Source organism: Vibrio ichthyoenteri ATCC 700023, assembly GCF_000222605.1.
Lineage (GTDB): Bacteria > Pseudomonadota > Gammaproteobacteria > Enterobacterales > Vibrionaceae > Vibrio > Vibrio ichthyoenteri.
This window is the reverse complement of record NZ_AFWF01000069.1, coordinates 1-55,024: the sequence shown is the minus strand read 5'-3', so window position 1 is coordinate 55,024 and position 55,024 is coordinate 1. Positions and strand designations below refer to the sequence as shown.

Genomic DNA, 55,024 nt, shown 5'->3' with positions numbered 1-55,024 from the left:
TTGGGCAAATGTTTCCCATTTGTTTTCCACTCTATTACTCCTTGGAACCGCAAATTACATATCGCCACACCGCTTAAAAAATATTCAATTTATAGTTTTTCACAACAATACAAGGAGATAGTTTGAGATTCAGTGGAAACTTTTTAGAAATGAGGCCAAGAACCAAAATTTGTAGCACTGATTTTACGATTCACAGAGATACATCACTCTGTTCCAAGAGATGCCTATGTTTTAGAAAGGATGTTGATAACAATACGGATGTTCAAGGGTGTTATGGCATGAATGCCTGATGGTTAGAACCAAGCTTTAACCCAACCTCGGTGTAGAGGCTGGATGTTAGCCAGTAAACAGCTTGAATTTTAGCGGTTATTTTTGCGCCCTTTGCCACTGCACCAACCATTTGTCGAGTTGGTTAGCGAACTGCTGGCGATCGGCTTGGTTTAGAGGGGCTGGGCCACCACTTTGGATGCCACTGCTACGCATCGTTTCCATAAAATCACGAATATTCAGGCGTGACTTAATGTTCTCTTTGGTAAACAATTCTCCACGTGAGCTCAATGCATGACCCCCTTTGGTAATTACCTCGTCCGCCAAAGGAATATCACCGGTAATAATCAGGTCACCAGCCTCTGTGCGTTTGACAATCTCATTGTCCGCGACATCAAACCCAGCCTCTACCTGCAAACTAGTAATATTTGCCGCTGCAGGGGTGCGAATAAACTGATTTGCCACGAAGGTGACTTCTACACCAGTACGTTGAGCGGCACGAAACAGTACCTCTTTGATGACTACCGGACATGCATCGGCATCAACCCAGATTTTCATATTAATTCCACTTATTTAGTTTGATTAAATTGTAACGGTTCAATGGCGGTTTGTCTCACAGTTGTTGGCTCCATTCAGTGGCCGTTCATCCCCGCATAGGGCAATAGTATCCATTGCTAATGAAGCCGTAACAAGGCAGCTATTTCATAAACTTAGCAAGGCTACGTTGCTTATTCTGGCGTTTATTGGCGCATTTTTACTTTTTGGTGATCAATTCTTGCTACTTTAAAGTTTAATTTGATAGTTTTGTATTTATAAATCGATCATTTTTTGTTAATCATCACACTTTTATGGTGATTTAGATCACATCTGAAACCCTAAACCAACAGTTTTGCTTTTTGATTTACCAACTCCACTGCTAACCTCCCGCACCTCCCCATTGAAGGGGTATAACTATAAGGAGTGTTCTAAATGAATACCAAGAAACCGATGTCGCTAACCGGCCGCGTGATTCTAGGCATGGTTGCGGGTATCTTGACGGGCTTCGCTATTCGCGCCCTGTTTGCTGATAATGGATTTATCGACGAGTACATCGTAAACGGATTATTTGAAGTCGGCGGACAGATTTTTGTCGCCAGCCTAAAAATGTTAGTCGTACCACTGGTGTTTGTATCACTCGTGTGTGGTACCAGTTCCCTAAAAGACCTTTCAACCCTCGGCCGTATGGGCGGAAAAACCTTAGCGTTCTACATCGCGACAACGGCAATCGCCATCACTCTAGCGCTAACCATGGGCACCTTATTCCAGCCAGGCTCTGGGGCCGATCTTACCGCTGTTAGCACATTTAAATCTGCTGAAGCGCCATCGCTTGGACAGGTGATCATTGATATGTTCCCTACCAATCCAATCAGTGCAATGGCTGAAGGCAAAACCCTACAAGTCATCGTGTTCGCGGTGTTATTTGGTATCGCCATTAGTGCTGCAGGTAAGCCAGGCGAGCGAATTGCCGCATTCTTTACTGATCTCAACGAAGTGATCATGAAGCTGGTTGCGATCTTGATGAATCTGGCACCATTTGGGGTGTTTTTCCTCATGGCCAAGCTCTTTACCGACATCGGCCTCAGCGCGATTATCAACTTAGCTGAGTACTTCTTGGTTCTTGCCGGTACACTTCTATTGCATGGTTTAGTCACCTACAGTGTGATGTTGAAAGGCTTCACCGGCCTTAGTCCGCTTACCTTCCTACGTAAAATGGAAGATGCCATCATGTTCGCCTTCTCAACGGCATCTTCAAACGCAACCATTCCGGTCACCATGGAAACCGCGAAACATCGCATGGGCGTGGATAACCGAGTTTCTTCGTTCACCATTCCACTCGGGGCAACCGTTAACATGGATGGCACGGCCATCATGCAAGGCGTAGCAACGGCGTTTATCGCTCAAGCGTTTAACATTGATCTCACCATGGGCGATTACCTGATGGTGATTCTAACAGCTACGTTGGCATCGGTGGGTACGGCTGGCGTTCCGGGCGTGGGATTAGTCATGTTGGCAATGGTGCTTAACCAAGTCGGCTTACCGCTTGAAGGTATTGCGCTGATTATGGGTGTTGACCGCCTGCTGGATATGATCCGCACCGCGGTGAACATTACCGGTGATAGCGCAGTAACCATTATTGTGGCGAAATCTGAAGGGGCATTGAACGAAGAACGCTTTAATGACCCATTAGCGGGGGCTTCAGAAGAAGAGGTTCATCTCGCCAAGCGCGAAGCGTAAACAATCACGCGTAACAGAACCACTCGTAACAGAAAATAGTTATCGCACGTAGCGATGACCCAACAAAAAATCCACCTTCGAGTAAGGTGGATTTTCATTTTAGTGCAGCGTTAATCAGCTTTGACTGACGGTTCATGCAGCGAGTGCCACTTATCACGCGCCGCTTGTTCATGTTGGTCGGTAATCGCCGTACCCACTGAGTTTGCTGCAAGCGTCATTGCGGCCATATCATCTGTAAAACCGACACCAGCCAGCACATCTGGCACCATATCGACAGGTAGCACAAAGTAAGCCAGAGCACCGCCAAGTATCGCCTTATGACGTACCGAAGTTTGAGAGTCTGTCATTGCTAACCAAGATTTAATTCCGGTCACCGCAATCTCTTCCCCTAACTTTTTACTTGAGCGCTTCACTTTACGCCAAAAGGTCATTTCATCAGGGGCAGGTTGTTGCTCTTGAAGCAACTCGAGCGTTGGCTCTGCAGGCATCCCTTTCTGCTCAATCGTTGAGTTCATGTTCGCCTCCTTTATCATTTAGCTATCGTTTAATTAAGTCGATAAACTTAATTATAACACTGACTCTATTGATGACAGTTTAACGTCGCGTAGATGAACCGAGGATTAATGATAAAAAAATCCCCCAACCGAGGTTGAGGGATTGTATTTAGGGGAACAGGTTTAGCCATTTAAGCGGTAGAACAAACGCGCTTATTTCGCTAGCTTCTCAAGTACGCGCATGAGCATGCGGATACGTGGCTCGATAGATTCCAACAACAAGTATTCTTGATCACTATGGAAACCAGCACCTACAGGGCCAAAACCATCTAGCGTTGGAACGCCAAGAATCGCCGTGTTGTTCGCATCTGAACCGCCGCCAACTTCTTTCCAGTTGATCGCGATTTCAAGCTCAGCTGCAGACTCTTCTACCAAGGCCATTAGTGCTTCAGTCAGTGGACTTGCCACCATTGATGGCTTATAAGACTCACGTTCCATCGCAATAGAGACACCGTCAACAAAAGGCGTTTCAAGCATTGCACGTAGTTTAGTATCAACGTCGTCGTACTCTTCATTGCTCCAGAAGCGTACGTCAATCACCGCTTGCGCATGCTCAGGAACGATGTTTGCACCAGCACCACCCGATACCACACCAACGTTTAACGTTGTGCCTGACTCAAAGTTGGTCATCGCGTTGATCGCAAGAATCCAGTTTGCCATCTCAGTGATTGCGCTACGGCCATTTTCAGGTTCGTTACCAGCGTGAGCTGCCACACCTTTAAAGGTAATTTTGTAACCTGCCATGCCTTTACGCGCTTTCACTAAGCCGCCGTCTGCACGAGCCGCTTCTGCAACCAAAACGTTTTTCGCGTTTTTCGCCACAGACTGAATCCACTCAACTGAATCCAGTGAGCCGGTTTCTTCGTCTGGGTTCATACAGATGCAGATAGACAGTTTGTCTAATACCGCCTGGTCTAGGTTGCGCATTGCGTAAACGATGTTTAGTAGGCCAGATTTCATATCTGAAACGCCAGGGCCGTACGCTTTTTCAGCATCGTTGGTCATTGGACGTGCTGCTGCCGTACCAACAGGGAAAACCGTATCCATGTGGCCAATCATCATGACATCGATGATTTCAGCGTCTGGTTTATTACGGATTTCTAAGCCAAGGCCAGCTTTACCACAATCAACACGTTTAACGCTCCAACCTGCCATATCAGCAAATTTCGCTTCAAACTGAGTAGCGATAAATTCGATACCTTCAACCGTGTAAGTGCCACAATCCACATCAATCAGTGGGCGAAGCTCTTCTAGGTAGTCATTTAGAGAAAAATTCATAATCAATCCTTACACAAAAAGATTCATTACTAGCATTGCGCCAAATGCGTTTAGCACAGAGATAGCAATCATAACTGGGATGTAACGACCTTCTGTACCGATAGGACCCATGATGCGGCCCATGTACTGGACTTGTGAACCCATTAGGTAGATAGCCGGAGCTAGAATCGCAATGTGTGCACCGTTTAAGATACCTTGGTCAAATAGCGTGATTACTACGCCTACAGCGCCGCCCATCGACATCCACGCACCAATAAGTACTGCTGCAGCTTCACCTGGGAGGCCGAAGATCGCCATGATAGGAGAGAAAACCGTACCCATTAGATCCAAAGCACCGGTAATTTGTAGCGCTTTAATGATAACGAAAGCCATCAATACGTTTGGCACAGTTGATGTGGTTGCAATAACCCAACCTTTTTTAGCGCCTTCAACAAAGATATCAGTAACCATTGGTTTTTTAGGTTGAACTTCGCTCATTATGCTTTCTCCTCTTGTAGACGTGCTGCTTCGTTTTTGTCTTCTTTGCCTTCAGTGATATTTAGGTAGATGCGGAATAAGTTAGCGCCTACAAACTTGAATACAAACATCACTGCAACAGCAAGACCAATTGAAGAGGTTACTGCCATTGAGCCATCCGCTAGTGTTAGCGTAAATAGCACAGCACCTGATGAGAAGAAGTTAACGATCGCTGCACCTGCAGTGAACTGGAACATGGTAAATACGTCAGTTTCACGCTTCGTCAAACGGCCTTCGTCTTTTAGTTGACGAGTCATTGCCGCACCAGCATCTGTACTTTGTAGTGATGCGATTAGTGCTAAACCTGAGCTGCCAGGGATACCCATAAGAGGACGAAGTAAAGGAGTAAGCAGTTTACGTGCAGCATCTAGTGCGCCGTAGTGCTCAAGTACATTGATTACGCCCAATGCGAACATAACCGTTGGGATTAGCGTTAGTGCGAAGATGAAACCATCACGAGCACCGCTGCCGCCTTTACCACGAAATGATGTCATGGTCGCTTGAACACCATCGGCGGTTTCTTGCACGCCGTATGCCACGCTACCGAATGCGCCATTTAGCGTTGTAAAGTCGAAAACACCGTACCATTCGTTCGACTGCATAGCACCTGAGAAAAACACAACAGCGAATGCGAGTGCGACATAGCATCCCCATGTCACCTTGCGATCTATATTGGGAGTGGACATTTTTTACACCTCAAAATTTTTAGGAACAGACCTCGCGATTTTGGGGTAATTGCTGTGCTAGAAATCTGATCCGTATCAATGCCTCATCCGTTCTGTTTACAAACTGCAATTTAGTGTCACATTTTGTGACATCACGCATATATAGCCAGATGTCAGAACCAAAATTCATAACAATGCCGATGATAAATGTTCATAAAATTACTGATTTCTATTAAATATTTTATTAAGGGTAACCATATTCCACCTACCTCACAGACAGCAGCAGCAAAATTCTTTAGCATATTCCGTTGTCTAATTTCGCGCCGAGGCCGCAAAACTAACCCTCTACAATGATTCAAATTTAGTGATAACAGCAAAACTTGAAGAAAGTAAACACGTCCCATAAGGGTGGAGTGGTAATGCCCCCCTCCCAACAAGGACACTTAATTTCAGTTTGGCGATATCACTCATGCAGCAAGCTGTGAGACTGCATCAATAATCTTTGATTCGAGCGCAAGGAAGTATCTACATTTCGAATTATCAAGGAGTTGAAGTAATGAAAAGCTTGTGGCTGACTTTTGTCACCTTTTTACTAATGCCAACCAGCGCATTCGCCTCTGGCAGCAGTACCGATCCGCTACCTCTCACACAATCGAGCATTGGCTATGTCGCCTTACTCATTTTTACCATTGCCTATGCACTGGTCATGCTCGAAGAATATTTACAACTGCGCAAATCCAAACCCGTGTTATTAGCAGCAGGCATTATCTGGGCCATGCTCGGTTATATTTACTCGCAGCATGACCAAATTGATGTTGCTAAAGCGGCACTTGAGCACAATTTGCTTGAATACGCTGAGTTGCTGCTATTCCTATTGGTCGCGATGACTTACATCAATGCCATGGAAGAGCGTAAATTGTTTGACGCCCTCCAAGCATGGATGGTGGGCAAAGGGTTCGACTTTCGCACGCTATTTTGGTTGACGGGTATCCTTGCCTTCTTCATTTCACCGATTGCCGACAATTTAACGACGGCGCTTCTCATGTGCGCCGTGGTAATGAAAGTTGGCGGCGATAACACACGCTTTATTAACCTTGCCTGCATCAACATTGTCGTCGCAGCCAATGCTGGCGGCGCATTTAGCCCATTTGGCGACATTACTACCTTGATGGTTTGGCAGGCAGGGCACGTCTCCTTCTCTGAATTTTTGCCACTCTTTGTGCCCTCCGTAGTGAGTTATGTGGTTCCAGCGATCATCATGTCGCGCTTCATTCCACAAACAAAACCAGATGTGGCGCATGTGCACGTAGAATTGAAGCGTGGTGCACGTCGAATCGTTTTATTGTTTATCTTAACCATTGCTACCGCTGTCGCGTTCCATGCTGCACTGCACTTCCCGCCGGTGATTGGTATGATGATGGGACTTGCTTACCTTCAGTTCTTCGGCTTTTTCTTGCGTCGCACACTAAAACGTTCGCTAAAGAGAAAAGCACTGATGGCGATTGCCAATGGTGATGATCATGCTTTAAAACGTTTAGGCTCAGTAGTGCCATTTGATGTGTTTCGCCGAGTCTCCCATGCGGAGTGGGACACGCTGTTGTTTTTCTATGGCGTGGTGATGTGTGTCGGTGGTTTAAGTTTAATTGGCTATCTCAACTTAGTCTCTGAAGTGATGTACCTCGAATGGAACCCAATTTGGGCTAATGTGATGGTTGGAATCCTTTCCGCGATTGTCGACAACATTCCCGTGATGTTTGCCGTATTAACCATGGAACCCACTATGTCGATGGGGAATTGGTTACTCGTCACATTAACCGCTGGTGTAGGCGGCAGTTTGCTCTCAATTGGTTCAGCCGCAGGCGTGGCTCTAATGGGCGCCGCACATGGCAAATACACCTTCTTTGGTCACCTCAAGTGGATGCCCGTCATCGCCCTTGGCTACGCTGCTAGTATCCTGACCCACTTATGGATGAACAGCACATTGTTCTAGTCCTCCGCCTATCAAAACATCCGTTTTGAATTTACCTACATAAAGCTTAATAAAATTAGCCAGTTAGTACTAACTAACTGGCTAACCCCGACGATTCTTTCTCTAAAACGGGAAAAATAGCCAATTTAGACAATACTCAATAAGAGATTTTTGAATCTACTTCACTGAAAAACCATCGACATATTTCAACACCAAGAGGCCTGCTATGACTCATACTTCTACGCTCGTTGCTCTTATTGCTGCGCTATTTTTCACTTCCACCACTCTTGCTTCTCACCACGGTGAAACTAGCGACATGAGCCTTGAAGCATCCAAACAACAAATGAAGGACAAAGGTGATAAAGCCATGTCCGATACCATGAGCAAACATGAAGGCGAGATGAAAGAAAAAGCTGCAAACATGGAGAAAGAAATAACGTGTTCAGACGACAAGGCGCATGGTAAGTGCGATGAAATGCAAAAGAAAATCGACGAACACAAGCACGATAAAGACAAAGCAATGAAAGAGATAAAATCCAACGAGAATATGTTCTAAGCAAGACCGAAACGATCTGCGCCGAAACATCGATTACCCGTTACGTCATTTATCTCGTAACAACTCTGTGATCTTCATGCTAAACTCAGCGCGTTAATAAGGGGCAACAGCCCCTTTCCACTTTTTGATGCAGAGTTCAATCATGCCATTTTCTAAACTTGGTTTAAGCCAACCAATCACAGACGCACTAAATCAGCTTGGCTATAACAAGCCAACCTCTATTCAAAACAAAGCGATTCCTGAGATTTTAAAAGGCCAAGATCTACTTGCGGCAGCGCAAACAGGTACCGGTAAAACAGCCAGCTTCGTATTACCTATTTTAGAAAAATTGAGCAAAGGTGAAACTCAGCGTAAGAAACGCATTCGTGCCCTGATCCTAACACCAACTCGTGAACTAGCATGCCAAGTGGAAGAAAAAGTCCGTGACTACGGACAGCACCTACCACTCACATCGCTAGCAATGTACGGTGGTGTGGATGAGAAACCACAAAAACAAGCCCTGATTGAAGGTGTCGATATTCTCGTCGCCACTCCGGGCCGTCTATTGGATTTATACGGTAAGCACGCCGTGCATTTTGACGAAGTCGAAATGCTGGTACTCGATGAAGCTGACCGCATGCTCGATATGGGCTTCATTGAAGACATCAATAAAATCCTCGACCGTTTACCTACCGATATTCAGCACCTACTGTTTTCGGCCACTCTGTCAAACAAAGTTCGTGAACTCGCTAAGACCGCTGTTTACAACCCGTTTGAAATTTCAATCGCCGCTAACCAAGCATCAAAAAAAAGCATTGAGCAGTGGTTGATTGCGGTTGATAAAGATAAAAAATCGGCACTGCTAAGCCACTTAATTAAAGAGAACGACTGGGATCAAACATTGATCTTTATCGAAACAAAACATGGCGCGGCGAAACTGGCGCAACAGCTAGAAAAACGTGGCATTGAAGCGGAAGCATTCCACAGTGGTCGCAGCCAAGCGGTACGTTCACAACTGTTGCAAGATTTCAAAGCAGGTAAGATTAAGTACATGATCGCAACGGGCGTTGGTGCTCGTGGTATTGATATTGAAGGTCTAACTCGCGTAATTAACTACGATTTACCCTTCCCAGCCGATGAATACGTTCACCGTATTGGTCGTACTGGTCGTGCGGATGCCAGCGGCGAAGCGATCTCATTTGTTTCTCGTGATAACTTCAAAAACCTATGCATGATTGAGAGCCGCTTAGGTCATCTGCTTGAACGTCGTGAAGTGGAAGGATTTGTGCCTGCAAAACCGCTACCAATTTCGATTTTGAACTATGTTCCAATGCATAAGCGCCTAAACAAAGACGCATAGATAGCGACGCATATATAGAGACGCATAGACAAGGACGTTTAATGAGCCACGAACATTTTAAGGGCAAGTACGAGGTAGAGCTAAAATACCGCGTGGCTTGCCCGCAAGATTTTCATACCGCATTGCAGCACATCGAGCATGAGGTGATGGTCTTTGAAAATGCAGAGACAGATTGGTATTTCGACACGCCCCAACAAACGCTCAAAGCACAAAACAAAACCATCTCTATCCGTGAAATGGAACCTTCCGGTATTAAGCTATGGATCGTTAAAGGCCCTGAAGCCGATCGTTGCGAAGCCACCAATATCACCAATTCAATTGCCGCTAAAAGCATGCTGGAGAATATGGGTTATCAGGTGAGGGTTATCACGCAAAAAATACGCAGTATTTATTTTGTTGGTGCCTTTCACATCACCTTTGATTATCTGCCTAATATCGGCCACTTTGCTGAATTTGCCATCATGACCGATGATGAAGCGGCATTAGATCGCTACCGCGATCAACTCCATAAGTTAGCCGCAAAATTTGGCTTAAATGATCAGCATTTAGAAACCCATTCTTATCTTGCCCTATTTGAACAACTCAGCACCAACAAGCTGCAATAAAATCGTGCGAGATCAACGCGAAGGTTCACAAGAGAGCTTAGACTGTCTGTCTAGTGATAGAAGGGAAGCACGATGTTTAAATGTGGTCAGTGTCGGCAGTTCAGCCGGGCGCGCGATAATCTGAAAGATTTGTGTGAAGCTTGGCAACAACCTACTTTAGCAACCCGCGCCGCTTGTGAATTTTTCAGCTCAAAGAAACCGTTATTTGACCCCAATGAATACCCCGTGAACAAAAGCAAAGCCTAATAGCCCTGCTCTAGTTTAAGCAGTGCCGCTTTTCGTGCGACGCCGCCAGCATAGCCAGTGAGCTTTCCATTTTTACCAATCACGCGATGGCAAGGCACAATAACAGATATCGGATTTTTCCCATTAGCTAAACCGACCGCGCGCACCGCTTTAGGGTTACCAATCGCATTGGCTAACTGCTGATAACTCCACGTTTCACCAAATGGTATCGTCGTTAACGCTTGCCAAATTTGCAGCTGAAATGCCGTACCTTTAGCAGCAAGAGGCAAGGTAAATTGGTTGCGTATCCCCAAATAATATTCTTCAAGCTGCTTCGCGGCCTCCAGCAAATGGACGAATTGATCATCTCGTACGCCTAAATCCTCGGGTAAAGTAGTATTTTCTTCAAACCAAGCTCCAGTGATCCCATCCTCATTGGCTTGCAGAGTCATTGGTCCCAGTGGAGACTCAATGATTGTGTAGTGTTTCATACTGTGTGACTCCATAAATGAAACGTCGCGTAGCTGCCGAACGGTGCGACTGATGTGGCATTAATATTGGGAAATTGAACCATGGCTTTTTTGACCACGAGATCGCCATCTAAAAATCGATCTGGCTGAGAAAGACCACGCAAAGCGGCATAGTTAACCGTCCATGGGCCAATTCCTTTTAATGCCAACCATTGGCTAAAATCTGCATCAGGTTCGCTTATCATCAGCTCAGAAAAACGCTTTAGCGTCTCTTTACGACTTTGTGGCATACGTAAGAAGTTTAAATCCGCTTGAGCGACTTCTTGTGCAGTTGGAAAATGTGTTATTCCAAGCGGTTGCAACGTGTGAGCCAATAAATTCAGTTGATTGATCGCCGCTTTGATTGAGACTTGTTGACCTAATATTGCCCGAACACCCGCTTCCCAAACATTCCAAACTCCAGGAATACGCAAACCTGAGTGTTTAACCAAACAAGGTTCAACTTGTTGAAAATGGGCCTCAATCACCTGAGTATCAACATCTAAATCCAGCATCCGCCGTACTTGATTAACTAACATCTTCATTTGGCTGATATCAGACAATTCAAACTCCAGCAGCACCTTTTGTGGCTTGCGGCCAAAATACACCGTAAATTGGCCGCTGGCTTCACCCAATTGGACGCGACGCTGGTAGCGCTGTGTTCACCCACCCATTCCAGTCCTTCAATAGCCCGAAGGCGATAAAAGTCTAAAGCGTATTGCCAAGCAAACGCCCCTCGGTAACTCAATTCAATGGTGTGTTTTTCGGTGGGTAAATGGGTCGCTCTGCGCACTTCACTTGGCGTTAGATTAAGCGCTTTACGAAATGCATCGTTAAAACGACGGGTACTATTAAATCCACTCGCAAAGCCAATATCCGTAATGCTCATATTACTTGAATGCAAAAGCTGCTTGGCAAACATCAACTGATGGTAAAGCGCGTATTGCTTCGGCGCCATACCTAACCTTTTCTGAAATAGCTGGCGAAGATAACGATCGGTAATACCTAGCCGATCGGCCAGCTTGTTCAAACTGCTGTTTTGTAACTCACCTTGCTCAATCAATTTCAATGCGCGCTCAAATGAAGTCGCAACCCCCTGCCATGCCCATGAATGGGGGGCGCTGTCAGGTCGACAACGTAAGCAAGGACGATAGCCAGCATGCAGCGCTCGCGCAGCATCGGCAAAATATTCCACATTTTCTTCTTTGGGTAAATTGGCGGGACAGATAGGACGGCAAAAAATTTTAGTGGTTTTTACTGCCACAAAAAAATGCCCATCAAAACGAGCATCACGCGTTTCTCTTGCGAGCTGATATTGCTGTACCTGCTGATCTTGTGAGCTTAGAACCAAGTGATTCATGCTAATTTTCTCGTGGCTTATTTTTGTTAAGTTTACCTGTTGCCGACCAGTTTTGTAGCCAAAACCGGAACTCAATATAAAACGGTCAATCACTTAACTGATAAATTAAACACCTAGTTGCTTATCCAATAATCATTGGCTAAATTTATTTTAGGAACTTGTTTCATCCGCCGTAATAGAGACAAGCATTGCAAGGATAAGCAATAGGAAATTGGCTATGTACTTACATTCATGCACGATCGTGCTTTGTGATCACTCAAAACTCATTTGTAAAACCGTCGACCAATCGCTAGGTATTATTGATTATCATGGAACATCCAATATTGATGCGATAGAAATCAAAGCCAAAGAAGGGGTTAGAGTTCACAGTTATCAAACTTTATCGATTGAAGAATCGATTGAGAGCTTAATGAATCTTTAAACCTACCGCTGGCAATCATCACCCCCCCCCCCCGCCTAGAGTTGCCTCTAGGCTCAGAGCTGTGCATCTTGATAAGATCTTCAGCTCTGTGCGTATTCCACTCCTTTTGTTCACGATAAGCAAAGCCATCTCACTCGCAAAATTGATCATTTATCATCAAATAGCTAGGGCTTCATTTTGCATCGCAAATATTCAATGCCCGTATGTTTGTTTATAAAACAATCAATTAAATTAGTGCGTTCAATCTATGGATAAAGGGAATTATCATGAAAAAAATGGGCTTAGCGCTTGCTCTTCTGCTCGGCGTCTCTGGTTGTGCCTCTGTGCCAACAGCGGATACGACTCAAAGCGATCAAGCATTGGAGTTTTCAACACCTAGCAAAGACAAGGCGGGTATCTATATCTACCGTGCCGATGCTTTTGCTGGCCAAGCGCTAAAGAAAGACGTCTACCTCAATGGTGAGTGCGTGGGTGAAACCGCCCCCGGGATCTTCTTCTATGAAGAAGTGGGGGGTGATAAAGAGCACACCATCGGCACTGAATCTGAGTTTTCGGCCAATAACATCACTCTGTATACTGAAACTGGGCGCCTCTATTTCGTAGAGCAATACATTAAGATTGGACTATTCGTTGGTGGGGCCAATTTAGAAGTGATTGAGGAAGAGGAAGGTCGAACCGAAGTCGCGAAAACCAAGATGGCGATAAAAGGGACTTGTACCAGCCAATAAGCTCGCTTAAAACAAAAAACCTCGTTCAATGACGAGGTTTTTTCAAAGCTTGATTGCGGTTAACTCTCAGCAGCGTTTTGCAAGCTGTAGGCTGTAATTGGATCGATATTTTTCACCAATTCTTCAACTTGTTTAATCGCATCCACCGATGTGCTCGCTTTACGGTAGCTCAAGTAAATTGGACGACACCACTCTTCTACGCCTTCCACTTTATGCAATTGTCCACTGCTAAAGAAGGGTTCAACCAGTGATGCAGGTAAGTAAGCACTACCACCTTTTTCCAAAATAAAGTCTAAAGCAATACGGGCAGTCGACGTTCTAAGATAAGGAGCCGGCACTTTTGAGTGACGCTCAGCATGTTCAGAAGCAAACTTGGTACCCCAGTCAACGTAAACATATTTATCACTAAAAACAGTATCGAATGAGTGCGAGTCGGTGGAAACCAAAAGAAGAACAACGTCAGCGACTTTTTTGCAATTCAATTCATCTGCTTTTATTTGATCAAAAGCAAAGGCCATATCCAGCGTGCGTTCTTGTAAACTACGAACCAAAGATTCGCGCCCCATCACTTCCGCCATAAAGCCATAACCGTCAAATGCTTCTGTCGTTGCACTCAAACAGTTTTGTAGGTAAGCGTCCCAAACATTGGGAGTACCACCCATGGTAAGTTGTAACTTTTTACCACTTTCTAGAGACAGTTCTAACTTTGCTTGTTGCAAGGTTGTCACCATAACCTCTGCATAACTAACTAAACGCTCCCCCGCAGAAGTCAGTTTAATGTTGTTACGGTCACGAATAAAAAGCTGAGTATCGAAATAACCCTCTAATTGCTTAATACGGGCACTTACGGCAGCTTGTGTTATATATAGGTTTTCAGCAGCACGTCCAAAATGGCGAACTTTCGCCAACTCTAAAAATGTTCTAAAGACTTTTACGTCCATTGTCATACCTCAGAAAATTGCACTGCAAGATTAGCAGGGAAATCCTAAATTAATAAAGCAAGAAAGTTCAAAATGTTACATTGATTTAACAATATTAATTAATGGATATAATAAAAATTTTTTGTTTTTCTTTTTGCAACTTTACGCCTAATTTTCGCCATATACCAATGCTGATTAGGGCGTTCTAATATTAAAGCTCAATGGCACTGGTCTTTAGTCCATTCCATACCATTTGAGGTTTATCGAAATGTCTGACACTGAATTTCGTCATGGCAAAAAACGCTTTTACGACAACACGAAATTTCCGCGTGGTTTTGCCAAGTCTGGCGATTTTACTCTTGCCGAAGAGGAAATCCTAACGCTTTATGGTGACACCATGTTTGGCTTAGAAACGGGTGAGTTATCGCCGCAGAATGCGGAAGAGAAACACTTTGTAAAAGTGATTGAGAACCCAGGAAAAGCAAAAACGAAACTTGAGCGTATTTGGTTGAAGTACATTCAACTCGCTCGTGGTCGTAAGCGATTCCATACTCTAAATGGTCGTAACAAACCTGATGCGTCTGAAGATTACTCTGAAGATAGCAGCCTGGTTGAAGAAGATTGATTTGTAAAAAAACGCCCCATACTCTGGGGCGTTTTTTTGTTGCTAAACAAGTTGAATTTACGACGATTTAGGCATATTTTTTACTCAACACTCCGTTGTCGAATCGATAATTTTAATTTGTTTTACTCCGTCTGCCATTTATCCGTTAATGCGCGCGACACGTAAGCCCTACAACGCCGTGTCAGGTGTGATATCAGCGTAATCTGATTCATGTTCTTCTCTCTATTTTCGTGAGAATAGATGTGGAAAAAACATCCCAATTAGACCGCGTGCGCGCGGATTACAACGTACATTACTGGAGCCAAGGTTTTTATGGCATTGATAACCAAGGCGAAGTGTACGTATCTCCTACCACCGACAAAGCGCACCAAATTCCATTAAGTAAAATTGTTACTCAATTAGAACAAAAGCAGCTTAGTTTGCCGGTGTTAGTTCGCTTTCCACAAATTCTGCACCAGCGCGTGCATGGTATTTGTCAGGCGTTCAACCAAGCTATTGAAGAGTATCAATACCCGAACAACTATCTTTTGGTTTACCCGATTAAGGTAAACCAGCAAAAAGAAGTGGTTGATGAGATTCTTGCTAGCCAAGCAAGCTTAGAAACCAAACAACTTGGCCTAGAAGCGGGTAGTAAGCCCGAGCTGCTTGCCGTGTTAGGTTTGGCGCAAAAAGCCAGCTCCGTGATTGTGTGTAACGGCTATAAAGACCGCGAATACATTCGACTAGCACTGATTGGCGAAAAGCTTGGCCATAAAGTATTCATTGTACTTGAAAAGCTCTCTGAACTTGATTTGGTTCTCACCGAAGCCAAGAGCCTTGGCGTGAAACCACGCTTAGGTATCCGTATTCGTTTGGCCTCACAGGGTGCCGGTAAATGGCAAGCAAGTGGCGGCGAAAAATCAAAATTTGGTTTATCGGCTTCCCAAGTACTGACCGTTATTGACCGCCTGAAGAAAGAAGATCAGTTGGATGCAATGCAACTGGTTCACTTCCACCTTGGTTCACAAATGGCGAACATTCGTGATATTCGTAATGGTGTGAATGAATCGGCACGCTTCTACTGTGAACTGCGTGAAATGGGCGCAAAAATCGATTTCTTTGATATCGGTGGTGGCCTAGCAGTCGATTACGACGGTACCCGCAGCCAATCATCAAGCTCGATGAACTATGGGCTGATTGAATACGCGCGAAATATCGTGTCAACCGTTGGTGATGTGTGCCAAGACTACGGGCAGCCAATGCCAGTGATTATTTCAGAATCTGGCCGTTCATTGACTGCACACCACGCCGTTTTGATCACCAACGTAATTGGCACTGAAACGTATCAACCAGAGCATATCGACGCGCCCCAAGATGACGCGCCGACGCTACTGCAAAATATGTGGCGCAACTTGCAAGCATTGCAAGAAGGCAGCGATGCGCGCGCATTGATTGAAATTTACAACGATACACAAAGTGACTTATCTGAAGTGCACTCACAATTTGCGATGGGTCTACTCAACCTGCCGCAACGCGCTTGGTCTGAACAAGTTTCACTGCGTATATACTTTGAGCTCCGACTCGTGCCTTGAGCACCAAAAACCGTTTCCATCGTCCAATTTTGGATGAATTGAACGAACGCTTGGCCGATAAGTTTTTTGTCAATTTCTCGCTGTTCCAATCATTACCAGATGCATGGGGTATTGACCAGGTCTTCCCTGTATTGCCTCTATCTGGCTTAGAAGAGTTGGAAGATCGTCGCGCGGTGATGCTCGATATCACCTGTGACTCTGATGGCGCCATTGAGCAGTACGTAGAAGGTCAAGGCATCGAAACAACATTGCCAGTACCAGCATGGAGCACAGACAAGCCCTATTTAATGGGTTTCTTCCTCGTCGGTGCCTACCAAGAAATTTTAGGTGACATGCATAACTTGTTTGGTGACACCCATAGTGCAGTCGTGACGGTAAATGATCACGGCGAAGCGATCATCGAGCGAATCGATGAAGGTGACACGGTTGAAGACATGCTGCGTTACGTTCACATTGACGTGGAAGACATTCGCGAGCATTATCGCGAGCTCGTTAACCAGCGAGTTAACCAACAAGAACAACAACAGGTACTGCAAGAGCTCGAACAAGGCCTCAGCGGTTACACCTATTTAGAGGATTTTTAAATGAATGATTTGTTTAGCAAAACCGATTATTCACTCTACTCGAATTCGATGAGCTTTATGCGCCGTCCTTACCTACGTAACCCTATTGGCAGCGATGCTGACTTGGTGGTACTGGGTGTCCCTCTGGATATGGCAACATCGGGCCGTCCTGGCGCACGTATGGGCCCAGATGCAATTCGTAGAGCATCAGTGAATCTTGCCTGGGAAGGTAAAAAATTCCCATGGGATTTCAATGTGTTTGATCGCGCTAAAGTCATTGATGCTGGTGATCTAGTATTCGATTGTGGCGATGCTGAAGACTTCACTTACCGCTTAGAAAAGGCGACCAGTGAAATCTTAAAAAATGGCAAGACCATGCTGGCGTTGGGTGGTGATCACTTCATCACACTGCCAATTCTACGTGCGTACGCGAAACACCACGGTGAGATGGCATTGATTCACTTCGATGCACACACTGATACGTATGCCAATGGCAGCGCTTACGACCACGGCACCATGTTCTACCATGCGCCGAAAGAAGGTCTGATCTCGCCTAAGCACTCGGTGCAAATTGGTATTCGTACCGAATACGAACAGCAAGATCATGCTTTCAATGTGATTAACGCGATGCAAGCGAATGACATGACAGCAACAGAAATCGTTGAGAAAGTACGTGGCATAGTGGGTGATAAGCCTGTTTATGTGACTTTTGATATCGACTGTCTAGACCCTGCTTTTGCTCCTGGCACGGGCACACCGGTTTGTGGTGGCCTAAATTCAGACAAAGTGCTGAAAATTCTTCGCGGATTCGCTGGAATGAACATCGTCGGCATGGACGTGGTAGAAGTATCACCGCCATACGACCACAGCGATGTAACGGCCCTTGCCGGTGCAACTGTCGCTCTTGAGCTTATGTACGCTTGGGCATCAAACAAGAAAGCAGCTGAATAATTCAACGCTTGATCAAAAAGAGCCTGTCGACTGACCGGCTCTTTTTTTATCTCAATGCAGAACGCTAGGGTTGAAACAGCGTCCAACCACTCTCCTTCTTGATAAAAGTGATCTTGTTGGTCATTTTCTTTACGTCGCCTTGTTTAAAATCACCAAACTCAGCTCGTAGCTGCATCAAATAAACTGGGGCAAAAAAGCCAGCACTTTCGTTGATGTAGTGGCTAAACTGGTCAAAATCCATCAAAAACTTTATTTCATGACTCATGTCGGCAATATACATTGTGTCGGATTGCTCATAACCGTTGAGCTTTTTGTGCTTGCTCACTTCATAAAGCGTCGGCATATCACGATTGAACTGGGTATAGTCAACATACTGCTGCAACATTTTCTTGTCCGATGGACCACCACAACCAACTAACAACAGCGCTAGAGCATAAAATAAGAGATGCTTTTTCATATCCGTACACAAAAGATAACGATTCCAAGAAGTAAAACTTTAACAATAAATGTTGGATGTGAATCTTATCTAACGTTGGTTTTGGGCAATCCTCTACCGGTAAAATTAAGATTTGTGATGAATTCGTGTTATTCACTCGGGTGCGGCCAAACATCACCATCTAGGTGGTCTCCCCAATATACAAAACGCCGAGCAAGCTCGGCGTTTTTACGTAGATTTCTCTTGCGGTTAGACGCTAAGACCAGAACAGCATCGCTATCACCGTCAAGGCCGCAATACAGACAATATTCAGCACTATCCCAACTCGCATCATTTCACTCTGCTGGATATGACCAGAGCCAAATACGATGGCATTCGGTGGCGTCGCAACTGGCAGCATAAAAGCACATGAGGCTGAAACCGCTATCAACACCGAAAGAATAACCGGCGAAAGCCCAAACGCCTCAGCAACACTGGCAAATACTGGGATCAGTAATGCAGCACTGGCTGTGTTACTGGCAAACTCCGTGAGAAACACCACGAAAGCGGCGATCACCACAACGATAAAGAACAACCCCATATGAGAAATCATTTCGCTCAGCCCATTGGCAAGAAAAACACTTGCTCCCGTCGCTTTTAAAACGTTACTCAAACAGATACCACCACCAAACAGCAGTAACACACCCCAATCTGCCGTTTTCTCAATATCCTTCCAATGCACTACGCGCGCAAAGTTAACCGCGACAATCGCACTTAAGGCAACAATGGTGTCAAATTTGGCATAGCCTCCTAACATCGCATTAATCGGTTTACTGAAAATCCAGAAAAAAACCGTCGCGGCAAAAATCGCTAAAGTAACGACTTTCCCTTTATCCCAATGCACCGGTTCGTGGTTGAGTTCAAACTCGCCGTTCAACTCCGGTTTCAGCGCAGTATAAAGCACCACAATTGCCACTGGTAACAAGACGGCCGCGGTAGGCAAACCAAATGCCATCCATTCGGTAAAGGTCAAGCCAACTTCAGCGGCAGCAATCGCATTTGGTGGACTACCCACAATGGTCGCGATACCACCGATACTGGCACTGTATGCAATACCTAGCAGCACGAATACATAGGTTTTATGGCCACTTTCTTCGTTCACCTTGCTCAATACACCTAAAACTAAAGGCAGCATCATCGCAGTGGTGGCGGTATTACTAATCCACATTGAAAGTAACGCAGTCACACCAAACAGCATAAACACCGCGGTACTCATTTTACCTTTGGCAATGATCAGCACTTTATCTGCGATCACTTTATCCAAACCTTGTCGGTGCATTGCCGCCGCCAAAGCAAAACCACCAAGAAAGAGGAAAATGATTGAATTGGCAAAGTTGTTAAGGGCAGTCTGAGTATCAAACACACCGAACAATACCGCCATCACTGGAACTAAAATCGCTGTCACCGTGACATGCAGCGCTTCCGTTAGCCAAAGAATAGCGACGAAAATCAACATACTTAGGCCAAGTACGACTTGCGGATCAAACGGTAGATTAAAGTAGAGTGCAGCAAATAGGGCGATATCAGCCAATATGATCAGACTATTGCGGTTAATTAACCATTCTCGGGTATTACTGGGTAGGGGGACACTATCGTTCTTATTCATTATTATTTTCCTTATGAGGGCCAGATGGCATATGAAATGATCCCACATAACCCTCTAAGGAAATATTTTGCCTTGCGAATTTGTTAACCATGTCAACATTATGGTTATAGATGTTAAGATATTGATTCTAAATTAGGTTGTCGAAGCTATCCATGACCTGTTGGCACATCATGACTCGCCCATGCCCTTGGCCTTGTGTCGCCACCAACGTCACATTTTTCATCTCATTCGCGGCGCGTTGTGACACTGCAAATTTAGTAAATTTGTCTTGTTCATCATGGACAATCATGGTTTTTGATTGGCGCTGAGCAAGCTTGTTATAAGGATCTATCGATTGAATCGGATAACGATATTGCGCTTCGATTTCTTGCACCACATCATTAAACAGGCGCATCGAATAGCCTGAACGCGCAACACTACCAAATAAATTGTCGAGATAATCCAGTACTGGAGCGATAAGCAGCAAGGGTTTATCCACCAATTTTATATGATGACACTCAATCGCTGAAGCTGTCCCCATGCTGTGACCCGCAAGCCCTGCGACTTCATCAACACTATCTAAAATGGCTTCTAGGCCACCAACAAATGCCGGGATATGCCCGTATCGCCCTTCACTTTCACCATGCCCCGGATGATCATAAGCCAGAGCGGTATAACCGCGACTGGCAATATGTTCCATCAGAGGGAAAAACTGACTGGCCGTACCTGACCAACCATGAGTCAGAACCCATACTGGGCCACAACCAAGAGAATACGTACTCAGAGTGCCCTCTTTGGAGATCACTTGGCCTTTAACTAAACCCTGAGGTTCGCTATTTTTTGGCTTATTTCGCATCGGCGTAAGCAGTAATTTACGCGCAGTATTACGAGCATGATGCGGCGCCAAGCGATGATGCAAGCGGGTAGATACATTCACCAAGCTACGTTTAAAACTAAACTTGTTCGATGTATTGAAGTAAATTTTTTCGCTCATTGCTTCGGTTCCTTTGCACTATCACCATAAACGAACGACCGTGCTATTTATGGTTATTAATCGATTAGAGAGAAGGCTATCTTCTCTCCATTTATCTCACTAATGATGTTTCCAATCGCAGATTAAGCGATCGATACCGAGCCAAAAATGGCCTTGGCTGACTTGTTCTCCGCGGATCGAATAAAACAAATGAGCACTTAAATAGAGTCCATACAGTTCAAATGTGGCTTGTTGAGCATCTAGGTCTGCTCGAAATTGCCCTTGCTCAATGCCTTTGGTGACCTGTATTTCCAAGTAACCAATCCACATCGCCACGGTTTTCTTTAACACCACTTGTAATGGCGTATTGGCGCTTGAGTTCTCTTTCCACGCATCCAAAAACATGCAACTGCCTTGAAAAGAGTGGTTCCAACCTAACCAATTACCCAGTAAAGTTTTCAGCTTATGCGTTATATCGTCATCACCAAGGCTGCGTGCTGGCGCAATAACACGTTGAATAAACACTTGGTTGGCGTGCTCTATCACCGCTATTTGTAAATTCTCTTTGGAATTAAAATGGGCAAACAAACCGCTCTTAGACATCGAGCACTGCTTTGCCAGCTCACCGATGGTTAAGCTTTCCAATCCATTCTTACTTGCCAGCTCAAAAGCCGTCGCCAAAATGACTTCGCGAGTTAATCGACCTTTACTCATGATCTAACCGTATTGCTTTTACTTTCTCTATTTTTAGCACGGTCGTACTTATTTGCAACCCTAACGAACGATTTACTTAAGACAACAAAGTTGATTTGCATCTCGAATTTAAAAACATTCATTGAAAATCAACATTGAAATTGACAGATATCCATTGCACGCAAGCGTTTTCCTGCTAGCGTTGGCGCGCTTTTAATGAACATAGAAATAAAACAATGGAATCAAAAAAAATCACCAGCATTGAGCTCGGCCGCCTAATCGCGATTTTTGTCGTAGTCGCAATGCACTGCCAGATGTTTCTGAGCTACTTTCTCTATCAAGACACCCCATGGTTTGGCTATATTTTTAACCAATCGACCCGCTTTGCTGTTCCGCTGTTTTTCTTGATTTCAGGTTATCTGATCCAACCCAAACTCACCGCAACACCAATGGAAACCGTCAAACGTTACTGTGCTCCACTTCTCCGTGTCTTCATCGTTTGGAGTGTAATTTGTCTCGCAATGCCATTTAACCTCCATAAGTTAATGACCGAAGGTTACCTCGCAGAGCGCAGCGGCTACTGGGGCTTTCTTGCTCAATCGCCACTCAATACTCTATTGGAAGGCGGGTTAGTGCATCTGTGGTTTATTCCAGCACTGATGATTGCTGCGTTGATCACCGCGTTATTCGCCAAAGCCGACAAGCTCAACTGGCTAATCCCGTTCGCTGCGGTTCTGTACATTTATGGCGTACTAGCTGGCAGTTACCAGAACATTACCGAATTATGGACACCATTTTTCACCCGCAATGGCCCATTCTTCAGTACGTTAATGTTTGTGATTGGCTTTGTTATTCGCCAAAAGGACATTCAAGTGACGGCCCTGCAAGCGATGGTGATGGCATTAGTAGGAATGGCGATGCACTTTGCCGAAGCGTATTGGCTAGTCACTTACCAACAGCCTTTTAATGGCAATGACTTCCTCTTTGGCACCATGCTGTGGGGAACTGGGATTTTCTTATTCCTATTAGCAAAACCAAATATGGGTAACACCCCATGGGTGCTTAGTTTGTCTAAGTCGGTACTGCCGATTTACGTGGCACACTTACCTGTGATCATTTTTATGATGAATGTAAGCGGCCTACTGGAAGTGACTGGACCAGCTAAAGACGCTTTAGTCTTCTCTGGCACCGTAGTGATTACACTAGCGTTGGTGAAAGGCCTTGAGCGCACTCCACTGAACAAGTGGCTGTTCCGCTAGAAGCACACCATAACCGATGTTCAAACCGCAGCATTGACTGCGGTTTGTTATCGATATGAATTTACCAAATTCGTACTATCCATTTCCGAGTTATCCATTTCCAAACTATTCACTTTCGCGCTAAATCACGTGCAAGAATCAGTGCCAGGCCAAATACCTGCAAAAACAAACTGATATTTCGATACCAAGCGATACGGTCATCCAATAGGTTCATCTGCTCAGTCAGCGTTATATTTTTTAAATAAAAGCCATCAATTTGATTACGGTACTCTTGTTGCCCACCATCAATCATTTCCATTAACTGCAGAACATTGTGCTTAACCAATGGGGGAATTGACAGGTTAAGCCACTTACGCAGCTCTGCTCTCATCGCATGCGCCACCTCTTCAACCGGTGTAGGTTGAGCGACATAAAGCAGCAAATATTCTCGTTTTCGTTCCAACGTTTCTACACTGTTCCACGCCAATTGAATGGAATACAAATTATCTTGTTTACGCTCCGTTAATAATGCCCTCTTACCCCCAAGATCCTCCAATACGATACTCGACATCAAGATCGCTAAAATATTAAGAATCAGTCCAACCAACACCAACAACCATGCTGGTGGCCAATCTAATCTCATCTTATTGCCCAACGCCATTACCACAATTTATCGAAGGGTAGATAAATCAAGTTAAGTACGACCAATGCAAACATGGTGGCAAAGGTTAGTTTCATCCCCATAACCCGGCCTTTCAGATCTTGCGCCAAAATAGCTCGCGCATGAACAATGCGCCCAACTAAAAACAAGATCCCCAAACCATGAATAAGTAAAACATTTGCACCGTTGAACTCCAGTAACGCTAATAAAATGACCGTTATCGGAATGGAATCAACCGCATTCCCTTGCGCACTGCGAGCAATTTGTAGCCCTTCAATACCGCCATCAGCATAAGCCACTCTGTTCTTGCGGCGCTGCTTAATCACTTGAACCGCCAACCACATCATCAATAGTGCCAACAAGGCTGCATAAAGCGCTGTAATCATACAATTTCTCCTTTTCAATCAGTGTAGGAGATATTCATCATCTTGCGAGTTAACCGTGGCGACAAAAAAGCCCCTCAAATGAGGGGCTCGTACATCAATATAGGATTTTCGTTAGGCCATTTTATAAAACAGCGTCGAGAGGGGTGGCACACTGATCAATAATGATTGTGCTTGGCTCTCACTTTCAATCGCTTCGGTTGAAAGTGTTGAATGCACAGGATAATCACTACCATCATATCCTTTCGCGTCGGTATTAAGCAGCAATTGATAATCACCCGCCAATGGCACGCCCAAACGGAATTCCTGATGTGGAACCGGTGTAAAGTTGGTGATCACAAGCACTCTCTCTCCTTGCTCACTGATCCGCTCATGGGCCAAGATACTGGCATCTTCGGCATCTTGTAAGCGCCATTCAAAGCCGTTGGGTTCGCAATCCAACTCGAACAATGCCGGTTGTGCTCGGTAGAGGGCATTGAGATCTCGAGTCAGCTTGTGCACCCCTTGGTGACGTTCAAATTGCAGTAAGAACCACTGCAACTGATCATCATGGTTCCACTCACCCGTTTGACCAAATTCCGCCCCCATAAAGTTGAGCTTTTTGCCCGGTTGACCATACATGTAGCCCATGTAGGCACGTAAGTTTGCGGTTTGCTGCCACTCGTCGCCAGGCATCTTGTTGTGGATAGATCCCTTTCCGTATACCACTTCATCATGCGACAAAGAGAGTACATAGTTTTCACTATGGGCATAAATTAACGGGAAGGTAATGGTGTTATGGTGATATTTTCTGTGCACCGGATCTTGTTGGATATACGACAAGCTGTCATGCATCCAACCCATGTTCCATTTAAAACCAAAGCCTAAACCGCCCATAAAGGTTGGCGCAGAAACGCCGGGAAACGCTGTTGATTCTTCAGCAATGGTCATCGCATTCGGGAAGTGTTTATACACCTCTTCGTTCATCCATTTTAAGGTCGCGATGGCGTCATAATTCTCGTTACCACCATCAATATTCGGTACCCATTGGTCATGGCTGCGCGAGTAATCAAGATAGAGCATCGATGCCACAGCATCCACGCGAATACCATCGATATGAAATTGCTCAAACCAGTACAACGCGTTGGAGACTAAGAAACGACGAACATTTTCACGCCCCATATCGTAGATAAATGAATTCCAATCTTGATGCCAACCGCGACGAGGGTCCGGATCGTGGTAGAGTGGCGTACCATCAAAATTAGCCAGACCATGATCATCTGACGGGAAGTGCGCAGGCACCCAATCCAGCACTACGCCAAGACCGGCTTGGTGACAGGCATCAACAAAGAACTTAAAGTCATCAGGTGAACCAAAACGGCTGGTTGGAGCGAATAAGCCCACTGGCTGATAGCCCCATGAACCATAAAACGGGTGTTCTGAAACCGGCATCAGTTCAACATGGGTGTAACCCATATCGACGAGATAAGGCACCAGTTGTTCTGCTAGTTGACGATAATTGAGAAACTCATTGTTCTCATCACGGCGCCATGAACCCGGATGTAACTCATAGAATGACAGCGCTTGTTTGCGCTTTTCTGTTACTGGGCGCTGCTGCCATTGGCTATCTTGCCATTGGTATCGCCCATGATCGTAAGTCACTGATGAGAAAGAAGGATGTTGCTCAGCATAGAATCCCCAAGGGTCGGCCTTATGCGGAAGCCCTTCTCCCTGCGGTCCCTTCATCTCAAATTTGTAACGCGTACCCTCTGCTAGTTCAGGGATAAAGATCCCCCAAATACCATAATCCAAACGTTGTAACGGAGTACGACGACCATCCCAATGATTAAAATCTGCGACTACGCTACATGCGCTGGCATGCGGTGCATACACTAAAAAACGCGTACCGCTGATAGACTTACCATCACGCTCAATGGTGACGAACTGCGCCCCCATATGGTGATACATCGCTTTCGGCGTATGCAAATCATCATATTCAGCGTAAATACCATGGTATTGGTAAGGATCATCAATAATCTGTTCTGAGCCGTTCCAATCCACAGCTAATTGGTAGTGGGTAAAACGCAAATCGCGTGATTGAGGTAGGACAAAACCCGAGTCGCCTTGGCGAACCAACTCAACACGAGGTTCACCATCAATTAATAATGCAACGTTGTCGGCACCGGGCATCCATACCCTAAGAGATCCCTCACTTGGTGGTAAGTAAGGGCCTAAAAAAGCAAAAGGGTCTGCCATTGAAGCATGTGAAAGTTGCTGATAAGCCTGTGTTATTTTATCTATAGTCTTGGTGTTCAAGTTATTCTCTCCCTAGCCTAACTTTCGGCTTAGCAGTGACTCAATACTTAGTTGAGGCACTTAACAAGCAAAAGCCTGCTTAACAAAATACTTCTCCGCTAAGCAGGCAAATCAACCTAATTATTTAGGTGTAAAATTTCATATAGTCTTTGTCTATAGTAACCAAATTTGGTTAACAATTGAGTGACCCATCCATAATTTTTTCATGCCATATTTTTACGTCATATATTGTTATATGCGACTGGCTTTCTCACGCATCTGGGTCAACTTATCGGCTACGCGATTGACTCGTGCATCAGAAAATACATCATCTAAATTGAGCGTGAGTTTACGACGCCAGTTCGGATACTCATCCACAGTACCAGGAATATTGACCGGATTATCCATTTGTAGCCAATCTTCCAACTGCACACTCATCAAAGCCGAAGAACCACCAGCAAGGTGTACTTGCAAAGCTTCAGCTAAGTTTTCATCCATCGCGACATATTGAGCATCACGCCCAGTACTTTCTGGTAAATGGCCATGCCATGCCACCGAATCCAAGATACCTTGCTTGCTTTTCAAGCGCTGATCAAACAATCTTTGTAGCTGCAATGGATCTGGATACAAGCCCAACTCTTGGCCCATTTTAAGATCATCGCAGTGCCAAAATCCACGCAACGTTGGCATGTCATGTGTGCACAATGCCGACATTGATTGCCCAGCATAATGCGCAGGAGAAAGGTAACCACCATCTTGCTTTGACGTCTCAAAAAAGAACACTTTATAAGAATGAACACCGGCATCACGTAAGATATCGATGATTTCATCAGGTACCGTACCAAGATCCTCACCAATCACACTGCACTGCTGGCGATGAGATTCCAGCGCTAAAATCGCCAACATCTCTTCCACCGGATAGTAAACATACGCGCCTTGCGTTGCTTGATCACCTTTAGGAATCCACCACAAACGCAGCAATCCTAATACGTGATCGATACGTAGCGCTCCGCAATGCTGCATGTTCGCCCGTAATAATTGGATATAAGCGTCAAATCCATTGGCTTGCAATGCTTGTGGGTCAAGCGGTGGTAATCCCCAATTTTGGCCTAGCGGTCCTAGAATATCTGGCGGAGCACCAATACTGGCATCCAGCGCAAGATTGCCTTTATCCGCCCACGTTTCCGCACCAGAGTCCGCCACCCCTACCGCTAAATCACGATAAATACCAAGCGCCATACCTTTTTGCTTTGCCAGCATTTGAGCTTCATTCACTTGGCTATCGGCAACCCACTGCAGATACATGTACAAATGGACTAAATCTTGATTATCTGCACTAAACTGCTCAACCGCACGGCTATCGAAACGGCGATACTTTTCAGGGAAAACAGGCCACCCCCAAATCTGAGTATCTTGCGCATGTAAAACACTGTGCAACGCATCAAAGGTTGCTTGATGGCGTAAGCTTTCTCCCCCTTGCTCGACAAAATCAAGGAAAGCGGCCGCACGCTCACTATTGGGGTCTAGATGACGTTTCTTAAATTCGCTAAACAGTAGTGGCAATACTGAGAGTTTAAGGCTCGCAACTTCGCTGTAATTAACCCAGTGTGAATCTCGAGCTTGTTGCAAACGTTGTTGAAATTCAGCACTACCGACCAGCTGCTGCGCCTCGGTCGAAAGCGAAAACTCCGGCACCGAGCTGACATCGATGTAGAGAATATTCAACCAACGACGTGACGACGGGCTATAAGGACTCGCCGCTTCAGGATTAGCCGGAAACAAAGCATGAATCGGGTTGAGGCCAACAAAATCTCCCCCACGCTGAGCAATCTCGCCAACCAACTGCTTTAAGTCACCAAAATCGCCCATTCCCCAGTTGTGAGAAGTGCGTAAAGTGTAAAGCTGGATGCTAGGTCCCCACATCTTTTTGCCATTATCCATTTCTGGTTGCTTGTAACAGGCGCTAGGAGTGCGAATCAACGTCATCACATAAGGGGCTTTTCTGCGTTTACGTTCAACGCTGAGTTGGTGGTAACCCCAAGGCAAATCATTAGGTAACGAGAACACTAACGGGCCGCCTTTATCTCGCTCATCGCGAATGATTTGGGATTGAAGATAACCGCCATATTCCTCACCATTTTCGGTGATTAAGCGCCAGCTAAAATCACTTTCACGAGCACTCACACCAAGATGCAGTGGAATTTCGATGGCTTGTTGATCATTAAACACCATGACAGATTTTAATAAATCCGGTTTGTGCTTTTTACGCGCGGAGTTTAGCAGTTGCTCGTCACCGCTGGTGTCGTAACCCAAAGCGTTCAACAAACTCACGATAGTTTGCTGCTCTACCGGGGTCTCTTCACCCCATGCGCTGACATAGTGATCGGCGATTCTCGCCATTTCAGCGACTTGCTTTAACGTGTTTGAACTTATCATCACATTCTCCTACGCGTAGGAAGCATACATCATTGCCACGCATAGCCTTTATCGGAAGGGAGCCGCTTCCAACACACCCAAGGTTAGAAACGGCTGACTGACTCTTAACGCTTAACGCTTAACGCTTTCTAGCTGCCAAATGTTATTGACGTAGTCACGAATACTGCGGTCTGAACTGAATTTACCCACCAGCGCAGTATTTAAGATCGCTTTTTTCGCCCAGCCTGCCTGATCACGATACTGTTTACCCATGTCTTCATGCGCTTGGATGTACGAAGCGAAATCAGCCAATACCAAATACGGATCGCCGCCATCAAGTAAGCTATCGTAAGTGGCGCGCAACTTACCCGGCTCGCCTGGGGTAAATTCATCACCAAGCAACAAGTCCAGTGACGCTTTCAATAATGGGTCGGCATTGTAGTAATCATACGGGTTATAGCCACCGCTGCGTACTTGCTCGACTTCATCAATATCTAGGCCGAAGATATAGATATTGTCATCACCTACTTCTTCGCGAATTTCAACATTAGCGCCATCCATGGTACCAATCGTCAACGCCCCATTAAGCGCCATCTTCATGTTACCGGTGCCCGACGCTTCTTTACCTGCAGTCGAAATTTGTTCCGACACATCAGCGGCAGGAATAATAATTTCCGCCAAGCTCACACGGTAATCCGGCATAAACACCACTTTGAGCTTGTTGCCGATGCGAGGATCGTGATTGATCTTCTCAGCAATCATATTCAAGGCGTAGATAATTTGTTTTGCGAGGTGATAACCTGGCGCCGCTTTAGCAGCAAAGATAACGACGCGTGGTGTCATCTCAAAATCAGGGTCGTTAAGCAGGCGATGATAGAGCGATAAAATATGCAACATATTAAGATGCTGACGCTTATATTCGTGCAGACGTTTTATCTGTACATCGAAGATCGCGTTGGTATCCAGATCAATATCCATATTCTGTTTGACCCAATCCGCAAGGCGCTGCTTATTGGCCTTTTTCACCGCCATGAATTGCTGCTGGAATTCCGCATCATTGGCGTATTGCGAAATGGCTTCTAATTGGTCAAGTTTAGCTGGCCACTCGTCACCAATTTTGTCGGTGATTAATTGGCTCAAGTCAGGGTTACAGAACTTCAACCAACGACGTGGCGTAATGCCATTGGTGACGTTTTGTAAGCGTCCCGGATAAAGCTCATTGAACTCTGGAAATAAGTCACGCTTAACCAATTGTGAGTGCAGCGCTGCTACGCCATTGACGGCATATGCCCCCACCACGCATAGGTTCGCCATGCGCACCATGCGATGGAAACCTTCTTGAATAATCGACAGTTTCTGCTGCTTGGCCACATCGCCCGGCCACTTGGCGCGAACGTCTTGCAAAAACAGATGGTTAATTTGATAGATAATTTCCATATGACGCGGCAACAAACGTTGAATCAAAGATTCACTCCACGTTTCGAGTGCCTCTGGCAGTAAGGTATGGTTGGTGTAAGCAAAGGTCTTAGAACAAATCGCCCATGCCTCAGCCCATTCCAGCCCTTTTTCATCCATGAAAATACGCATCAATTCAGGAATGGCGATCGTTGGGTGAGTATCATTCAGTTGAATCGTTTCATATTGAGGTAACGATTCTAAAGCGTGGCCCGCTTCTTCGTGACGACGAAGAATATCGCGTACTGAAGCAGCACTATGGAAATACTGCTGCATTAAGCGCAAGGTTTTACCCTTTTCATGGTTATCGTTTGGATAGAGAACCTTGGTAATGTTGCCGGCATCAATCAGCGCATGCTGCGCTTCAAAGTAGTTACCATTATTAAAGCTTTCTAGTGAGAAAGGGGCAATCGCACGGCACTCCCACAAACGCAGCGGGTACACTGTTTCACTTTGATAGCCAACAATGGGAATATCCCACGGCATGGCTTTTACTGACATGCCCGGCACCCAACGACGACGCTCGCGGCCTTGGTCTTGATACACTTCTACGTGCCCATAAAAACCAATTTGTTGTGCAAGCTCCGGACGAGCAATCTCCCATGGATAGCCTTCAACGCCACACCATGCATCAGGGGCTTCTTTTTGGTGGCCATTCTCAAAAGACTGCTTAAACAGCCCATATTCATAATGCAAACCGTAACCCACAGTTGGGTATTCTTGTGCTGCCAATGAATCCATATAACAAGCGGCAAGGCGACCTAAACCACCATTACCAAGTGATGGGTCACGCTCTTCTTCAAGAAGGTCGGTTAAATTTTGTCCCAACTCATTCATGGCTTCCGTGATCTGCTCATATAAGCCCATGCTGATCAAGTTGTTGCCTGTCAGACGACCAATCAAAAACTCCAAAGATAAGTAGTTGACGCTTTTCGCATTGCGAATACGCTCATCTTGTTCTGTTTCTAATAGATCAAAAGTGGTTATTTCCGCTAATGCGCGCCCCATCGCCAGATACCAAGCACGGCTTGACGCTTGTTCAATCGTCGTGGCATAAGTAGCACTGAGGTGTTTTTTAACACTGTTCTGAAATGAGGTTTTATCGAATTGGGTCTGTTGTGTCGGTTTCATCGGCGAGATCCTTTCTATTTCTCTATGGGCTATCGTGCATTGCTGCACTGGGCAATACATCCTCCTCCCCTCCAGAGTAGGAAGGAGGAGGAGTTAGGGCGTAGAGGGCCAAATGTGAGCATCAACATGACGCAAGTCACACTGAGGAAAAAAATGACCTCTAATAAGTGCTTGGTATCACATCAAACTCGCCAATAAAGCTAGTCGACATTTATGACAAATCTCCACAACCACACCTACCAATTGAACAAAATGTTGCCTCGATCACACTCGGGATTTTACCTTGGATAAAAAACATCCACATTGGTGCGGTGAGATTAATTCTCTCGATGCACCTCACGCATAAACTTGACTCAAGTCACAGTAATGGGGTGTAGAACGATACAAAAGGTGAATTCTGCATAACTCTCAAACGTCACTCATCACCTTGTCATAATACTTAGGTACTATGAGAGAAAGTATGCGAAAACGCAGATAACCAATCGATGACTTCAAAGATAGAAATCGCTTTGGGTACAAGGTCGGCAGCCAAGGACTGGCAAGCAATAAAACATAGCACAAGGATTGAAATTAGATGTGGATTCCTTCAAAACTCACCAGCCCAGGACGATTACATAACGCGATTTTGCGCCCGCGGCTACTCGACGTTCTCAAACCTGCCATCCACTACAAACTGATTTTATTTCGCTCACCTGCAGGCTATGGCAAAACAACCATGGCGGCGCAATACTTAGCAGATAAACAACACGTCGGTTGGTACAACATTGATGAAGGCGATAACGATGGCTTTCGCTTTATCAATTACTTGTTGCAAGCCCTTAATAAAGCCAGTGGCGACGCATGTATCACTGCTCTTAAACTGGCCGACAAACGCCAGTATGCATCTTTGCCAAGCTTAATCGGGGATGCTTTTGCTGAAATGGCCAATCTATCCCAGCCATGTTACCTCGTGCTGGATGACTACCATCTCATTGACGATGAATCCATTCACCAAGCGATGCGATTTTTCGTCAAGCATATGCCAGATAACTTAACACTGGTTGTCACCAGTCGTACCGCCCCTTCATTGGGCATCGCCAACCTGCGAGTTCGCGATTTAATGCTGGAGATCGACACACGTTTGTTAGCATTCGATAACGAAGAAACCAGTCGTTTTTTCCAACAAAGAGTGCAAGAAGAGATCGACGGTAAGACCGCCGATTATCTGTGCGACTATGTGGAAGGTTGGCCTTCTGCGTTGCAACTTATCGCATTGCAAGCACAGCAACAAAATCGCTCGTTAAAACAATCGGCGCAATCCATTAAGCAATTCGATCAAGCGCATTTATGGGATTACTTAATTGAAGAAGTGTTTGAACGCCTTGATGACGAAACCCAACAGTTTATGTTGCAATGTTCAGTACTGGAGCATTTTAATGCAGTCCTAGCAAGTAAAGTGACCCAACAAGCCGATGCACTGAGCCGAATTGAATTACTCAATCGCTATGGCCTGTTTATTCATCGACTCGAAGGAGCTCAGCACTGGTATCGCTTCCACAATTTGTTTGCCGAGTTTCTCAACCATGAGCGATTAGCTCGTTTACCTCACCAAGAAACACAGTTGCAAGAAGCCGCAGCCCGCGCTTGGCTGCATCAGGCGATGCCTCACCAAGTCATGCCACAACAAGCACTGCAGCATGCAAAAAAATCGGGGAATACTCAGTTAGTCGCGGATATCTTGCAACAATATGGCTGGCAAATGTTTAACAATGGAGAGCTCGAAGCACTCGAAGCGGCGATCCAAAGCTTGCCCAATACCGTGCTCTATCAACACCCAAAACTTCCCATGCTGCAAGCATGGCTCGCGCAAAGCCAACATCGATATCATGAAGTAGAACGCCTACTCATCCAAGCGGATGAAGAAATGCTACGGCTTAGCATTGCATTAAGCGTCACAGACCAAGGTGAATTCAACGCATTGCGTGCACAAATTGCCATAAATCAAAATGAGCCAGAACGAGCACTCACCTTAGCAGAGTTAGCATTAAGCCAAATTGATAATGCGGTATACCACAGCCGTATCGTTGCCACCTCAGTGATCGGCGAAGTGAATCACGTGCTCGGCCACCTTGATCGAGCGCTGCCGATGATGCAACAAACCGAAAAGCTGGCACGCCAATACCAAGTACATCATCACGCCCTCTGGGCGCTGCTACAACAGAGTGAAATTTTGATTGCTCAAGGTTATGCGCAAGCTGCTTATGATATACAAGAGAGCGCCTTCAAGCTGATCAGCGAACAACAATTACAGCAATTGCCTTTGCATGAATTTTTACTGCGTATTCGCGCTCAGTTACTTTGGAGCTGGCATCGCCTTGATGAAGCGGAGCAATACGCACATCAAGGATTGCGTGTTCTTGAGAACCATTCACCGAAAGAACACCTACATAGCTATTCCATGCTCGCTCGCATTGCGATTGGCCGTGGCGAGCTCGATAAAGCCGCCAAGTTTATCGATCACATTAACCACTTGATCAAAATGTCGACTTATCACGTTGATTGGACCGCAAACGCATCGCTATCACTGATCCTTTATTGGCAAGCTAGAGATAACCGCACCGCCATGGAGCAATGGCTCAATACCACACAACGGCCTGATATCGCGGCAAACCACTTCACTCAATTACAATGGCGGAATATTGCCCGAGTACAAATTCATTTAGGCCAACTTGATGAAGCACAAAACACATTGCGATTTTTGCAGCAACAGGCCGATAATCACCACTTGGTCAGCGATACCAATCGCAATATGATCTTAGCGGCCGTGCTTGCTCTCCATCAAGGCCAACAAGCCACCGCCAAACAGATGGTGAAAGATGCGTTGATTCTGACCAACCAGACCGGAATCTTAGGCCAATACATTATCGATGGTCGCCAACTAAGCCCCCTATTGCAGCAACTTAACCACAAATCGGAAATGGACGATTTAGAACGTCATCGAGCACAGCATCTACTCAAGGCGATTTCCACCACGCAACGCTGCCGCTCAATCCATTTTGATGAAGAGTTCATTGAAAAATTAGTGAATCATCCAGAGATCCCACAAGTCGTGCGAACGAGTCCCCTCACCTTGCGTGAATGGCAGGTACTTGGGCTGATCTATTCCGGTTTTAGTAATGAGCAGATTGCCCAAGAATTGGATGTTGCAGCGACGACCATCAAAACACATATTCGCAACTTATATCAAAAGCTCAATATTACTCACCGCAAAGAGGCTATTAATACCGCAGAAAAATTACTTAACCTCATTGATTGATAATAACGAGTGTTTCGCCATAACTAAGAACCCATAGCTTGACGGCTAACACCTTTAAATATCGGCCAATTTCATTTTGAATCAAGATTATTATCAATTTTTTTTTGATAATGTTTCAATTGTGCGATGGTTTTTCTTTGCTTTTTATCCCTCTAGAATGCACCTCAACAACACGGCAATCAGCCAAGACATTTAGATTAGTAGGGTACGAATATGACTCATCCAATTATCGCTGACTTAGAATCTCGCTACACAGCTAAAGCTTATGACCCATCAAAACGTATCTCTGCGGCGGATCTTGAGGTGATCTACCAAGCGATTCGTTTATCAGCTTCTTCTATCAACTCACAGCCTTGGAAATTCATTGTGATTGAAAGCGACGAAGCAAAGCAACGTCTGCATGACACGTTTGCCAACAAGCATCAGTTCAACCAGCCGCATGCTAAGAATGCATCGCACACCATCTTGTTCGCTTACAACCCGAACTACACCAAAGATCTTTATAAAAAAGTGGTGGATGCGGAAGTGACATCGGGTCACCTTCCAGCAGAGATGTACGACACAATGCTCAACGGTGCTTACGGTTTTGCTGAAGCGAATACTGATGAGAATGGCTTCAATGGTAACTGGACTCGCTCACAGACTTACCTTGCTCTAGGTAACACTCTGCACGTTCTTGCTCGTTTGGGTATCGATTCAACTACGATGGAAGGCGTTGACTCAGAACTTATCAGTGAACTATTCAAAGAAGAATTGGATGGTTACGTTTGTGAAGTGGCACTTTCAATGGGTTACCACCAAGACGGCGCTGACTACAACCATGGCAAGCCAAAAGCACGTCTACCTATGGTCGATATTCTGCAAGTAGTGTAAAAATAAGATTCATATAAGGCTCAAATTTCACTGCCTTTCAAAGCCCTGCTCTTGCGGGGCTTTTTTGATCAATCAGAGTGCCAATAGAACTCTTGAAGAATAAGGACTTCATTCTTCAAAGGCATGCGATACGCGACCTACAACACATTGCCACAATGAATCCCTACGATAATGCTGACCAAGGCGAACACTTTCATAAGCAATCAATTTTGCGTTGTGGCTTGTAGATCTGCTACTGTGAAAAAGAACACTATACTCAAACTGCCAACGCGTTTACCACATAAGCAATCATTGCTATGCGCCAAAACGTGACCTTAGGTAGACAGAAAAACTTATATTTACAGTAAGGAAGCCACATGCGCCAAATTACTTCGTTGTTATTACTTGTCCTAGCGACAGTTGCCTTGCCTGCACACAGTGAAGAGAAATACTCAGAATCCGACCTCCTTGATCGCCCATTAATGGAGCGATATATCCTTGATGAAATAAAATCTCTGCGCCAGTCACAACAAGATTTAGAGCGCCGTATGGTGATTGAAATCACCGACCGAGAACTCGCGGTCGCCGATAAATCCCTAAACTATGCCAACGTCACCGTCACCTACTTTTTCTACATTATCGCGGGGGTTGCATCGATGATTGCCTTTATTGGTTGGCAGTCGTTGCGTGAATTTAAACATAACACTAAGGAGATGGCAGAAAGTCGTTTGGATTCCATCGCCCAAGATTATGAGAAAAAATTCAGCGCATTGGAGCGAGATCTAAAACGCAAGACCCGTATTATCAGCGAAAATAATAAAGAAATTGAGATAATTAACGAAGTTCATAATTTATGGCTTCGTGCACAGAGCATGCAAACACCAGAGCAAAAAATTGCTGTTTATGATGAGATTTTGCATATTCGCCCGGGTGACTTAGAAGCGCTAACCTACAAAGCCGATGCGGCGATGGATGCCAATGAGTACAACTGGGCACTGAGTATTTGTAACCGCGTACTGGATTTAGATGAGACCAACGCACCCGCGCTTTATCAACGAGCCTGTGCCTTTGCCAGATTAGGCATTGAAGACCAAGCGATTGATGATCTCACCCGAGCGATTGAATTAAGCCCATCAACCAAAGATCTGATTGCTACTGAGCGAGATTTTGAATCTCTCCAAGGCAACCAGCGCTTTGAAAGCATGTTAGAGCAATACGCAGACGAAGCATCAGGCGCGGAGATTACGCGCTAGAAGCGAGAAGCGAGAAGCGAGAAGCGAGAAGCGAGAAGCGAGAAGCGAGAAGCGAGAAGCGAGAAGCGAGAAGCGAGAAGCGAGAAGCGAGAAGCGAGAAGCGAGAAGCGAGAAAATTTTGGCCAGAATTGGCAGTTCTGTCCACTATCCTCATAAAAAAAGCACCACAATTGTGGTGCTTTGTCTTAGCTCAGCTGTTTGGGGTTACAGCTTCGTCCAAGCTTCTTTCCAGTACAAGCTATCTGCTGGCGCGTAAGATGCGCTAGCACACCATGCTGTTGTCGGCCAAGGCTTACATTCATATACCGCGTTATCAGCGCCCAACACGCGATCACCCGCTTGGTAATTTGTACCCACTTGGTATGGTGGAATATCACCTGGTGGTGGGGTTACGGTGCCTTCTTCTTTGACTAAAAACGACTGGCTAAAGACCACCATTTCACCATCGGCTGCCGAGCCGGTAACCTCAAGAGTGTAACGACCTGATTGTGCATCATAAATCTCAAAAGTGATCGCTTTAGAGTCCACTAGATTTACTTTGGCTTGGTTCACCACGGTGTTCGTGCTGTCGATAGCCATAACGGTCACATCTAACGCTTCATTGGCTGTCAGTGATAACGATAGGTTCACCGTACCATTCACTGCAACATACTCAGAGGCAAGCCCTGTCACTTTCATTTCAGTATCCAATTCTGGATCTGGGATTTCGCCACCGCATGAGCTGTCAGAAACCTTTTTCCACACGCCCCACTCACCGGTTGTTCCCGGCTCATCACCGCGAGTCCACCAACCAGCTTCCCAAGTAGCACCATTGTGAGAGACTTGGTCACCTTCAACATACGTCGTCGCGGCATCCCATGCATTCGCACAGCTACTGCCATCGTTCACAACGACGTTGCGCTCAACACGTACTGTTTGGTTTGCATTGTCGGTGACTGCGTAATTCAGTGTGTAGTTACCAGCGATTGCGGTGTCTACATCGCCCGTTACGCGGATTTGGTCAGTCAGATCTCCATCTTCCGCATCCGTTGCCGTCACACCCGTAAGCGGATTAAACGCACTGCCAATCATTACCGTCGTATCCGACACACCACTAAAGACTGGCTTCTGGCTATAAACTTCCACACTGCGTGCTTTTACCGTTTCATTACCATCGCTGTCTTGCACGCGATAAGTCAGTACGTAAGTGCCGATCTGGTTTGTATCAACAATACCCTCAACCACGATCGTATTGGTCAGTTCGCCATCTTCTTTATCCGACGCCGTTACACCCGCGAGTTCATTAAACGCACTGCCATGAAGCACACGAGCGTTCTCAACACCTTTAAGAACAGGCACGCCTTCTGCTGGCGGTGGTGGCGGTGTTTGTCCATGGACAAATGGGCCGTAATCTTTGATGAACTGTTCATTGTAAGCTTGGCCTGCTGCGTTAGTGCCCATGTCCCAGTTAACTGACCAAGTCATTACGCCACGCAGCGGTTGCCCTTGTTCACTTAGACGTGCAAAGGCGTCATAAAGATCTTGTGGATTTTGCACATAGCCTGTCGCTGCAGCATCAATGCTCGACGGAATACCAAACACCAACTTGCTGCTTGGGATCTTGTGGAAGCCACGTGTACCATTCGCCAATGAGTCAGAGATGTAGTAAATAAATTCTTCTTTCAGCGCATCGTTGTTTTGTGCGATCCAGCCGATACCATCAATCCAAATACCATCGCCACCTTGGTTATAGAATTGTGGGTTGATCCAATCGTAATAACCTTCTAGGTTCTCAATGTACGGCACGTACTTACCATGTTGAACCAAGTAGGGGAATTCAGGTGCCATGGTAATAAGGAAGTTCTTACCTTGTGCTTGGTAGTGCTCTTTCACCATACGCAGCGCAGCAGGAATAACGGTTTGGTTGTCGGCCGCAGTCACCGCAGCTTGCTCTAGGTCGATGTCTAGGCCGTCAAAGCCATAACGGTTAGTGACACGAATAATTTCATCAGCAAAAGCACGCTCATCACCCGCTTTCAGCTCAACGTGTGCATCAGCACCACCCAGAGCAATCAGTACCGAACGACCTTGTTTATTTAGTTCACCGATTTGATCGATAAATTGCTGTTCAGAAAGGCCAATAGCTGGATCTAAACGAAAAGTGGGAATACGGCCTTCCGCAACGTCAAACACTTTCATAAATGAAACGTTGACGACATTGTACATTGGGTCAACTTCTTCCAGTGTCACACACGGCGCATTGCCCCCTTTATAACCAGCGCCATCACACCAGTTGTGCCAGTAACCCACAACAACACCCGCTTCTGGGTTGACCATTTTTGAGCTATCTGCGTATGCAGCGCCAGACGCCGCTGCGATACCGACCGATATTGCTAATTGAAGTGCATTAAGTTTTAACATGTCCTACTTCCACAAAAATCGCTGTGGTTATCACAGCTTTGAAAACTAATTTTAGTCGGCAAATTTTGTTTTCAGATATGGCTATTTGCAGAAAAACAACAGGTTTTAGTCAAATCGAGATCTTCTGTCACGATATGAAAAACAAAAGCACGTTTTTATTGACTCACAAGAGGTTAAATGTAGATAAGTTCATGAAATATTTGGAACTAAGCATACAAAAAAGCCCCAACCATGTGGGGCTTTTCCTACAAACAAATAAACAATATGTCTAATGGTTAATCAATCAGTGATTGATTTGTAAAAAACGACGCAACACTTCACCGACCACTTCAGGGTACTCGTTATGTGCTTCATGTTCGGTAAATGGGACGTTAAAAAACTCACAATCTGGTACGCGACTGATTAACGTTATCGCTTCAGAAAGAGAGAATAAGTCATCTCTGTCGCCACGAATGATCAACGTCGAGCAGTTGATGTCATCCACTTGCTCATTAGGATATCCATTCTCAGATGTGTCTAACCACAGTTCTTTCACCTCTTCAACAAGCAAACTAAAATCAGCTTGGGGGTTAATCTCATTGTAGCGAGCCACTTGCTCTTCAAACTCTGCTTGCCAATCTTCTGCCGTCAAATCTTGCAAGAGCTCGATTGAAGGGTCATCAGGGTGTAAACGCCACTGAGAGCCCAGCGTCGTTAAACTTAACAGACGGTGATCATAGAGTGCAGCCAAGCGATAGCCAACAATGCCGCCATCACTAAAGCCAAATAGATGAAATTTATAAATTTGCAGATGATCAAGTATCGCTTCAACGTCTTGCTGATAGCGGGCGTAGCTCAAAGGCAACTCACCCAACGTTGAACGACCATGACCACGTAGGTCAATTCGGATGATTTTAAACACATCCGGTACGTAACCTAATAGCCCATCAAAATCTTCACTACTCCCCAAACCGCCATGCAACATCACTAGCGGTTGACCATCAGGATTGCCCGACTCTTGGTAGTAAATTTCAGCGCCATCAATTAATAAATGCTGACCAAAACCAGACATAATCCTTCCTTATCATGTTGTAAATCAGGTTCATTCTAGTGTGTGCAAATATTTAACAACGTCCATTTCTTCACAAAATCCAACGTCATTCCGTGCCTTAGTCCCACTATTCAACCAAAGTTTGCCTCGCTGCATAGATAAAAAAGCCCCACCAGATGGTAGGGCTCAAAATAAAAACATCGCATTGCAACTTAGAAGACGAGCGCATCGCCTTGGATTGGGAAGTGGAAGTTCACCCCAAGCTTATTACCGGCATCAAGTTGACGCTTAATCACAACTTGTGGGTCTTCCCCTTTCTTCAAGCTGTATTTAATATGGCTAACCACAACATCAAGATCCTTCAAGCTACCCTTACCTGCCATCGACTCTAAAGCGGTTAGCTCTTTCATCAGCCAATTAGGTGTTAGATGGCCAAACAACGCTTTATCTGGCGTTTCATTGGTAAACGACACTTCAATCACCATACCCTTTAGCTGACCTTGTTTAACGAATGGCGTTAACGTTGACCATACTTTATTAAGTGCATCGCTCTTTTCTACTGCATCTGGCCCCGTATCACCAAAGTAGGCGAATACGTCACCTTGGGTATCTTTCAGCAAAAATGCTGTCGATTCTCCACCAGAATGCGATAGCGGCATGGCCATAACTTGCATCGTCGTGCCTTTGACTGCCTGCCATTGGTATTGGGTTAAATCGGTATAGGTGTATTTGCTAAGCTTAAAGCCATTACCTTCGTTACCAAAGTTAGGCCATGCCGACCAGTTGAAGTAGTTATTCATTAACCCTTCGTTCGTCGATGCCAAGCCGTAAATAGGTTTATTGCTGTCATCAGGCGAACTGATGATCATACCAGCCACATGATCTAAGTGAGCATGACTAATTAAATAGCCTTTAATCTTTTCTTTAAGCAGATAACCGACTTTGGTGTACTTTGAATCTTCCGGAACTTTCACATCCGCAAACGCACCTTTTTGCTCTGAAACAATTAAGCCGTTCACTACCGAGCCCGCATCCAGCAACACATAGTTCTCATCAAGTTCGCTCTTGAGCATAAAAGCCGTAAGGTTGCCGTCCTGAATGCCCCCTTTACTGCCTAGAGTAACGGTTTCAAATCCCGCTGCACTCGCATTAATTGCGACACCGAGTGACAAACAACCGATTAGCACCGCCAATTTCGTTTTTAGCATTTCCATTCTTATCCTTATTAGTGGAGCGCGCTGAAATCGTTACCGACCTCATTCAGAGCAGCGCTATTTAATCGCAGCAAAGCGTCTCATTATGAGAGTAAAAGAATTTTATTACAGATAGTTAACTCAATTATTCGAACTTTGAATCGATCATTTTATCGATATCATTAAGTGCTCTAATCAAGCGGTAAGGGAAATAATTTCCCATCCTGTCGCGGTCGTTAGATAAGCGATCAGAATACCGTTGCCGAATCTAGCTCACTGTTTGACGATCTGCATCTGGCGTCTGGTTTGCGACGGCGCATAATCTCATCTAAATAGAATAACCATGAGCTAAAATGATGTTTGCAGCATTACGCAAAATTTTTACGGCTTTAACCCGCGTGAATCCTAACCTTGAACATGAAGTCGGTATCATTATCGAAGCGCTTGGGGGTATGGCCAACATAAAAGAAATCGGCGCATGTGCGACAAGATTAAGACCGGAGCTTTACGATATCTCACGTTTGAATGAAAAAGCCCTAAAAGATAACGGCGCGATAGGTATCGTTCACGTGGATTCGCATCATGTGCAAATCATCTATGGTTTAAAAGCCAATAGCTACGCGCAATGCATCGAACAAAAGCTCAATTAAATTTCCTCACCTTTCGCTTTCATAAAACGGGGACACCTCATGACAACCAATACTCAGTTTCCACACGATTTTCTTTGGGGCGGCGCAATCGCGGCTAACCAAGTTGAAGGATCATACCTTACCGATGGCAAGGGCCTATCCACATCAGACATGCTACCTAACGGTATTTTAAGCCCTCACCAAACTCGTGCAGAGCGCACCGCAGGCATTAAAGATCTCGCCATCGATTTTTATCATCGTTACCCAGAAGATATCGCATTGTTCAAAGAGATGGGCTTTACTTGCCTTCGCCTCTCAATTGCTTGGACTCGGATCTTTCCCAATGGTGATGAACTTGAACCAAACCAAGCCGGCTTAGAATACTATGACAAGATTTTTGCCGAATTAGCCGCTCATAACATCACACCATTCGTGACGCTGTCACATTATGAGATGCCCTATGCGTTAGTAGAAAACTATAATGGTTGGGGTAGCCGAAAACTCATCGAATTCTTCACTCGTTATGCACGCACTGTTTTTGAGCGCTATAAAGACAGCGTCAAACTGTGGCTGACCTTTAACGAAATCAATATGTCATTACATGCACCTTTCACCGGTGTCGGCCTACAAGAAGATGCGACTGAACAAGCAATTTTCCAAGCGATTCACCACCAGCTTGTTGCCAGTGCCCAAACCGTACAGCTGTGCCATGAGATCATCCCTGATGCGAAAATTGGCAACATGTTGCTTGGGGCTCTCGCCTACCCACACACTTGTAATCCTGACGATGTAATTGCTGCCATGCATGAGAATAATCAATGGTTGTTCTTTGGCGATGTACAAACCCGTGGCCGTTATCCTGGCTATATGCTGCGTTATTTCCGTGACAACAATATCGGTATCGAAATGGAGCAAGGGGATGTAGAAACGCTTGCCGCCGCTAGTGTCGATTTTATCTCGTTCAGTTACTACGCATCAGGTTGTGCCAGTGCTCGTGAACAAGAAAAAGAAGTCGGCAATATCATTGCTGGTGTACCAAATCCATATCTTGAAAAAAGCCAGTGGGGCTGGCTAATTGATCCAAAAGGCTTACGCGTTTTGCTCAATTTCTTGCACGATCGTTACCAAAAACCACTATTTATCGTTGAAAATGGCTTAGGGGCACGTGATGAAATCACTGCTGATGGGGAAATTATTGATGATTACCGCATTGCTTACTTAAACGATCACCTCGTACAAGCCCGCGAAGCGATCGAAGATGGCGTTGAGTTGATGGGTTACACCACGTGGGGACCAATTGACCTCGTCGCCAACTCAACCGCTGAAATGAGCAAGCGATACGGTTTCATTCATGTTGATCGTGATAATGAAGGCAATGGCGATCTGACGCGACTGCGCAAAAAGAGCTTTTACTGGTATCAGGAAGTGATTAAGACGCAAGGTAGCTGCTTAACCACAAACGATTAATCAGATCGGTAAACGGTGACTTTCTTTCGCTGAAAAAACTCAGATAGAAAGTCACGAAAACTGAAAGACCTAATCAAGCCAAGTCACTCACCATAAGTAAGCTGACTCAGCTCGATAAATTACATCAGGTTGTGAAGATAATTCACGCAGGCTGCTTGAGCACGTTCGTTGATCACAACCTCTTCGTTTTCCCGCAGTTCGAGATACAAGCTAACACAATGGCCTAATGCAAATGTCAACGACTCCTTCTCTGGCATCGCGACGGTCTTAACCAACTTAGCGGCAAATTCAGGCAAACGTTTTTCGATGGTGCGCACACCAGATGGCGTTAAGCCTGCTTGTTGCAGAGCCAAAGGCGACAGTACATTGAAACGCAAGAAGGAGAGAAATTCTAATGTTTCGAAGTACTCACCACGCGCGATTTTAGTTGCCGCGTAATGTGTCCAAATCCACATGCGGTCTTCAATCCATTGTGCGTTAGGTTGCGGGTAATGCGGAGCTTGCGTGCTAAACACATCGCTCAACAAACTGCTTCTTTCCCACACGACTTGGGTATTGTCGACGCGCTGAGCGGCATCCGGCAACGAGACAAATTTAAAATCGACATGAACAATCTCTGCTTCACCGAATAGAGAAACGATCAAGCGAGGCTCTCCGACATGCTCACCAGTAAACGCAGCTAGCAAATCATCGAATTGGTTAAGAATTTGGAAACGTTGTGCCATGACGTCTTCATAGTGGATGGGGTCAATGGCGATAACTAAGTCAAGGTCACTGTACTGATCCATAGTATTAGAAGCGTAAGAGCCACTCACACCAATGCCACAAAAACGAGCATCTTGCGATAATACATCAACAATATGCTGAAGTAGGGTTTGGTGAGCCGAAGGAAGTGATGTTGGAAACTTCATATTTTACCTATAAATATTTGAGGTTGACGAGGTGCAACTGCGGGTGCGGTAAAATTCATGCAGCATTATAGAATATCGAAATATCACCAAAAAACAAATAAATTTATTGTTCGTATGGATAGAGAGCAGAACCTATTCAAGAAGAGAATGGGCACATAAACGGAAACGCCCAAAGTTATTAGCTTTGGGCGCTTCTTCTGACAAATAGGTAACGGAATAACCGAGACTTATCGCGTCATGTGCAAAATTGGAAAAGGTTTCCCCATATCATCAAGCGGTGAACGTGAAGTAATCTTGAAACCCATGTGCTGATAAAAACCAACCGCCAATGGATTTTGCTCATTCACATCCACTTGAGTAATGGCAAGGTGATCGATAGCGTATTGCAACAGCAACGTGCCTACCCCTTTCCCTCTCGCTTCATTTAAGACAAATAGCATTTCAACCTTGGCATCATAGGTGCCCACAAAACCTAAGATTGAACCACCCGCGCTTTTAACACATCGTAACGTCACCGCAGGGAATGCTTGCTCAATGATGATGGGTTTAAAAAACGCAATATCGTCTTCTGAAATAAAATCGTGCGTTGCTCGGACTGAATTTTCCCAAACATTAAGCATTTCTGCATAATTTTCAGGAAGCACATTTTCTACAATCATTGTCTTTTCTCGAAAATAGATAAAACCAATCGCTAGCAAAAATCCGCTAGCTTGAATCGTTGACTAAAAGTGATGTGCAGCCGCGAAGCGACAGTTTAACTCGGCACTCAATATAAGCGAACAGCAAACCGTGTAGACTAACTTAAACCTCGTTATTGAGTATGAAAACAGCTCGATCTATTTGCATCACGCAGGGTGATAATGGTGTCGCTTAGTGCTGGTTTATCAAACGCCCCTTCGCTTAAAATCGCGGTACTAAAATCAGTACGATATAAATCAGCCCGGGTAAAATCTACGCACTGCATTTGCGCGCCATTCATATCTGCATTGCGTAAATCAGCGTCTTGGAAAACAGCATAGCGAAGATCTGCATCGCGAAAAATCGCGTAGCTGATATCCGCTTCACTCATATCGGTATGGCGTAACGTCGCAGCACTAAAGTTAGTGCGAATCAAGCTGGCACAGCGCAAATCGGCCCCACTCAGATCAAGGTAACTCAAATCTGTGTGGCTTAATACTGCTCGATGGCCACCTTGTTTAGCCAACCACCGTTTGTGCTGATCAAGAATAACGTCGAGTTCTAATTGGGTCAGCGTCTTCATAGCAAGCCTCACTCATTCAGCTTTTGCTGCCATATTTCACTATCCGGCCCCACCACACATTGGCCATCCACTCTCAGTGACAAGCGTTGTAAACAGCGCTTCGTGACATCTTTAAAATCATCTTTTGGTAAAAAGCGCACCGAATCAACCAGAGCTTTGCAATGAGGCGCACCCTGCTCTCTGAGCGTATAAAACACCCATTTACCTTGTTTTTGGTGATTCAGTAATCCCGCACGATAGAGCATTTTAAGATTACGAGATACGTTGTATTGCGTGTCACCGATGATATCCATCGCTTCCGCGACAGCAATGCATTCGTCAACATGAAGAAACAACCAAAACAGCTTTAGGCGATTTGGTTCTGACAACGCTTTTAATGCATCAATATACTTTTCGTCCATCGTGGCGATTACCTTATAAACTCATTACCGTTGAAACATATGACTGTTTAAACTTATGACAATCCAAACTAAGAACGCCACCCCAACTAGGGCGGCGTAACCTCTTTATATAACGTATTGGAAAATTGCCCCACCAATAATAGCGGTCGACAACACAATCCCAACAAACGCGATCACTGCTTTTCTTTTTAACACTGCCGATACTAGCGCGATTTCAGGCAAACTGGCACCCGTACCACCAATAATTAGTGCAAGGGCAGCTCCCATACCCATTCCTTTCGCAATCAAAACGTTAAGTAATGGGATTGCCATTTCAATTCGTAGATAAAGAGGAATACCAATCAAAGAAGCAATCACGATTGATTGAAAACTATCACCACCCACGTATTTCTCAACCAAGTCAGCTGGCAAGTAAGCGGCAGAGAATCCACTGATCGCCGCACCCAACAAAACATAGGGGATGATGCGTTTAAACAAAGCAAACCCGCCATTCATTGCATTACGCATTCTTGATGCTGAAGAAGGTGTGCCACCACACGCGTTGCTGCTATTGCTGCTACAACCTTTTGCTTTGGTGTCTTCCAATTCATCGCCGCGCTTGATCTCATTTCTCCACGGAGATTTCGAAATCAACCAACCACCCAGTACAGCAGCGATAAAGGTGATTAAGAAATAAACCACCGTAATTTTCAGACCAAACGCAGCGTAAATCATCGCCAATACGATGAAGTTACACAACGGGGCTGAAATGATAAAGCTCATCACCGTCCCTAGAGATGCTCCCATCGACGCCATTGCCATGGTAACAGGCACAACAGCCGCACTACAAAATGGCGTTAACATACCAAATAGAGCCCCAAGCAGGGTACCCCACTTGTCATGCTTGGTCAGTGTTGCTTGAAGTTTATCTTGAGGGATGTATTCGCGCATGATGCCGGTGATCACCGACACAATGGCAATAATCACCACCAAACCTTTCGCAACATAGAAGAACTCATTTAACACAATAACTAATTTCGGTTCCAAAATTTGACACTCAGAAAGTAAGAAGGACGCAAATCATATACACACATGCACAATCGTGCAAGTGTGTATATTTTATAAATTGGTATACGACGCCCTTATTCAGTCGCTATTTTGACTATAGTCTCCAACGCTACTGCTAAAAATCCGATATATATCAGATCGTTAAAGTTAGCGACAAAGTGAAAAAAGCAAAAAGGAAGCCAAGGCGGAAAGATAGAATGTAAACAAAGAAAAATTGAGAGGTTACATTAGAACGATGAGCATCACTCTGTAACAAGTGATGCTCAGTTTAAGTGACTGGTTGAGTTAAATGAAAGGTACAATAAGATCTATTTGATAAGTTCAGTCAGCGTTTTTCTGAGGCCAATTCGGCTATACCCTGTAGGGAAGTTATCCATTCGAGTAAACTCTTCAAAACCTAAACTTTGGTAAAAGGCTGGTGCCTGCCAACTCTGCGTCCATAGCCATAAACCGGATAAATGCTGCGCTCTTGCGTAGGCTTCTGCTTGCGCCATTAACTGCTTACCCATACCTGTGCCGCGACAGCTTTCGTCTACCCACAGCTCATCGATATACAGCCATTCCCACAATACATCGGCGGTGAGAGCGGCAATAAGATTGCCTTCATCGTCTTGAACCGTCCAATTAAAACGCTCTTTAAGATAAGGCGGTGCCAATTGGGCCTGACTGTGAGCTTCAAAACCCGCGCTCAACTGCGCTTGTTGTGTCGCATCCAGTTCGCCTGTCATTAATTCAATTTTTGCCATTTTTTCCATCCATGAGCGATTATGATTACCTAACCAATAGCATTACTTTGGGTTATGCTAGGCGGTAATTTTAACTCAAATTGGCTAATACGTAACGCCTTCCAAGATTGCTAAAATGGCAACCAGGCCAGCAAAACTGGCCCGTTATCACGCGGAAACCATCGCAACGTTATTTTGATAGTTCAATGGCTGTATCGGCAAAGATACCCGGCATATCTTTCGCTTCTCGCTCAGTTTGTCCGCCATTTTTTAGAAATGCAGCAATGATCGCGGCGGTTTTCTGCTCTTTAGCACGCTCTAAGAAGTAACGAAGTTCTAACTCCGCGCCTGCGGCTTCATCTTGAATTGATGTAGAGATGATCTCTTTGTACATCACGATATCACGCACTTCTAATCCACTGATCACACCCAGTGTCATAGTCAAAAATGTATCCATTTCCGCCTTTGGCACAAATTGGGTGATGATGTTACGTTGCTCCGCTTCTTGTGCCGTAAAGTCATTACCTAACAACAGTGCTTGTAGTGCTTTGTTTTTGCCCATTCTTCTGGCAAATTGCACTGCGCCTTGACCGCCAGTTGGAATGTTGACGTGAATTTCAGGCTGAGCAAACGCCGCATTTTCAGTACCGTAAGCAAGGTCACATGCCATCACAAACTCATTGCCGCCCCCACGAGCAACACCATCAACAACCGCTACCGAAACTTGTTTCATCGCTTTAATGTTCTCAATCATATGATTAAATTCAATTGACGCCGCTTGGCCGCCTTGCGTGCCATTGATCACATTCAAATCCAGATGGGCCAAAAAGAAAGATTCATGTAAAGATTTAAACACCACAACCTTAGTATCACGGTCATCCTGCAGCGATAGTACAAACTCGTTAACTTCATTAATTAGATCGATCGTCAGTACATTTACCGGTGGGTTGTTGATAGCAACAGTGGCGATACCGTTTTGTTGAGTGATTGATAATTTTTTCATTGTGAACTTCCTCATTAATTAAGCCGTGGCTATATCAGTGTAGTGACTTCTAGCGTCTGCCTTTCTGAAAGAGCCATTTCTCTGTAAGTGCCGCTACTATATCGATTGTATTAGCCATGAAAAACACTACTATTAGCACAATATTGATGCCAAATTTGCACCAAAAAATACAATGACGGCCATTTAAAGGCAGTGAGGCGTATATGGATTTTTCGAGTCGTTTATTACTCTTGCTTGATGTTATCGAGCTCGGTTCCTTTACCAATGTCGCCGAACAACGAAACCTAGATCGTTCGGTGATTTCAAAGCAAATTGCTCGTTTAGAAGAAGAGCTCGGCGTACGCTTACTCAATAGAACCACGCGCTCTCTATCACTAACAGCGGCGGGCAATGAGATGATAAAACAAGCATATCAACTGCGAGATCTACTCAATGACACTCACCGCTTAGCACAAAACTATCACTCAGAACCGAGAGGCGTATTAAGACTGACCAGCTCAATGATGTTTGGCCGCCAGTATGTACAAGATGCGATTTCTCTGTTTCAGAGAAAATACCCGAATATTGAATGTGAACTGAGATTGGAAGACAAATTGGTCGATATTGTGCAGGAAGGTTTTGATATTGGTTTTCGGATTGGCAAACCGAAATCCTCTAGTCTCGTGTCCCGCAAGATAGCACGAAGCCGCTTATTGATTGTCGCTTCCCCTGACTTTATTCAGCAATATGGTGAGATTGATAGCATAGCTAAACTTGAAGCCGCACCCGCGACGATTTATGCCTCGTCTGGCATTCAGCTCGACAAATTTAACTACCTTAATGAGCAAGATGTGCCGCAGCAATTTCAGCTCAATAGCGCTTATAAAGTGAATGATGTCGAGATGATCGTAAAAAGTGCCGTGGCCGGTAACACGCTTGCCGTGGTGACGGCACAAATGATTGAAAATGAGGTTATTGAAGGGAAGTTGGTGCCCATTATGACGCATTTACAACTTGAGGACTTTGGCACTTTTTATGCGGTTTACCCACACCGTGATGCGCCGATCAAAACCAAGCTGTTTATCGATGAACTAAAAGCCATTATTGGTGAGGACACACCAATCTGGGAGCAAAACATTCCGCACTTTGACCAATTGTATTGCGGGAGAAAATAGGTTTATTCCCCTTGGGTATTTCTAGATACTGGTACAGTTATCTATCAAGTATACGAAAAGAAGGCCTCTGATCAGGCCTTCTCATTGACAATTTATTGCCTAGGTTAACGCGGCACTACCCTTGCGGTACTACCATCAACATTCACCTGCACCGCTTGGCCAGGTTGGAAAATCATATTCGGATTGGCTTCTTGTACAATCGCGATGGTCTGGCCATCTTCGAGCTGAATGGTGAGGTTTACGCCATTACGCCCACCTACAGCACCTGCCGCTTCACTACCCGCATAACCGCCCAATAGCCCGCCACCAATCGCCGCGATATCAGAACCAGAGCCACCACCAACTTTAGACCCTAAGATCCCACCAATGGCGGCACCAGCAATAGTACCAATAACGTTGGTTGAATCTGAGGCATCGATGGTCACAGGTTCAGCTTTTACAACGGTGCCGTAGTACACCTGCTGTACAGTACGAGTATCCCCAGAACCATAAGAATCACCATACGGATTCGGTGATGAGCAACCGCCTAAAATGATAAATGAAGACATAACGAGCATGCTTGCACTGATACTTTTGAACATCTGGCTTCTCCCTGATGCTTACTAATGATAAAAGTATAGATACTAGGTGTCCTTTATGCTGTTAAATCGCCACCGTTGAAAATACAAAAAGCCACCAAACAGTGTTGGTGGCTTTAGTTGAGCATGTAAACCTGAACGTAAGTAAGCTGAGGGTTAGAACGCTTTCATTAAGCGTTTATATTCCACATCATCTTGATACATTTTGTGGAAGATTTGGTACTTAGCGTCATAGAAGCGCTTAATCTTCTCGGTTTGTGGCATTACACTCTTACTGATTCGGCTCATGGCATTCATCGCATCGGGAATATCGCTGTAGAAATCCGCGGCGACAGAGCCCAACATCGCAGACCCCAGCAGTACCGCTTCACTCTCTTCAGGTAAGAGAATCATACAACCTGTCGCGTTAGCATGTTCTTGCAAGAACACGCTGTTCTTAGTGCCACCACCGCACGCCATGATGGTATCAATCTCATAACCAGAATCGTTCATTACTTCAATAATATGACGGGTACCTAAAGCAATGCCTTGTAGTGTAGCGAGGTATTGCAGCGCCATATCATCAATGGTTTTCGACATTTTTAGGCCGGTAATGGTACCAGTTAAGTGGGCGTTAGCACGTGGTGACCGGTTACCATGGAAGTAAGGCAATACATGGATGTCACGAGTCAAAAAGGCTATATCCTCTTTGCTACCCGCCAATTCTAACAAGCGATCATTGAGCAATTGATAGATAGTTTGACCTAGTTTGTCAGCCTGCTCTTTGGCACTAACATACAGCGGATGCGAGGTAATAATATGATCAATCAATGCACCTGTGGCGGATTGACCACCTTCGTTAAGCCAGTAACCGGGAATCATTGCGCCGTAATACGCACCCCATACGCCATCAATAAAACGCGCGGTTTTTGAGGCCGCCATATGGCAAGAAGAAGTGCCGCCAATCAAGGCTAAACGCTTATTGAAATCCGCTTTTTCGCCAGTCATGCCGGCTGCGCCCAGCACGCCAATACCACCTGCGTGGGCATCAATGATTGACGTTCCCACAGCGGTACCTGGCATCAACCCAAGATCGTCAGCAGCATGATTTGTTAGTCCATGACCAACCGGCTGCCCCATTGGCAAAATACGGTCGCCTATCGATTTCGCGTCATCTTTCAGTAGGTCTTCCAAACCAATCAGTTCGAAGAAGCTTTTGTCCCATTTGCCTTCATGACCAAGATATGTCCACTTACATACTGTTGAACATAGTGAACGGCTACCATTGTAGGTGGCTTTCCAAGTTAAGAAATCTGGCAAGTCAAAGAAGTAACCCGCTTTCGACCATGTATTTGGCATGTTCTGCTTTAGCCATAGCAGCTTTGGTGTTTGCATTTCTGGTGAAATACGGTTGCCAACATATGCCAATACAGGATGCTCAGTTTTATTAATCCGATCCGCTTGTGCGATAGCTCGATGATCCATCCACATCACAATATTTTGTTCACTGCGACCTGTCGGGCTGACCGTTAAAGGTTGGCCTTTTTGATCCAGAACCACCAGCGAACACGTCGCATCAAAACCGATACCCTTGACTTGAATTGGATCGATGTTCGCTTGTGAAACCGCATCTTTAACCGCCAGACACACACATTGCCAAATATTGTCAGAAGATTGCTCAACGAAGTCCGCTTGAGGCTTAAACATCTGGGTATCGCGTTTTGCTTCACCCACCTTACGCCCATGAGCATCGAAAACACCCGCTCGCGCGCTGCCACTGCCTACGTCAACACCGATAAAATAAATACTCATACTCTTCCCCGTTAAGCCTTATTTTTTTGTAAGAAGATAAATAGGATCAAGATGCCGCCCCAAAGCGCCATAGTGAGATAACTGCTCACTCCCAGTAAATTAAGACCACTTTCTAGTGTTTGCAGCACAATCAGTGCTAAACCGATACCAACAATACGACCAAAGCCACCATCTGGGTTAATACCGCCTAATACTGAGGCTAAAATCGCAATCAACAGATAAGACTCGCCGTAACCGGCTTTAGCAGAGTTAAATTTTGCCATCATCACAATCGCAGCCGCCCAGCACAGTAGTGACGAAATTACATACACATACAGAGTGGCTTTTTGCGTATTAATGCCTGAAAAACGGGTCGCTTTTTCGTTCGAGCCCATCAAGTAAATAGTGCGGCCAAGACTTGTGTGCTCAAGCAAAGCCCACAGACCAATAGCAAAACCAACGAACAAGATAAGCGGCATTGGAATACCCATTAACGAGCCGTTACCTAATACCAATAGTGCTTCAGGAAAACCTGAAATCACGCTACCACCTGAGATAAGCACATTCAGGCCATTGATGAGCGTCATCATCCCCAGAGTGGCAAGGATGGGAGAGACACCAACATAAGCAATTAACGCCCCATTAAGCAGGCCAATCACTACCGCTGTAACTAGACCACCCGCCAGTGCCAAGACCAACATAGTTGAGCTATCTGGGGCTTGAGTAATGATGCTCGCCATCACTAGACCACATGCGTTTGTCGTTGCGATGATCGAAAGGTTAATACCACCGGTGAGCATACACACGGCCATCGCCAGTGCGAGCAAACCCAATAGCGGCATCTGCGATGACATTGATTGTAAGTTGCCAAGAGAGAAAAAGGACTGACCGCTGGTAAAACCCATCACCGCCAGGATACCGACTAGAATAACCAACAAGTATCGAATGTTCTTATCTGTTGGCAGTTTTAAACTATTTAGAACCTGTTCCATTATGCCCCCTGCGCCGCTTGTTTTTTCTCGTTAATAGCGGTCATACTGATACTGCAAACAATGATTAAACCCGTAACAACGGTGTGCCAATAAGACGGCACGCCCAGCAGGGTTAAACCGTTTTTCACCACTGCCAATAAAATCACACCGAGAATCACGCCAAATAGTGTGCCTTTCCCTCCCGTCATGCTGGTGCCACCAAGCACCACAGCCGCCAGTACCGTCAACTCAAAACCCATTAACGAATTTGGTGCTACTGATTGGGTAATTTGTGTTTGTACGACAGAGGCAATACCCGCCAAAGCGCCCATGTAGCCATAAACAAACAGATTGATACCAAAGAGGTTAATTCCGATACGACTCGCCGCATCTGCGTTACCGCCTACTGCATAGATCTGGCGACCCAAGCGCGTTTTCGACATTAAGAATGAGGTCAGAGCAACCATAGCAATCAAAGTCAAAATTGGCAGTGATAAACCGTAGTCATAGCCATCACTTCCTGTGAAGCTAAACAGCTCAACACCATTCATAAACCAATCAGGGAAGCCGTATAACCATTCACCATTGCTAAAGTAAATCAGCAAACCGAAGAACAAGTTCAAGGTTGAAATGGTAATGATGATCGCCGGTACTTTTAGCTTATAAACGAGAGTGGCGTTAATCATTCCCAATAGCATGCCCACCAGCGCTGCAATACCAAAGGCAATCATAAAGTTACCGCCAATACTGAGAATGTAGGTGGCTGCCACATACTGAGCAATCGCCGCCGTCGCCGGGAATGAGATATCAATTCCGCCCGCGATAAGCACCACAAACAAACCACAAGCCATGATGCCTAGCAGTGCTGAGCTAATGGACATATCGAAAATGTTACCTAAGGTCAGAAAGTCTGGCGAGGTCGCTGTCAGGACAGCAACAATCAAGACGATCATCACAGAGAGATAAAACTCGTGACGCTTGCTAAATGAAGCCAACAAGCTTTTGGATTGATTAAGCATTGACGGCCTCCATAATTTCTTGCTCTGAGCAATGAGTTGGTTGGAAGTCATGAGTAAAACGTCCTTCTTTCATCACAATCACGCGGTGACTGTTGTAAAACACCTCTGGGATTTCATCACTCACCATGATGATCGCCATACCGTTTGCGGCGAGATCTTTAGCAATGTTGTAAATCGCCTCTTTGTTGGCCACATCAACGCCAACGGTTGGTGAATCAAGGATCAGCACTTCTGGCTCAGCGGCTATCCACTTGGCAATTGAAATTCGCTGTGCATTACCACCTGAAAGACTTGTTACCGGCAGTTTGGGATCAGCCACTTTAATCGCCAGTGAAGAGATAAGCTTTGCGACTAATTTATTGGCTTTCAAATGATCCAGTACGCCCGATGGCTTTTGTAAACGTTTTAGAACCGAAGCAGTAATGTTGTCTTGAATGGACTGCTCCATCACCAGCCCAGTCGACATACGGTCTTCTGAGACGTAGCCAATACCTTGAGCAATCGCATCACCATTGGAGTTAAACGAGGTGACTTTGCCATTGATCAGAATGTCACCACTGTCAGGCTGACTCATGCCAAACAGCGCCATACAAAGTTCAGTACGACCCGCACCAAGTAGCCCCGTAATCGACACAATTTCCCCGGCACGAACTAACAATGATACGTCGTTAAATTGCCCTTGTTTGGTCAGGTTTTTAACCTCCAGCTTCACATCACCTTGCTGCTGATAGGGTGCTAAAGGCGAGAATTCAAAGCGCTGGCCTGTCATTAAAAATGCCAACTCATCGCTGTCAACTTCGTCCGCTTGATAAGTGCCAATGGTGCGGCCATCACGGATAACGGTAATGCGATCGGAGATCTCCATTACTTCGTCTAATTTGTGACC

General features: G+C 45.3%; 47 protein-coding genes and 2 pseudogenes. 17 read left to right on the top strand and 32 right to left on the bottom strand.

Going from position 1 to position 55,024, the window contains the following annotated elements:
- Positions 1 to 366: 366 nt before the first annotated feature.
- A complete protein-coding gene (locus RH85_RS06340) occupies positions 367 to 825 on the bottom strand; it encodes a YaiI/YqxD family protein (protein WP_006711381.1) in 459 nt (152 codons plus the stop codon).
- Positions 826 to 1,236: 411 nt separating this feature from the next.
- On the opposite strand from RH85_RS06340, the gene RH85_RS06335 reads away from it, so the two are divergent.
- Positions 1,237 to 2,541 (top strand): dicarboxylate/amino acid:cation symporter, encoded by a 1,305-nt coding sequence (locus tag RH85_RS06335; protein WP_006711380.1) that lies wholly within the window; start codon positions 1,237 to 1,239, stop codon positions 2,539 to 2,541.
- Positions 2,542 to 2,651: 110 nt separating this feature from the next.
- Here the strand turns inward: RH85_RS06335 and RH85_RS06330 are convergent, their stop codons facing one another.
- The 4 genes from RH85_RS06330 to RH85_RS06315 all read right to left on the bottom strand — a co-directional run bounded on the left by RH85_RS06330 (position 2,652) and on the right by RH85_RS06315 (position 5,575).
- Positions 2,652 to 3,029, bottom strand: coding sequence for a YkvA family protein (locus RH85_RS06330; RefSeq protein WP_039948769.1), 378 nt, complete (start codon positions 3,027 to 3,029; stop codon positions 2,652 to 2,654).
- Between the two features lie 219 nt (positions 3,030 to 3,248).
- Positions 3,249 to 4,373, bottom strand: a complete 1,125-nt coding sequence (locus tag RH85_RS06325) for a M20 family metallopeptidase (RefSeq protein WP_006711378.1) — start codon at positions 4,371 to 4,373, stop codon at positions 3,249 to 3,251.
- Between the two features lie 9 nt (positions 4,374 to 4,382).
- A complete protein-coding gene (locus RH85_RS06320) occupies positions 4,383 to 4,850 on the bottom strand; it encodes a YjiG family protein (RefSeq protein ID WP_006711377.1) in 468 nt (155 codons plus the stop codon).
- Complete coding sequence (locus RH85_RS06315; protein WP_006711376.1) at positions 4,850 to 5,575, bottom strand: nucleoside recognition domain-containing protein; 726 nt, start codon at positions 5,573 to 5,575, stop codon at positions 4,850 to 4,852. Before RH85_RS06315 ends, RH85_RS06320 begins: the two co-directional genes overlap by 1 nt.
- Positions 5,576 to 6,110: 535 nt before the next feature.
- On the opposite strand from RH85_RS06315, the gene nhaD reads away from it, so the two are divergent.
- The 4 genes from nhaD (at position 6,111) to RH85_RS06295 (ending at position 10,023) form a co-directional block, all read left to right on the top strand.
- Complete coding sequence (nhaD, locus tag RH85_RS06310; RefSeq protein ID WP_006711375.1) at positions 6,111 to 7,544, top strand: sodium:proton antiporter NhaD; 1,434 nt, start codon at positions 6,111 to 6,113, stop codon at positions 7,542 to 7,544.
- Positions 7,545 to 7,749: 205 nt separating this feature from the next.
- Positions 7,750 to 8,079, top strand: a complete 330-nt coding sequence (locus tag RH85_RS06305) for a hypothetical protein (RefSeq protein WP_006711374.1) — start codon at positions 7,750 to 7,752, stop codon at positions 8,077 to 8,079.
- 142 nt (positions 8,080 to 8,221) lie between these two features.
- Positions 8,222 to 9,418 (top strand): DEAD/DEAH box helicase, encoded by a 1,197-nt coding sequence (locus RH85_RS06300; protein WP_006711373.1) that lies wholly within the window; start codon positions 8,222 to 8,224, stop codon positions 9,416 to 9,418.
- A 41-nt stretch (positions 9,419 to 9,459) separates the two neighbouring features.
- Positions 9,460 to 10,023, top strand: coding sequence for a class IV adenylate cyclase (locus RH85_RS06295; protein WP_006711372.1), 564 nt, complete (start codon positions 9,460 to 9,462; stop codon positions 10,021 to 10,023).
- A gap of 242 nt (positions 10,024 to 10,265) precedes the next feature.
- Here the strand turns inward: RH85_RS06295 and RH85_RS06290 are convergent, their stop codons facing one another.
- Complete coding sequence (locus RH85_RS06290; RefSeq protein ID WP_006711370.1) at positions 10,266 to 10,739, bottom strand: methylated-DNA--[protein]-cysteine S-methyltransferase; 474 nt, start codon at positions 10,737 to 10,739, stop codon at positions 10,266 to 10,268.
- Positions 10,736 to 12,117 (bottom strand): annotated as a pseudogene (locus tag RH85_RS06285) (DNA-3-methyladenine glycosylase 2 family protein). The gene RH85_RS06290 and the pseudogene RH85_RS06285 overlap by 4 nt, the downstream one beginning before the upstream one ends.
- A gap of 217 nt (positions 12,118 to 12,334) precedes the next feature.
- Here RH85_RS06285 and RH85_RS06280 point away from each other — a divergent pair.
- Together RH85_RS06280 and RH85_RS06275 are read left to right on the top strand one after the other, a co-directional pair.
- Positions 12,335 to 12,538, top strand: coding sequence for a hypothetical protein (locus tag RH85_RS06280; RefSeq protein ID WP_006711369.1), 204 nt, complete (start codon positions 12,335 to 12,337; stop codon positions 12,536 to 12,538).
- Between the two features lie 263 nt (positions 12,539 to 12,801).
- A complete protein-coding gene (locus RH85_RS06275; RefSeq protein ID WP_174269567.1) occupies positions 12,802 to 13,266 on the top strand; it encodes a DUF2846 domain-containing protein in 465 nt (154 codons plus the stop codon).
- Between the two features lie 59 nt (positions 13,267 to 13,325).
- Here the strand turns inward: RH85_RS06275 and RH85_RS06270 are convergent, their stop codons facing one another.
- Positions 13,326 to 14,207, bottom strand: a complete 882-nt coding sequence (locus RH85_RS06270; RefSeq protein ID WP_006711367.1) for a LysR family transcriptional regulator — start codon at positions 14,205 to 14,207, stop codon at positions 13,326 to 13,328.
- Between the two features lie 247 nt (positions 14,208 to 14,454).
- On the opposite strand from RH85_RS06270, the gene RH85_RS06265 reads away from it, so the two are divergent.
- The 3 genes and pseudogenes from RH85_RS06265 (at position 14,455) to speB (ending at position 17,896) form a co-directional block, all read left to right on the top strand.
- Positions 14,455 to 14,811, top strand: a complete 357-nt coding sequence (locus RH85_RS06265; RefSeq protein WP_006711366.1) for a MaoP family protein — start codon at positions 14,455 to 14,457, stop codon at positions 14,809 to 14,811.
- A 242-nt stretch (positions 14,812 to 15,053) separates the two neighbouring features.
- Positions 15,054 to 16,966 (top strand): annotated as a pseudogene (gene speA / locus RH85_RS06260) (arginine decarboxylase).
- The gene (speB, locus tag RH85_RS06255) at positions 16,967 to 17,896 is read left to right on the top strand and encodes an agmatinase (protein WP_005593388.1); all 930 of its coding nucleotides are present in this window, start codon (positions 16,967 to 16,969) and stop codon (positions 17,894 to 17,896) included. It begins immediately after the preceding pseudogene.
- 64 nt (positions 17,897 to 17,960) lie between these two features.
- On the opposite strand, the gene RH85_RS06250 is transcribed toward speB, so the two are convergent.
- The 4 genes from RH85_RS06250 to RH85_RS06235 all read right to left on the bottom strand — a co-directional run bounded on the left by RH85_RS06250 (position 17,961) and on the right by RH85_RS06235 (position 21,643).
- On the bottom strand, positions 17,961 to 18,353 hold the full coding sequence (locus RH85_RS06250) for a hypothetical protein (protein ID WP_006711365.1): 393 nt from the start codon (positions 18,351 to 18,353) through the stop codon (positions 17,961 to 17,963).
- A 235-nt stretch (positions 18,354 to 18,588) separates the two neighbouring features.
- Entirely contained in the window at positions 18,589 to 19,977 is a 1,389-nt protein-coding gene (locus tag RH85_RS06245) for an SLC13 family permease (protein ID WP_006711364.1), read from the bottom strand.
- 127 nt (positions 19,978 to 20,104) lie between these two features.
- Positions 20,105 to 20,950, bottom strand: a complete 846-nt coding sequence (locus RH85_RS06240) for an alpha/beta fold hydrolase (protein WP_006711363.1) — start codon at positions 20,948 to 20,950, stop codon at positions 20,105 to 20,107.
- A 99-nt stretch (positions 20,951 to 21,049) separates the two neighbouring features.
- Positions 21,050 to 21,643 (bottom strand): TetR/AcrR family transcriptional regulator, encoded by a 594-nt coding sequence (locus tag RH85_RS06235; RefSeq protein WP_006711362.1) that lies wholly within the window; start codon positions 21,641 to 21,643, stop codon positions 21,050 to 21,052.
- A gap of 215 nt (positions 21,644 to 21,858) precedes the next feature.
- Between RH85_RS06235 and RH85_RS06230 the strand changes: the two genes are divergently transcribed.
- Positions 21,859 to 22,881, top strand: coding sequence for an acyltransferase (locus RH85_RS06230; RefSeq protein WP_006711361.1), 1,023 nt, complete (start codon positions 21,859 to 21,861; stop codon positions 22,879 to 22,881).
- A 109-nt stretch (positions 22,882 to 22,990) separates the two neighbouring features.
- On the opposite strand, the gene RH85_RS06225 is transcribed toward RH85_RS06230, so the two are convergent.
- From RH85_RS06225 to RH85_RS06205, 5 genes are all read right to left on the bottom strand, one after another.
- Entirely contained in the window at positions 22,991 to 23,503 is a 513-nt protein-coding gene (locus RH85_RS06225; protein WP_039948767.1) for a hypothetical protein, read from the bottom strand.
- A gap of 17 nt (positions 23,504 to 23,520) precedes the next feature.
- Positions 23,521 to 23,907 carry an MAPEG family protein gene (locus tag RH85_RS06220; RefSeq protein ID WP_006711359.1) on the bottom strand — a complete coding sequence of 129 codons (387 nt, stop codon included), beginning with the start codon at positions 23,905 to 23,907 and terminating at the stop codon, positions 23,521 to 23,523.
- A 111-nt stretch (positions 23,908 to 24,018) separates the two neighbouring features.
- The gene (gene glgB, locus RH85_RS06215; protein WP_420895794.1) at positions 24,019 to 26,139 is read right to left on the bottom strand and encodes a 1,4-alpha-glucan branching protein GlgB; all 2,121 of its coding nucleotides are present in this window, start codon (positions 26,137 to 26,139) and stop codon (positions 24,019 to 24,021) included.
- Positions 26,140 to 26,430: 291 nt separating this feature from the next.
- Positions 26,431 to 28,614: a 4-alpha-glucanotransferase gene (malQ, locus tag RH85_RS06210; RefSeq protein ID WP_006711357.1), complete on the bottom strand. Its 2,184-nt coding sequence runs from the start codon at positions 28,612 to 28,614 to the stop codon at positions 26,431 to 26,433.
- Positions 28,615 to 28,725: 111 nt separating this feature from the next.
- A complete protein-coding gene (locus tag RH85_RS06205) occupies positions 28,726 to 31,179 on the bottom strand; it encodes a glycogen/starch/alpha-glucan phosphorylase (RefSeq protein WP_006711356.1) in 2,454 nt (817 codons plus the stop codon).
- 574 nt (positions 31,180 to 31,753) lie between these two features.
- On the opposite strand from RH85_RS06205, the gene malT reads away from it, so the two are divergent.
- The 3 genes from malT (at position 31,754) to RH85_RS06190 (ending at position 36,579) form a co-directional block, all read left to right on the top strand.
- A complete protein-coding gene (malT, locus tag RH85_RS06200; RefSeq protein ID WP_006711355.1) occupies positions 31,754 to 34,474 on the top strand; it encodes an HTH-type transcriptional regulator MalT in 2,721 nt (906 codons plus the stop codon).
- Between the two features lie 213 nt (positions 34,475 to 34,687).
- Complete coding sequence (locus RH85_RS06195; RefSeq protein WP_006711354.1) at positions 34,688 to 35,347, top strand: NAD(P)H-dependent oxidoreductase; 660 nt, start codon at positions 34,688 to 34,690, stop codon at positions 35,345 to 35,347.
- Positions 35,348 to 35,703: 356 nt separating this feature from the next.
- Complete coding sequence (locus tag RH85_RS06190) at positions 35,704 to 36,579, top strand: tetratricopeptide repeat protein (RefSeq protein WP_006711353.1); 876 nt, start codon at positions 35,704 to 35,706, stop codon at positions 36,577 to 36,579.
- Between the two features lie 204 nt (positions 36,580 to 36,783).
- Here RH85_RS06190 and RH85_RS06185 read toward each other — a convergent pair whose 3' ends face one another.
- From RH85_RS06185 to RH85_RS06175, 3 genes are all read right to left on the bottom strand, one after another.
- The gene (locus tag RH85_RS06185) at positions 36,784 to 38,979 is read right to left on the bottom strand and encodes an immunoglobulin-like domain-containing protein (RefSeq protein ID WP_006711352.1); all 2,196 of its coding nucleotides are present in this window, start codon (positions 38,977 to 38,979) and stop codon (positions 36,784 to 36,786) included.
- Between the two features lie 283 nt (positions 38,980 to 39,262).
- A complete protein-coding gene (locus RH85_RS06180) occupies positions 39,263 to 40,030 on the bottom strand; it encodes an alpha/beta fold hydrolase (protein WP_006711351.1) in 768 nt (255 codons plus the stop codon).
- A 191-nt stretch (positions 40,031 to 40,221) separates the two neighbouring features.
- Complete coding sequence (locus RH85_RS06175; protein WP_039948765.1) at positions 40,222 to 41,217, bottom strand: MBL fold metallo-hydrolase; 996 nt, start codon at positions 41,215 to 41,217, stop codon at positions 40,222 to 40,224.
- A gap of 341 nt (positions 41,218 to 41,558) precedes the next feature.
- Between RH85_RS06175 and RH85_RS06170 the strand changes: the two genes are divergently transcribed.
- Positions 41,559 to 41,852, top strand: coding sequence for a PTS sugar transporter subunit IIB (locus RH85_RS06170; protein WP_006711349.1), 294 nt, complete (start codon positions 41,559 to 41,561; stop codon positions 41,850 to 41,852).
- A gap of 39 nt (positions 41,853 to 41,891) precedes the next feature.
- The gene (locus RH85_RS06165; RefSeq protein ID WP_006711348.1) at positions 41,892 to 43,298 is read left to right on the top strand and encodes a glycoside hydrolase family 1 protein; all 1,407 of its coding nucleotides are present in this window, start codon (positions 41,892 to 41,894) and stop codon (positions 43,296 to 43,298) included.
- 119 nt (positions 43,299 to 43,417) lie between these two features.
- Here the strand turns inward: RH85_RS06165 and RH85_RS06160 are convergent, their stop codons facing one another.
- The 7 genes from RH85_RS06160 to RH85_RS06130 form a co-directional block, all read right to left on the bottom strand.
- Positions 43,418 to 44,209, bottom strand: coding sequence for a nucleotidyltransferase domain-containing protein (locus RH85_RS06160; protein ID WP_006711347.1), 792 nt, complete (start codon positions 44,207 to 44,209; stop codon positions 43,418 to 43,420).
- Between the two features lie 227 nt (positions 44,210 to 44,436).
- Positions 44,437 to 44,868: a GNAT family N-acetyltransferase gene (locus RH85_RS06155; protein WP_006711346.1), complete on the bottom strand. Its 432-nt coding sequence runs from the start codon at positions 44,866 to 44,868 to the stop codon at positions 44,437 to 44,439.
- Between the two features lie 152 nt (positions 44,869 to 45,020).
- Positions 45,021 to 45,470: a pentapeptide repeat-containing protein gene (locus RH85_RS06150; RefSeq protein ID WP_006711345.1), complete on the bottom strand. Its 450-nt coding sequence runs from the start codon at positions 45,468 to 45,470 to the stop codon at positions 45,021 to 45,023.
- A gap of 8 nt (positions 45,471 to 45,478) precedes the next feature.
- Positions 45,479 to 45,871, bottom strand: a complete 393-nt coding sequence (locus RH85_RS06145; RefSeq protein WP_006711344.1) for an ArsR/SmtB family transcription factor — start codon at positions 45,869 to 45,871, stop codon at positions 45,479 to 45,481.
- Between the two features lie 105 nt (positions 45,872 to 45,976).
- Positions 45,977 to 46,897 carry a permease gene (locus RH85_RS06140; protein ID WP_039948756.1) on the bottom strand — a complete coding sequence of 307 codons (921 nt, stop codon included), beginning with the start codon at positions 46,895 to 46,897 and terminating at the stop codon, positions 45,977 to 45,979.
- A gap of 329 nt (positions 46,898 to 47,226) precedes the next feature.
- A complete protein-coding gene (locus RH85_RS06135) occupies positions 47,227 to 47,664 on the bottom strand; it encodes a GNAT family N-acetyltransferase (protein WP_006711342.1) in 438 nt (145 codons plus the stop codon).
- 169 nt (positions 47,665 to 47,833) lie between these two features.
- Positions 47,834 to 48,646 (bottom strand): enoyl-CoA hydratase/isomerase family protein, encoded by an 813-nt coding sequence (locus RH85_RS06130; protein WP_006711341.1) that lies wholly within the window; start codon positions 48,644 to 48,646, stop codon positions 47,834 to 47,836.
- Positions 48,647 to 48,849: 203 nt separating this feature from the next.
- Between RH85_RS06130 and RH85_RS06125 the strand changes: the two genes are divergently transcribed.
- Entirely contained in the window at positions 48,850 to 49,800 is a 951-nt protein-coding gene (locus RH85_RS06125) for a LysR family transcriptional regulator (RefSeq protein WP_006711340.1), read from the top strand.
- A 104-nt stretch (positions 49,801 to 49,904) separates the two neighbouring features.
- Here RH85_RS06125 and RH85_RS06120 read toward each other — a convergent pair whose 3' ends face one another.
- The 5 genes from RH85_RS06120 to RH85_RS06100 form a co-directional block, all read right to left on the bottom strand.
- Positions 49,905 to 50,381, bottom strand: coding sequence for an outer membrane lipoprotein (locus tag RH85_RS06120; protein ID WP_006711339.1), 477 nt, complete (start codon positions 50,379 to 50,381; stop codon positions 49,905 to 49,907).
- Positions 50,382 to 50,534: 153 nt separating this feature from the next.
- Positions 50,535 to 52,169 carry an FGGY-family carbohydrate kinase gene (locus RH85_RS06115; RefSeq protein WP_006711338.1) on the bottom strand — a complete coding sequence of 545 codons (1,635 nt, stop codon included), beginning with the start codon at positions 52,167 to 52,169 and terminating at the stop codon, positions 50,535 to 50,537.
- 11 nt (positions 52,170 to 52,180) lie between these two features.
- Positions 52,181 to 53,140: an ABC transporter permease gene (locus tag RH85_RS06110; RefSeq protein ID WP_006711337.1), complete on the bottom strand. Its 960-nt coding sequence runs from the start codon at positions 53,138 to 53,140 to the stop codon at positions 52,181 to 52,183.
- Positions 53,140 to 54,138: an ABC transporter permease gene (locus RH85_RS06105; protein WP_006711336.1), complete on the bottom strand. Its 999-nt coding sequence runs from the start codon at positions 54,136 to 54,138 to the stop codon at positions 53,140 to 53,142. Before RH85_RS06105 ends, RH85_RS06110 begins: the two co-directional genes overlap by 1 nt.
- Positions 54,131 to 55,024: ATP-binding cassette domain-containing protein (locus RH85_RS06100; RefSeq protein WP_006711335.1), on the bottom strand; the 894-nt coding region annotated here is incomplete at its 5' end. The genes RH85_RS06105 and RH85_RS06100, both read right to left, overlap by 8 nt.

What these genes read in the sequence shown, in the direction of transcription:
- RH85_RS06240 (WP_006711363.1), bottom strand. Translation starts at nt 20,950, where the DNA reads ATGAGCGAAAAAATTTACTTCAATACATCGAACAAGTTTAGTTTTAAA.
- RH85_RS06185 (WP_006711352.1), bottom strand. Translation starts at nt 38,979, where the DNA reads ATGTTAAAACTTAATGCACTTCAATTAGCAATATCGGTCGGTATCGCA.
- RH85_RS06250 (WP_006711365.1), bottom strand. Translation starts at nt 18,353, where the DNA reads ATGAAAAAGCATCTCTTATTTTATGCTCTAGCGCTGTTGTTAGTTGGT.
- RH85_RS06190 (WP_006711353.1), top strand. Translation starts at nt 35,704, where the DNA reads ATGCGCCAAATTACTTCGTTGTTATTACTTGTCCTAGCGACAGTTGCC.
- RH85_RS06220 (WP_006711359.1), bottom strand. Translation starts at nt 23,907, where the DNA reads ATGATTACAGCGCTTTATGCAGCCTTGTTGGCACTATTGATGATGTGG.
- RH85_RS06160 (WP_006711347.1), bottom strand. Translation starts at nt 44,209, where the DNA reads ATGAAGTTTCCAACATCACTTCCTTCGGCTCACCAAACCCTACTTCAG.
- RH85_RS06205 (WP_006711356.1), bottom strand. Translation starts at nt 31,179, where the DNA reads ATGAAACCGACACAACAGACCCAATTCGATAAAACCTCATTTCAGAAC.
- RH85_RS06225 (WP_039948767.1), bottom strand. Translation starts at nt 23,503, where the DNA reads ATGAGATTAGATTGGCCACCAGCATGGTTGTTGGTGTTGGTTGGACTG.
- RH85_RS06150 (WP_006711345.1), bottom strand. Translation starts at nt 45,470, where the DNA reads ATGAAGACGCTGACCCAATTAGAACTCGACGTTATTCTTGATCAGCAC.
- nhaD (WP_006711375.1), top strand. Translation starts at nt 6,111, where the DNA reads ATGAAAAGCTTGTGGCTGACTTTTGTCACCTTTTTACTAATGCCAACC.
- RH85_RS06125 (WP_006711340.1), top strand. Translation starts at nt 48,850, where the DNA reads ATGGATTTTTCGAGTCGTTTATTACTCTTGCTTGATGTTATCGAGCTC.
- RH85_RS06235 (WP_006711362.1), bottom strand. Translation starts at nt 21,643, where the DNA reads ATGAGTAAAGGTCGATTAACTCGCGAAGTCATTTTGGCGACGGCTTTT.
- RH85_RS06300 (WP_006711373.1), top strand. Translation starts at nt 8,222, where the DNA reads ATGCCATTTTCTAAACTTGGTTTAAGCCAACCAATCACAGACGCACTA.
- RH85_RS06305 (WP_006711374.1), top strand. Translation starts at nt 7,750, where the DNA reads ATGACTCATACTTCTACGCTCGTTGCTCTTATTGCTGCGCTATTTTTC.
- RH85_RS06230 (WP_006711361.1), top strand. Translation starts at nt 21,859, where the DNA reads ATGGAATCAAAAAAAATCACCAGCATTGAGCTCGGCCGCCTAATCGCG.
- RH85_RS06155 (WP_006711346.1), bottom strand. Translation starts at nt 44,868, where the DNA reads ATGATTGTAGAAAATGTGCTTCCTGAAAATTATGCAGAAATGCTTAAT.
- RH85_RS06170 (WP_006711349.1), top strand. Translation starts at nt 41,559, where the DNA reads ATGTTTGCAGCATTACGCAAAATTTTTACGGCTTTAACCCGCGTGAAT.
- RH85_RS06115 (WP_006711338.1), bottom strand. Translation starts at nt 52,169, where the DNA reads ATGAGTATTTATTTTATCGGTGTTGACGTAGGCAGTGGCAGCGCGCGA.
- RH85_RS06340 (WP_006711381.1), bottom strand. Translation starts at nt 825, where the DNA reads ATGAAAATCTGGGTTGATGCCGATGCATGTCCGGTAGTCATCAAAGAG.
- RH85_RS06335 (WP_006711380.1), top strand. Translation starts at nt 1,237, where the DNA reads ATGAATACCAAGAAACCGATGTCGCTAACCGGCCGCGTGATTCTAGGC.
- RH85_RS06130 (WP_006711341.1), bottom strand. Translation starts at nt 48,646, where the DNA reads ATGAAAAAATTATCAATCACTCAACAAAACGGTATCGCCACTGTTGCT.
- RH85_RS06245 (WP_006711364.1), bottom strand. Translation starts at nt 19,977, where the DNA reads ATGAATAAGAACGATAGTGTCCCCCTACCCAGTAATACCCGAGAATGG.
- malQ (WP_006711357.1), bottom strand. Translation starts at nt 28,614, where the DNA reads ATGATAAGTTCAAACACGTTAAAGCAAGTCGCTGAAATGGCGAGAATC.
- glgB (WP_420895794.1), bottom strand. Translation starts at nt 26,139, where the DNA reads ATGGCAGACCCTTTTGCTTTTTTAGGCCCTTACTTACCACCAAGTGAG.
- RH85_RS06105 (WP_006711336.1), bottom strand. Translation starts at nt 54,138, where the DNA reads ATGCTTAATCAATCCAAAAGCTTGTTGGCTTCATTTAGCAAGCGTCAC.
- RH85_RS06315 (WP_006711376.1), bottom strand. Translation starts at nt 5,575, where the DNA reads ATGTCCACTCCCAATATAGATCGCAAGGTGACATGGGGATGCTATGTC.
- RH85_RS06320 (WP_006711377.1), bottom strand. Translation starts at nt 4,850, where the DNA reads ATGAGCGAAGTTCAACCTAAAAAACCAATGGTTACTGATATCTTTGTT.
- malT (WP_006711355.1), top strand. Translation starts at nt 31,754, where the DNA reads ATGTGGATTCCTTCAAAACTCACCAGCCCAGGACGATTACATAACGCG.
- speB (WP_005593388.1), top strand. Translation starts at nt 16,967, where the DNA reads ATGAATGATTTGTTTAGCAAAACCGATTATTCACTCTACTCGAATTCG.
- RH85_RS06270 (WP_006711367.1), bottom strand. Translation starts at nt 14,207, where the DNA reads ATGGACGTAAAAGTCTTTAGAACATTTTTAGAGTTGGCGAAAGTTCGC.
- RH85_RS06295 (WP_006711372.1), top strand. Translation starts at nt 9,460, where the DNA reads ATGAGCCACGAACATTTTAAGGGCAAGTACGAGGTAGAGCTAAAATAC.
- RH85_RS06330 (WP_039948769.1), bottom strand. Translation starts at nt 3,029, where the DNA reads ATGCCTGCAGAGCCAACGCTCGAGTTGCTTCAAGAGCAACAACCTGCC.
- RH85_RS06145 (WP_006711344.1), bottom strand. Translation starts at nt 45,871, where the DNA reads ATGGACGAAAAGTATATTGATGCATTAAAAGCGTTGTCAGAACCAAAT.
- RH85_RS06195 (WP_006711354.1), top strand. Translation starts at nt 34,688, where the DNA reads ATGACTCATCCAATTATCGCTGACTTAGAATCTCGCTACACAGCTAAA.
- RH85_RS06280 (WP_006711369.1), top strand. Translation starts at nt 12,335, where the DNA reads ATGTACTTACATTCATGCACGATCGTGCTTTGTGATCACTCAAAACTC.
- RH85_RS06265 (WP_006711366.1), top strand. Translation starts at nt 14,455, where the DNA reads ATGTCTGACACTGAATTTCGTCATGGCAAAAAACGCTTTTACGACAAC.
- RH85_RS06175 (WP_039948765.1), bottom strand. Translation starts at nt 41,217, where the DNA reads ATGCTAAAAACGAAATTGGCGGTGCTAATCGGTTGTTTGTCACTCGGT.
- RH85_RS06290 (WP_006711370.1), bottom strand. Translation starts at nt 10,739, where the DNA reads ATGAAACACTACACAATCATTGAGTCTCCACTGGGACCAATGACTCTG.
- RH85_RS06325 (WP_006711378.1), bottom strand. Translation starts at nt 4,373, where the DNA reads ATGAATTTTTCTCTAAATGACTACCTAGAAGAGCTTCGCCCACTGATT.
- RH85_RS06110 (WP_006711337.1), bottom strand. Translation starts at nt 53,140, where the DNA reads ATGGAACAGGTTCTAAATAGTTTAAAACTGCCAACAGATAAGAACATT.
- RH85_RS06120 (WP_006711339.1), bottom strand. Translation starts at nt 50,381, where the DNA reads ATGTTCAAAAGTATCAGTGCAAGCATGCTCGTTATGTCTTCATTTATC.
- RH85_RS06165 (WP_006711348.1), top strand. Translation starts at nt 41,892, where the DNA reads ATGACAACCAATACTCAGTTTCCACACGATTTTCTTTGGGGCGGCGCA.
- RH85_RS06180 (WP_006711351.1), bottom strand. Translation starts at nt 40,030, where the DNA reads ATGTCTGGTTTTGGTCAGCATTTATTAATTGATGGCGCTGAAATTTAC.
- RH85_RS06135 (WP_006711342.1), bottom strand. Translation starts at nt 47,664, where the DNA reads ATGGCAAAAATTGAATTAATGACAGGCGAACTGGATGCGACACAACAA.